The sequence below is a fragment of the Salipiger sp. D13 genome, assembly GCF_003703915.1.
GTDB lineage: Bacteria > Pseudomonadota > Alphaproteobacteria > Rhodobacterales > Rhodobacteraceae > Salipiger > Salipiger profundus.
The window spans coordinates 272,295-326,314 of the sequence record NZ_ML112592.1 but is presented as its reverse complement, the minus strand read 5'-3'; the positions used below and the strand labels follow the sequence as shown (position 1 = coordinate 326,314).

Below are 54,020 nucleotides of genomic sequence, written 5' to 3'. Positions count from 1 at the left end.
GGCGGGGCAGGGGGTCTATGACTGGCAGAGCGGCTCACCGCGCGAGGATGACGAGGTCGCGGCGCTGATCGACAGTGCCCGGCCCCGGTCGGCGCCGCTCCCGCCCGAGACCATCCGCGGGGGCCTGTTCGGCGCCATGGCGAACGCGGGCGCGCGGATGCTCTCCGAGGGGATGCTCTCGACACCTTCGGAGGTCGATCTCGTCGCGGTGCAGGCGCTCGACCTGCCGCGCTGGCGCGGTGGTCCGATGCATCTCGCCGGGGTCGAGGGGCTGCTGCGGCTGCGGCGCACGATGGAGACGTTCGACCACCCGGACCGCACGCTCTGGACACCCGAGTCCGTCTTCGCCGATCTCATCAAGAACGGCCGCAATTTCGATGCGCTGAACGGCTGACGACCGCCGGCCCGGCACGCGCGCGCCCGGCGACGGAAACCTCAGCCGAGGAAGATCCCCAGGATCACCATCATCAGGCCCAGTACCGACAGCATCAACGCGCCCATGTTCAGCGGCACGATCCCGTGCACCACCGCGCGCAGCGCCTCGTCGTCCATGCCGGAGCGCCGGGCGCGCCAGACCTTGACGATACACCACAAAAGCCCCGCGAGTCCGAGGACCGACAGCGCCGCGCCAAGCCAGATGAGCCATTCCATGGCGATCGTCCCTTTCCTCCGTGAAACGCGGCTTGCGGTAATCCATCGCCGGTTCCGTCGCAACCCCTTGATGGTCGCGCGCGCCTTGGGCTACTCAAAGCGCCACACCGGCAGGAGACAGATCCGATGCAAGACGAAGGTTCGAGCAACAGCTATGGCGTCGCGGCAGGCGAGCTGCGCAGCTTCATAGAGCGATACGAGCGCCTCGAGCTCGAGAAGAAGGAAATCGCCGACCAGCAGAAAGAGGTCATGGCCGAGGCCAAGGGCCGCGGCTACGACGTCAAGGTGCTGCGCAAGGTCATCGCGCTGCGCAAGCGCGACAAGGACGACATCGCCGAGGAAGAGGCGGTTCTGGAGATGTACAAGGCCGCGCTCGGAATGGAGTGAACGGCCGGGCCCCTTTCCGGCCCGAGGCCCTTCTTCTCTTTCCAAATACCCTCGGGGGTGAATTGGCGCGGCACGCGCCAAGAGGGGGCAGCGCCCCCCTCGCCGGGGCCGTCTGCGCGGGGTCTCCGGTCTGGGCGCCGCGGCGTCCGCCGCGCGGGCCTCAGGCCGAGATCAGCCGCACCCCCGGCATCCGGCCGATCTGCGAGACGTCCTCGTCGTAGAGTTCTGTCAGCATGTCGACATAGGCGCCGTCCCATCCCGGCAGGTCGAGCTCTTCCTCGATGGCCTCGTCGAGCGCGTATTTCTCCAGGAACGCCATCATCACGCGGCGCTTCTGGGCCTCGTTGACGCCCGGGTTCTCCGTCAGGAAGGCGCGGAAGCGCGTCATCCCCTCCGGGCTGATGATTTCCGCGAAGAGGTCGAAGGCGCCGGTGATCTTCCGGTTCGCCTCGATCCCCGCCATCTCGCGCAGCAGCTGGCCCCAGATCAGCGGCGTGTCCTCGTTGCACCAGACCGTCACCGGCGCCGAGGGCACCGCCGTGCGGATGCGCGCGATCATCTCCGACCAGCGCAGCCGCATCGGGTCGGCGCCGCAGAGGAAATCGTCGAAGCTGGCGTGCGGTGTGGCGGCATAGACCGCCGGCAGGAAGGTCGCGAAGTCGCGCAGCCCGACGTAGATCTTGATGTCATCGCCGGGAAACAGCCTTCGCATTGCCAGGAGCCGCTGCTCGAGCTTGCGGTAGAGCCGACCGCCGGCCAGTGCGAGCTTCGGCACCGACAGCAGGTTCTCGTGGCTCAGGACAAGCCGGTCGATCCGCTCGGGATCGTCGTCGATGATCGCGTCGAGCAGCACCTCGCGCGCCTCCGGCGCCGGTGTGCCGTCGCCGAGCGCGTTGACCGTGTCCGACAGCAGGGTCCGGTAGCGGCCGGGGCCGGGGATCGCGACGCCGTCCTTGCGGACATCCTCGGCATTGCGCAGCAGTCCCTTGAGCAGCCGGTCCTCGTCCGTGGAGTGGACGCCGATGTGAAGAATGATCTGCATCGCCTGCTCTTTCGGTTGGACCGGCATCGCACTATAAGCGCTTTCGCCGCGAGGAAAACCGCAATTGCCCGGGGGATGCGCCATGAGCCTTGCAGACGACAGCACCCGCCGCCCCGCGTGGCGGCCCGCCCTGCCGAGCCCCTGGTCCGCGGGGGCCGTCCTGATCGCCGCGCTGGTGATCGGGCCGATCCTGTCGGTGCTGTGGATCGCCGCATTTCCAGCCGAGAACATCTGGCCGCATCTCGTCTCGACGACGCTGCCGCGCTACCTCGTGAACACGCTGGTGCTGATGTTCGGGGTGGGGATGCTGGCCGGAGCCTCGGGCTCGGGCGCCGCCTGGCTCATCTCGCGCTACGATTTCCCCGGCAGGCGCTGGCTCGAATACCTGCTGCTGCTGCCGCTGGCGATCCCGGCCTACGTCGGCGCCTACGCGCTGGTGGATTTCCTCGAATATGCCGGGCCGGTGCAGACCGGCCTGCGCCAGCTCTTCGGGTGGCAGACCGCGCGCGACTACTGGTTCCCCGAGATCCGCTCGATGGGCGCCGCGATCATCGTTCTGGGTGCCGCGCTCTACCCCTATGTCTACCTGCTCGCCCGCAATGCCTTCCGCGAGCAGTCCGCCGCCTCGGAAGAGGTCGCCCAGTCGCTCGGCGCCGGCGCGCTGGGGCGGTTCTGGCGGGTGGGGCTGCCGCTGGCACGCCCCGCCATCGCCGCCGGCATGGCCATCGTGATGATGGAGGCGGTGAACGACTTCGGCACCGTCGACTACTTTGCCGTGCAGACGCTCACGACGGGCATCTTCTCGGTCTGGCTGCAGAGCAACAACGCGGGCGGCGCCGCGCAGATCGCCGCCACCGTGCTCGCGCTGGTCATCGTGCTGGTGCTGCTCGAGAAGAGCTCGCGCCGCCGGATGCGGTTCTTCAGCCTCTCGACCCATCACCGCCCTGTCGAGCGCAAGCCGCTCGCGGGTGGCGGCGGCTGGCTGGCGACGCTGGCCTGCGCGCTGCCCTTCGCCATGGGGTTCGTGCTGCCGGCCGGCGTGATCCTGTCGCACGCCCTGCGCAACGCGGCAAACTGGGCCGACCCGGCGCTGTGGGAGGCCGGCCTGCACACGCTCACGGTGGGCGGCATCGCCGCGCTCGTCACGGTGCTCGGCGGCGTCTTCCTCGTCTACGGCGTGCGCCTTTCGGGCCGTGCGCTGCCGCGGCTGCTGCTGCCGGTCACGACGATCGGCTACGCGGCGCCCGGCGCGGTGCTGGGGGTCGGCATCCTGATCCCGCTGGCGGGCGTCGACCACGTTCTGGCCGACACGGTCGAAGGCCTGACAGGGCACGACATCGGCCTCGTCCTGACCGGTTCCGCCTTCGCGGTGGTGCTGGCCTACTTCGTGCGCTTCTTCGCGATCGCGCAGGGAGCCGCCGATGCCGCGATGGGTCGGGTCTCGCCCAACCTCGCGCTCGCCGCCCGCTCGCTCGGCCGCAACCAGGCCCAGACCTTGGGCGAGGTCTACTACCCGCTCATCCGAGCCTCGATCGCCTCGGCGCTGCTGCTCGTCTTCGTCGACTGCGTCAAGGAACTGCCCGCGACGCTGCTGCTGCGCCCGTTCAACTACGAGACCCTCGCGACCCGCGTCCACGAGCAGGCCTCGCTCGAGAACCTCGGCGACGCCGCCCCTGCCGCCATGCTGGTGATCGCAGTGGGCCTTGCCGCGGTCGGACTTCTCGCCCGCGCCAACAGGTAGATTCCGCTCCAGATTGGCCTTGCGCCCACCCGCCCTGCTGTCATATCCCTTGCGCCACGGTGCCCCTATAGCTCAGCTGGTAGAGCAACTGATTTGTAATCAGTAGGTCCGCGGTTCGAGTCCGTGTGGGGGCACCAGTTATCCAGTCAAAGCATTGGTTTCGCCTCAGCTTCTTGCAGATGCTTGGAGCCGTAGGCCACGTCGGAGACCATCTGCCCGTCGTTCATCCTCGTTTAGTAGGTGTTTTCTACTTCAGCCGCGGCATACCGCGGCAAGCTGTGAGGCCACTACACATCGCCGAGGTTCGCGTTTCCTTCCGCACGAGATCTGCTCGTGTCGCCGGGGCACGCGCCGGCAAAGCCTCACAATCGTACACGCCAAACCAAATCAATGGGTCCTGACCCTAAAGCAGACACGGCGAGCTTCTTCAAATTTGCGGGGTCGCCAGCGGGTGCAACGTCGCCTTCCCGTTTGGCGCTTCTCCGGGCTTCCCCCAGGCGCCACACAGCGATGCAAGACCCGACCTCATGAAAGAGCGCGTCGCCCGGGGGGCGGCGCGCTTCCGTGTCTCGTGGGGCTCGGCTTACTCGACCGAGGCCAGCTGTTTCGGCAGCTTGAATGTCCAGACCATGCCGCCCTGGTTGAGGTAGTTCACCTTCTTGGCGACCTCGCCGCCCCAGAGCGGCACCGCGCCACCCCAGCCGGAGACGACCGAGACATACTGCTCGCCGTCCATGTCCCAGGTGACCGGCTGGCCGACGATGCCCGAGCCGGTCTGGAACGACCACAGCTCCTCGCCGGTCTCGTCATCGAGCGCGAGGAACTTGCCCTCGGGGGTGCCGAAGAACACCAGCCCGCCGGCGGTGGTCATCACGCCGCCCCAGAGCGGGGCCTCGTTCTGGTATTCCCACTTCCATTCGCCGGTGGCCGGGTCGATGGCCTTGAGCGAGCCGATGTGATCCTCGTACATCGGCTTGATGGTGAAGCCGGAGCCGAGGTAGGCGGCGCCCTTCTTGTAGGTGACCGGCTCGTTCCAGATGTCCATGCCCCATTCGTTCGAGGGCACGTAGAACAGGCCGGTGTTCTGCGAGTAGGCCATCGGCATCCAGTTCTTGCCACCGAGGAACCCCGGGGCCGAGAACACGACCTCGCCCTTGCCGCCGTCGGTCGCCGCCGAGGGGTCGCCGGGGCGGTTGTCCTCGTTGTAGATCGGCCGGCCGGTCTCGTCGATGCCGCTCGCCCAGGTGATGTCCTTGACGAAGGGGTGGGCCGAGACAAAGGCGCCGTCCTCGCGGTTCAGCACGTAGAAGAAGCCGTTGCGGTCGGCGGTGGCGAAGCGCTTGTTGCCGTCCGCGTCCTCGTAGGCGACGACCTCGTTGACGCCGTCGTAATCCCAGCCCTCGCGAGGCGTGGTCTGGAAGTGCCACTTGATCTCGCCGGTGGCCGGGTCGATGCCGAGGCGCGAGGCGGCGTAGAGGTTGTCGCCGGTGTTGCCCACGGTGGGCTTGCCCGCGCCGCGCAGGTGGCTGTTCCAGGGCGCCGGGTTGCCGGTGCCGAAGATCAGCGTGTCGGTCTCCGCATCATAGGAGCCGCCGAGCCAGGTAGCGCCGCCGCCGGTCTTCCAAAGGTCGCCCGGCCAGGTGGCGTTGAGCTCGCCGGTCATGGTGCTCTCTTCGCCGTTGAGCGTGCCCATGTGGCCCTCGATCACCGGGCGGGTCCAGACCATGTCGCCGGTCTCGACGTCCCGCGCCTGGACCTCTCCGACGATGCCGAACTCGCCGCCGGAGTTGCCGGTGATGACCAGCCCGTTCACGATGAGCGGCGCGGCGGTGTAGGAGTAGCCTGCCTTGTAGTCGGCGATCTTGTCGCGCCAGACGACATCGCCGGTCTTGCGGTCGAGCGCCACGAGCCGGGCGTCGAGCGTGCCGAAGATGATCTTGTCGCCGTAGATCGCCGCGCCGCGGTTGATGACGTCGCAGCAGGGCAGGATGCCCTCGGGCAGGCGGGCATCATACTGCCAGAGCTCCTCGCCGGTCTGCAGATCGATGGCATAGAGGCGCGAGTAGGAGCCGGTGACATACATCACGCCGTCGTAGACGATCGGCTGGGTTTCCTGGCCGCGCTGCTTCTCGCCGCCCATCGAGAAAGCCCATGCGGGCATCAGGTTCTTGACGTTGTCCTTGTTGAGCGTGTCCAGCGGGCTGTAACGCTGCAGGTGCCGGCCCATGCCGTTGGTGACCACCTGGGTGGTCATGGTCTGGTCGTTGGCCAGATCCTCTTCGGTGACCTGTGCCTGCGTCACGCCGGCGGCAAGCAGGCCGGCGGTCACGGCAAGAATGAAACGGTTCATGTTGTCCTCCCTTGGAACGGTTTTGGCGAAACGGCTGCGGCCCCGCCGGGCCGATGTGCTCCTCCGGTGCGAAGCATCCCCGGCGCGGGGCCGGAGATGAATTGCACAATGGTCGTAAGACCAATCGACAGGGTCAGTCCTGACCCTCGATGGCACGGTTGTCCTGCGTTGTGATCGAGGTGAGATAGGCGAGGATGAAATCCTGCACGGTGCGATCCTCGATGCCGACGTGGCGCATCTTGGTGCCGGGCATGAAGCCGTCGTTGTCCTCCATCCAGGCGCGCAGCGCCGCCGGGGTCCAGACGATCCCCGAGGCCGAGAGCGCGGTGGAATACGCGTAGTCGGGATAGGTGCCGGCGCCGCGATAGAGCACGTTCTCGAGTGGCGGCCCATAGGAAGGGTCCGTGGAATCAACGGCATGGCAGCGGCGGCACTGTACGTCGAACAGCGCCTTGCCGGCGTCGATCTTGATGGTCTCGTAGACGTTGGCCATGGCCGGCCCGGCAAGGCAGAGCGCGGCGACGGCGGTGGCGATGAAACGGGGCATGTGGTCCTCCGGTGTTGCAGGTGCTTGGCGGACACGAACTCAGCACCGTTCGCGCGAAGCGCCTGCGTGACCGTCGTCGCGAGTATCCTGCCCGATCACGGCTCCGTGTATTGCACCATGGTCTAGTCCTGCCGCCCCGGCATCACCGCCCTTGGCGGGCCTCGGGCCGCCTTCGGCGAGGATATTTGCAGCCAGAAGAAGGCCGGAACCTCACATCCGCCCCGGGCCGCGCGGGCGGTGTCCGCAGCAGAGCGTGCGATGGGGCTTCTTCTGGCCAGAAATATTCCCGGGGGAGTCGCCGCAGGCGACGGGGGCAGCGCCCCCGCGACCACGCGTGTTGCTGCTCAGAACAGCGGGGCGTAGCGCCAGTTGTCGGCGTCTGGGGTGACCTCGTCGAGGTCGTAATCCGCGCCCTGCAGGCGCCGGGCGATGGCGAGCCCGTCCTCGGCGGCCTCGTCGATCAGACGGCGACCCGCGGCCTCGTCCTGCGCGACGCCGAAGCCGCGCATGAGATCGACACCGTGGTTGAACTTGCCCACCGGATCGCCGGCCTCGGCGGCGCGGCGGTCCCATTCGGCGGCGGCGTCCGGGTCGTAGTCGCCGCCGAAGCCGTTCTGCTCCATGTAGGACATCCAGGTCATCGACTGGGTGTAGCCGGCCGCGGCGCAGGCCTCGAAGATCGCACGGGCGGTCTCGTGATCGCCGGACTTGGTCATCAGGTAGCCGGCGGCGCATGTGGTCATGTCGGTCGCGCCACGCGCGACCTTGTCGCGGATCGTGCCCCAGGTCATCTCCTCGGGGTTCGTCGTGCCATAGTCGTCCGCCGTCGAAACGCCAGCTGCGGCGATCAGGACAAGCGCGCAGAAGGTGGTGCGCATGGGCGCGGCTCCTTTCCGACCGGGGCGCATCAGCCCGCCGTAGGGCGCAGCGCCGCGCCCCAGGGGAAGCGGCCGACCTTTATGGTCTTCACCGGCTTGCGTTTCGCCACGTCGATCACCGTGACGTCGCCCGAGACGCCGTTGGTGGTGAACAGCAGCGAGTGGTCGCTGTTGAAGGCCATGTGCCAGACGCGGCGACCGACCAGCAGGTAGTCCTCGACCTCGTAGGTGTCGGCGTTCACCACCGCCACTTGGTTCGCCGGACCCAGCGCGACGAAGGCGGTCTTGCCGTCGGGCGTCAGTTCGAAGCCGACGGGCTGGAGGCGGTCCTCATGGACGCCGGTGATGGAGAAATGGATCTTGGCCTTTTCCGCCTGGGTCGCGCTGTCGAAAACGGTGACCGAGCCGCCTATTTCGGCGGACACCCAGAGCTCGGCGCCGTCCTTGACGAATTCCGCGTGCCGGGGCCGGGCGTCGACCAGCGTGTTGGCGTAGATCGTCTCGGTCTTCGTGTCGATCCAGTGCGCCATGTTGGTGGTCTCCGAGGTGGTGATGACCGTGGCACCATCGGGGCTCACGGCCATGCCCTCGGGCTCGATGCCGACGTCGATCTGTTCGATGACGCGTCGGGTCTCGGTGTCCACGACGGTGGTGATCGCGTCGTCCTCGTTGGCGATGTAGAGCCGCCGGTCGTCGGGGTGCAGCACGAACTGCTCGGGGTCCTCGCCCGACGGCAGGTCGTGCAGGATCTCGCCCGAGACCGGGTCCATGACCTGCACCGCGTCGCTGTCGGAGGCGCAGATGTAGACCTTCGAGAAGTCGTGGCTGAAGGTGATGCCGCGCGGGCGCTCACCTGTGGGAATGGTGCGGGTCACCTCGAGCGTGGCGACGTCGATCACGCTGATCGTGTCGTCCTTCTCGTTGGTGATCCAGATCTCGTCGGCCGTGGCCGGAGCGGCGAGCAGCGCGAGCAGGGCGGTCAGTCTCAGCATGTCGGGGTCCTCAGAATGCGGTGCAGGCGGTCTCGGGGGCGTCGCGCCCCAGCGTGTCGAGCTCGTTGCCCTGGTGGTGGAAGCCCTCGAGCGGGGCGGTCGCGACGACGGCGCGGTCGGTGACGATGGGAATGGGCTGGCGCATCTGGCCGTTCCAGCGGCGGAAGCTCAGCGGGCTGCCCTTGAAGCCGCCCAGCTCGAAGGCATCCGACAGGATGTAGTCGCGCAGGGGGCCGGGCTCGGTGCTGCCGGTGCGGGTCACGGCTTCGCCGATCGCGCGCACGGCAGCCCAGGCGCCGTAGTCCTCGGGGGCCATGCCGCGCCCGGCGAGATCCGCGAAGCGCGATTGCAGCTGCGCGGCGCCCCACTGCTCGACCACCGGCGCCCAGGCCTGCGGCACCAGTTCCTCGGAGCCGGCGACGGGGCGGGGCAGCCAGGTGTTGTAGACCACGTAGCGGCCGAAGTCGCCGAGCTCGTCGGCCACGAGCAGCACGTCGTGGTCGCCGAAGTCCTGCGTGAAGAGCGGCACCTCGGCGCTGGCGTTGCGGCGCATGTCTGCGTCGAAGTGCCATTCCTTCTCGGCGCGGAGTGTCAGCCGGAACTTTGTGAGCGAGCCGCGCAGGGCGTCGGTGAAGGCGCGATCTCGCGGGTGGTCGCCCGAGATCAGCGCTACGTCGGTCCAGCGCCGCAGCACGAGGAACTGGGCCAGCGCGTCGGTGCGCATGGCCAGCGACGGGGCGGTGTGCAGCAGGTTGGCACGGCAGCCGGCGTCGCGCAGGGTCATGTCGGGGGCGGTGGCGTTGAACAGCAGCGCGCCCTGCGCTTCCGGCAGGTCGGCGATGGCCTGCAGCGTCGCGGCGGGCGCGTCGATCACCATGAGCGGGCTCGAGGCAAGAGCGGCACGCGCCGCGGCGATGGCGTCGCCCCCCTCGGGCACGCGGGTCTCGTCCATCACCCACTCCTGACCGAGGAACCGTCCCGTGGTGGCGTTGTCCGCAAGCCCGAGCCGTGCGCCCTCGAGGCCGAGGTCGGAGGGGGCGGGATCGAGGTTCGACAACACCGGCGGTTGCGGTTGCGCCACCTCGAGATAGGCGATCCGCACGCGCGTCTCGGACGCGGCGGCAACGCCGAAGATCAGCGACAGGATGGCGGCGAGACCGAAGATGCGCATGACAGTTCCTCCCTTTCGCAGAGACTACGCCGGGCCGTGCGAATGCGCCCTAAGACCATGGTCGGAGACACCCCGGTTTCGCGACCAAGGTCCAATATGGAGCCCACGGGGGCCGCGTTAACGAATGTGGAAGCAGTGGAAACGGAGGAGACCCCCATGCCCGCAGTCAAGATGTTCCGCCCCGCCGTTATCGGGGCTGCCGCCGTTGTCGTGGCGGCGAATCTCGCTCTCGCTCATGGCGACGTTGCCCCGCAGCCGGTCGACACCGATGCGCTTCCCGAGGTCGGCGAGGAGTGGCTGACCGAGAACCCCTACCGCGAGGCGGAGGCCGGGCGCGACGTCTGGCTGAAAGCCATCGAGGTCGGCGCGTCGGGCTACAACCAGAACTGCGCGCGCTGTCACGGGCTCGAGGTGATCTCGGGCGGGCTCGCTCCCGACCTGCGTTTTCTCGAGGCCGAGGAATACGGCGACGAGTGGTATGTCGAGCGCTTCCGCCATGGCTACACGCAGAACGGCACCACGAAGATGCCGGCCTTCGGCGAGCTGCTCGGCCAGAAGGCCGCCTGGGCGATCCGCACCTACATCGAGGCGCGCCCCGACGACGCGGTGATCGAGGAGAAGTCGGCCGAGCTGAAGGAGATCCGCGACACGCTTGCGGCCGGCGAGGGCGACGTGGCGGCGCTGCAGGCCCGGCTCGAGGAGATCTCCGGCGAGATCGAAACCCTGTCCGGTGCGCCGGTGGCCGACAGCATCGCGTTCCGCGCGGCCAACCAGCTTGCCGCCGATCCGACCGCCACGGCCCATGCGGCCGAGACGCTGACGATCGGGCTGTCCGCGGCGCACTGAGATGTTGCGGCGTCACCTGATGGCCGCGCTGGCCGGGCTCGCTCTCGCGGGTCCGGCTTTCGCGCGTTGCGAGGACTGGGTGCCACAGCCCAAGCCTCAGAATGCGGGCCGCGACATCGTCGGGCAGGACATCGACCAGATCATCGACCGGGGCTACATCGAGTTCGCCGCTTACGACGATTTCGAGCCGTGGTCCTTCGAGGAGAAGGGCAGGGCGGCCGGCGTCGATATCGAGATCGGCCGGCTGATCGCCGGGGAGCTTGGCGTCGAGGCGCGGTTCCGGCTGGTTCCGGCGGGCGAGAATCTCGACGCGGACCTGCGCAACAACATCTGGAAGGGGCCGGTGATCGGCGGGCGGGTCTCGAACGTCATGCTGCATGTGCCCTATGACAGCGATTACAGCTGCCGGGTCGATCAGGTCGTCTTTACCGGGCAGTATGCTGCCGAGCAGGTCGCCATCGCCTACCGCGAGGATGCCTATCCCGAGGATCCGCCGGTGCCGGCCTATTTCCGCTTCGACACTGTTGCGGTCGAGAACGACTCGATCTCGGACTTCTACCTGACCTCTTTTGCGGGCGGACAGCTGGCAAAGGGCGTGCGGCGCTATCCCGACTACCGCGCGGCGATGGCGGCGCTGGCGGCGGGCGAAACCATGGCCGCCATGGGGCCGCTGGCGCAGCTCGAGGCGGGCGCGGGCGAGGGAATCGCCATCCACCAGCCGCCGCTCGCGGGCTTCGCGGTCAGCCACTGGACCGTCGGGGTCGGGATTCACATGCGCTACCGGGCGCTTGGCTACGCGGTCGACGATGCCATCCGCGCCGGGCTGGAGGATGGACGCATCGCCGCGATCTTCGAGCGCTACGGGCTCACCCACCTGCCGCCCGAGCGGTAGTGCCGGGGCAGGGGTGGGCAAACCCACCTTACGCCGGCCCGCGCGGGTCCATCGTTCCATGGCGACTGAAGAGCGCCCCGCAGTCCCAGAGCAAGGGGTGCGGGGCGCGCTGCGTCTGGCCCCTGCGGCCCCCGCGCCGCAGGTTTTACAGGCCACCTGTCTCAGGGGTGAGACACTTCGCCGGCGCACGCGACCTTGGTCGTGCTGACAGCCCGGGACCGCCCCGGCAGTCTCGCCTCAGACCCCGGGCGGAGGACCCGGGCGCACAGGAGGACAACCATGAACGTCATGACCGAAACCGAAGGCAAATACGCCTCTCCCTTCAAGGCCCGCTACGACAACTTCATCGGCGGGGAGTGGGTTGCGCCGGTGAACGGGCGCTACTTCGACAACATCACGCCGATCACCGGCGCCGTGGTCTGCGAAGTCGCGCGCTCCGATGCTGCCGACATCGAGAAAGCGCTCGACGCGGCCCATGCCGCCCGCGAAGCCTGGGGCAAGACCTCGGCCGCGGAGCGCAGCAACCTGATCCTGAAGATCGCCGACCGGCTTGAGGAGAACCTCGAGATCCTCGCCACGGCCGAGACCTGGGACAACGGCAAGCCGATCCGCGAGACGATGAACGCCGACATCCCGCTTGCCGTCGATCACTTCCGCTACTTCGCCGGCGTGCTGCGGTCGCAGGAAGGCAACATGTCCGAGATCGACCACGACACCGTGGCCTATCACTTCCACGAGCCGCTGGGCGTGGTCGGCCAGATCATCCCGTGGAACTTCTCGATCCTCATGGCGGCGTGGAAACTGGCGCCCGCACTGGCCGCCGGCAACTGCATCGTGATGAAGCCCGCCGAACAGACCCCGGCCGCGATCATGGTGCTGGTCGAGCTCATCGCCGACCTGCTGCCCGCTGGCGTCCTGAACATCGTCAACGGCATGGGCGCCGAGGTCGGCGCGCCGCTTGCGAGCTCGAACCGCATCGCCAAGATCGCCTTCACCGGCTCGACCGCGACCGGCCGCAAGATCATGCAGGCCGCGACCGAGAACCTGATCCCGGTCACGCTCGAGCTGGGCGGCAAGTCGCCCAACATCTTCTTCAGCGACGTGATGGCGCAGGACGACGCCTTCCTCGACAAGGCGGTCGAAGGCTTCGTGCTCTTCGCCTTCAACCAGGGCGAGGTCTGCACCTGCCCGAGCCGCGCCCTGATCCAGGAAGACATATACGAAGAATTCATGGCCCGCTGCATCGAGCGCGTGAAGGCGATCAAGCAGGGCGACCCGCGCGACATCGAGACCATGGTCGGTGCCCAGGCGAGCCAGGAACAGCAGGACAAGATCATGTCCTACTTCACCATCGGTCGCGAAGAGGGCGCCGAGGTTCTGGTCGGCGGTGATGCCGCGCGCTTCAACGGCGACCTGTCGAACGGCTTCTACATCCAGCCGACGATCCTGAAGGGCCACAACAAGATGCGGGTCTTCCAGGAAGAGATCTTCGGCCCGGTGGTCTCGGTCACCACCTTCAAGGACGAGGAAGAGGCGCTGCACATCGCCAACGACACCATGTACGGCCTCGGCGCGGGTGTGTGGACCCGCGACGCGAACCGCTGCTACCGCTTCGGCCGTGCGGTCGAGGCAGGCCGCGTCTGGGTGAACAACTACCACGCCTACCCGGCACACGCGGCCTTTGGCGGCTACAAGCAGTCGGGGATCGGACGCGAGAACCACAAGATGATGCTGGACCACTACCAGCAGACCAAGAACATCCTGATGAGCTACAACCCCAACAAGCTGGGCTTCTTCTAGGGGCTCCTCCCGCCCGGGGCGCGCCCTTGCTCCAGCCCCGGGCGCACAGGGTGCCGGCGCGATCCCCGCAGGTCGCGCCGGCACTGTGGCAGCGTCTTTCCTCCTCCCCTCCGGAAGACGCTGCCACCTCTCGGACCAAGGTCGTATCGGCAGTCCGGCACCCGCCCGCTAGGGTCGTTTCATGCGGCTGATCCTCGCCTTCCTTCTTTTCGCGTCCACCATGCTCCTGCCCGGGACGGGCAAGGCGGCGCCGCTCGACCGCGAGGCAATGTCGGAGTTCGTCTACGCGCCCTACGTGCTGGGCGAACCCGTCAACGACAAGGGCGTGTGGGAGCTTTTGAACTCCGGCGGCGGGCTGGCGGGCTATGCCTTCGAGACCATCCTCATGGCGCCGCTTCCCGGCTTCTCCGGCGCCCCCATCAACATCTTCGCGATGCTCGATCTCGACGGACGCTTCCTTGATGTGCGGCTGATCGACCACAACGAGCCGATCTTCGTCTCGGGGTTGGGCGAGGCGCCGCTGCGGCGTTTCTTCGAGCAATACGCCGGACACGCGATCTCGGAGAGCATGGTCGTGGGCAACGCCTACGGTCGCGGCGATGGCGGCTCGGCGCTGGTCTACCTCGACGGGGTCACCAAGGCGACGGCAAGTGCGCGCATCGCCCACGAAAGCCTGATGGCCGCCGCCCGCGAGGTGGCGCGCGAGACGATGCAGGGCATCACGACCGGCCCCCCGGCGCATCCCGATCCCGACCACGACGAACAGCTTTCCTGGAGCGATCTCGTGGCCGAGGGGATCGCCACGCACGCGGTGGTCTCGAATGCCGAGTTGCAGGCGCGGTTCGACGGGACCATCTGGGCCGACGACGACCCCGAGGCCACGGACGCACCGGACGACGCCTACCTCGATCTCTGGGTGGTCGATCTCGGGCCGCCGTCCATCGCCCGCGCCGCGCTGGGCGCCGAGACCTTCGCGGAATTGCAGCGCTTCCTGTCGATCTCGCCCGACGAAGAGCCGATCCTGCTGATCGAGCGCGGGCGGCACGGGCTGGTCTCGCCCGAGTTCGTGCGCAACACCGCCCCCGACTGGCTTTCGGCCGAGCAGGACGGGCTGCCCATCGCGCTGCGCGACGCCGACCTGCTGGTCGAGCTGGCCGAGGGCGTTCCGGACGGCACCGCGATGATCCTGCGCACCGACCGGCGGCTGGGCTTCGACCCCTCCCGCGAGTGGACGCTCAAGGTCGAGGCGGTGCGCGAACACGGCATGTTTCAGCCGCAGATCGGGCGCGAGGAGCTGCTGGTGTCGCACGCCACGCCCGAACGCTTCTTCGAGCGGCCGGGGCAGGTGGCGCCGCTGTCTCCGTGGCGCGAGGCAATCCTTGGCCGGCAGACCGATCTCGTGCTGCTCTGCGGTTTCCTGATCGCGCTGCTGCTCGCCGTCGGGCCGGCGCAGAACCGGCTTGCGGGGCTGACGCTCTTCACGCCGGTTCGGCTGGGCTTCCTTGCGGTGATGACCGGTTTCGTCGGCTTCTGGGGGCAGGGGCAGCTGTCGATCGTGACCGTGCTGGGCGTGCTGCGCGCCGCCCTCGAGGGCGGCAGCTTCGCCTTCCTGCTATACGATCCGTTCTCGGCGCTGGTCTGGGCCGCGGCCATCGCCGGCTTCGTGCTCTGGGGGCGCGGTTTCTTCTGCGGCTGGCTCTGCCCGTTCGGCGCGTTGCAGGAGTTCGCGGCCCACTTCGGCCGTCTGCTGCGCCTGCCGCAGATCGAGCCCTCCGCCACCTGGGACCGCAGGCTGAAGGGGCTGAAATACCTCGTCCTCTCGGGACTGGTCGGGGTGGCCTTCCTCGCGCCCTCGGGCATCGACACCGCCGCCGAGGTCGAGCCGTTCAAGACCGCGATCACCACCGGTTTCCAGCGGGAATGGTATTACGTCGCATGGGCGGTGGGGCTGCTGCTGCTGAGCGCGGTGCTGTTCAAGGGCTTCTGCCGCTACCTCTGCCCGCTGGGGGCGGTGATGGCCATCGGCGGGCTGCTGCGCGGGCGCGACTGGATCGCCCGGCGGGCGGAATGCGGATCTCCCTGCCAGCTGTGCAAGGTGCGCTGCCGCTACGGCGCCATCGAGCGGTCGGGAAAGATCGCCTATTCCGAGTGTTTCCAGTGCCTCGACTGCGTGAAGATTCACGATGACCCGCAGCAATGCGTGCCGCTGGTCCTGGCGCAGCGGGAGCGCAAGCGGGCACCGGCGCCCGAAAGTGACGGAGTGCCCGCCGAATGACCCTGAGCCGTCGCCGCTTTCTCGCCATTTCCGCCGCGATGCTCGGCGCGGGTCCGGCGCGCTCTGCCGCGACGCCCGCGCGCTGGCGCGGCGTGGCCCTTGGTGCCGAGGCCGAGATTACCATCCACGGGCCCGGCGCCGAGCGCGCGCTGGCCGAGGCGCTCGCGCTCGTCCGCGCGGTCGAGGCCGAGTTCAGCCTCTACGATCCGGGCTCCGCGCTCTCGCGGCTGAACCGCGCCGGCCGGCTTGCGCCGTCGCCCACGTTCGCCGAGCTTCTGGGGCTGGTCGACCGGGTGCACGCCGCGACTGGTGGCGCCTTCGATCCCACGGTGCAGCCGCTCTGGGAGGCACTGGCGCGGGGCGGCTCGCTCGGGCCCGCCCGGGCCGCCGTCGGCTGGGAGCGGGTGCGCCTCGGGGGCGGCGAGGTGCGGCTCGGAGCCGGGCAGGCGCTGACCTTCAACGGCATCGCGCAGGGGTTCGCCACCGATGCGGTGGCCGACATGCTCGAAGCGCGCGGCTTTGGCCGGGCGCTGGTCGACATCGGGGAACACCGAGCGCTCGGAGGGCCGTGGCGGGTCGGTCTCGCGGACCCGGTTGCGGGCTACCTCGGGACGCGTACGCTGGATATGGGGGCCATTGCCACCTCGAGCCCGGATGCTCTGAGGCTCGGCCTAGAGGGTCACATACTCGACCCGCGCGGCGGGAGGGGCACCCGCTGGTCGACGGTCAGCGTCGAGGCGACGCGGGCCGCCATCGCCGACGCGGTCTCGACCGGGTGCTGCCTGCTGGATCTCGCGCAGATCGGCGCGGTGATGCGCCGGCTACCCGAGATCAGCGCGGTGACACTTGTCGATGCGGACGGAAACCTGCGGAGCCTGCGGGCGTAGCTCGGCGGAGAAGCGGTTGAAAAACCACCCTACGCATCTGAATTGGTCCCTCAGGGCGCCAGGCGAGGCTTGGAGCCGCCGGTCACTCCCCGAGGCCGAGCCTCTTCATCCGGCGGTAGAGCGTCGCCCGACCGATACCGAGCGCGCGGGCGGCCTCGCTGACGTTGCCGTCGGCGCGGGCGAGGGCGCGGACCACCGCCGCGCGCTCGGCCTTCTCGAACCCGCTCGGGCCGTCGTCCAAGCCGAAAAGATCGGCGGCAGGGCGCGGTTTCAGCGCGCCCCTGATCTCGAGCCCGAAGGCGCGGCGGGCGCCCCGGGTCGCGCCGATCACGAGATCGTCTCCATCCACGGCCAGCAGCACCGAGGTCTCGCCGTCGTCGCTGTCGCCCATGACGATCCGCGCGGCGGGAAAGGAGGCGCGGAAGAAATCGGCCTCGATGGCGCGCGCGGTCTGCGCCACGGTGGCGCCGATCAGCCGGTTGAACCCCTCGGTCTGGTCGGCCCGCGCCGAGGACACGTCGAGCGCGCCCAGCACACCGCCGTCGGGGCCGAAGATCGGCGCGTCCATGCAGCTCATGCCGATGTTGCGGGCAAAGAAATGGTCGCCGCGATGGATCGTGACCCGGCGCGTCTCGGCAAGGCAGGTGCCGATGCCGTTGGTGCCCTCGGCGGCCTCGCTCCAGTCGGCACCGGGGCAGAGCCCCCAGTCGGCGAATGTGCCCGCGTCGGCGTCGGCGCAGCGGCGGTCGATCACCAGCCCCGAGGCATCGGTCAGCAGAACGCCGCAGCCCGAGCTGCCGACCAGCCCGAAAAGCTGGTCGAGCTTCGGCGCCGCCACCATCAGGAACGGCTCGAGCCCCGCGCGCCGGTCGGCCAGCGCGGCATCGCCCAGCCGCGTGCGTCCCCGGCTCGAGGCCGGGTCGAGGCCGTAGTGCTGCATCGAGCGCCGCCATGACGCCGCCAGCGGGGACCGGGCCGCGGCCTTGCCGGAGGCCACGGTCTCCACGACCTTGTCGATATGCTCGGTTGTCGGGGGGATGGCAGATCTCCTGTCGCCGGGAAACGTGGCATGGGCGCGGCAAGCGTAACGCCGCGCCGGCGCGGAAGAAATGCGACCAAATGAGGAGGCGCGCCGGGGCAGCCCGGGCCGCCCGTCGCATGTGCAGGCGGAACGCGCCCGCCGCGCTTTGCCCTGCCGCGTGTCCACCGGACTTTACATCCCCCGGCAACCCGGCTCTGGTGATCGCCACGACCTCTTCGGCACAACGCGCGGACTGATCACATGGCCATCACGGCAAGCATCCATCACCTCACGCACTACAAGTACGACCGCCCCGTTTCGCTGGGCCCGCAGCTCATCCGGCTGCGCCCGGCGCCACATTCGCGGACCCGGGTGATCTCGCATTCGCTCAAGGTCGGCCCCGAGCAGCACTTCGTGAGTCACCAGCAGGACCCCTACGGCAACTGGCTGGCGCGCTACGTGTTTCCCGAGCCGGTGACCGAGTTCAAGATCGAGGTCGATCTCGTTGCCGACATGACGGTCTACAACCCCTTCGACTTCTTCGTCGACGAGGAGGGCGAAACCTGGCCCTTCGAATACCCCGAGGAATTCCGCAACGATCTTCAGATCTACCGCCAGCCCGAGCCGGTCGGTCCGCATCTTGCCGACTACATGAAGACGATCCCGCGCGATCCGGTGAACACGGTCAACTTCCTCGTCGACATCAACGCGAAGCTAGCGAAGCACATCGACTACATCGTGCGCATGGAGCCCGGCGTGCAGACGCCCGAGGAAACGCTGCAGCACAGGCGCGGATCGTGCAGAGACACCTCGTGGCTGCTGGTGCAGATCCTGCGCAACCTCGGCTTCGCGGCGCGCTTCTGCTCGGGCTACCTGATCCAGCTGAAGCCGGACCTGCAGGCGCTCGACGGGCCGTCGGGCACGGATCACGATTTCACCGACCTGCACGCCTGGTGCGAGGTCTTCCTGCCCGGGGCCGGCTGGATCGGGCTCGATCCGACCTCGGGGCTGCTCACCGGCGAGAGCCACATCCCGCTGGCGGCGACGCCGCATTACCGCAACGCCGCCCCGATCACCGGCGGATTCTCTGCCGTCGGCAATCCGCACGTCGATTTCGACTTCGACATGACGGTGACGCGCGTGGCCGAACATCCGCGGATCACCAAGCCATTCTCGGACGAGTCCTGGGAGGCGCTCGACGCGCTGGGCGACAAGGTCGACGCGGCGATCCGCGAGCAGGACATGCGGCTGACCATGGGTGGCGAGCCGACCTTTGTCAGCATCGACGATTTCGAAAGCGCCGAGTGGAACACCGCCGCCGTGGGCCCGACCAAGCGCGACCGGGCCGACCTGCTGATCCGCAGGCTGCGCGACCGGTTCGCACCGGGCGGCTTCCTGCATTACGGGCAGGGCAAGTGGTATCCGGGCGAGACGCTGCCGCGCTGGACCTTCTCGCTCTACTGGCGCCGCGACGGCAAGCCGATCTGGAAGAACGCGGATCTTGTCGCGCGCGAGACGGCGACCGGCGCCTCCGCCGACGATGCCGACCGCTTCATGTCGGCCTTCGCCGAAAACCTCGGGCTCGATGCGGATTACGTCCATCCGACCTACGAGGACCCGGTCGAATGGATCCTCAAGGAGGCGGACCTTCCGGCCAACGTCACCCCCGAGGACAGCAAGCTCAAGGACCCCGAGACCCGTGCCCGCATCGCCCGTGTGTTCTCGCGCGGGCTCGAGACCGCGGCAGGCTACGTGCTGCCGATCCAGCGCTGGCAGTCGAAGGCGCGCCCCGCGACGCGCTGGCGGTCCGAGCACTGGAAGACCCGGCGCGGGCACCTGTTCCTCATTCCCGGCGACAGCCCGGTGGGCTTCCGCCTGCCGCTCGGGGCGCTGCCCTACATCCCGCCGTCCTCATATCCTTACGTCTACCCGACAGACCCGACGGTGCCGGTCGAGGCGCTGCCCGACTTCCACGCAGAACGCGAGGAAAAGCGGCGCGCGCTGATGGAGGAACTCGAACGCATCGCGCGCGACGAGGCCCGCATGGCCCGCGAGCAGGCCGCCGAACTGCCCGAGGTGACGCCCGGACACCAGCAGCCGGTGAGCGAGGCGCGCGACGCAGGCCCCCGGCAGACCATCATGGAGCAGGGCGTCGACCCGGCGGGCGGGCAGGTGCGCACCGCCATCGCCATCGAGCCGCGCGACGGCCGGCTGTGCCTGTTCATGCCGCCGGTCGAGGACCTCGAGGACTATCTCGAGCTGCTGGCCACCGCCGAGGAGACCGCCGAAGCGCTGGGCCTGCCGATCCACATCGAGGGCTACACGCCGCCGCACGACAGCCGGATGAACGTCATCCGCGTCGCGCCCGACCCGGGCGTGATCGAGGTGAACATCCATCCCGCGCACAGCTGGGAGGATTGCAAGCAGATCACCAACGGCGTCTACGAGGAGGCCCGCCAGACCCGTCTCGGCGCCGACAAGTTCATGATCGACGGCCGGCACACCGGCACCGGCGGCGGCAACCACGTGGTGGTGGGCGGCGAGACGACGCTCGACAGCCCGTTCCTGCGGCGGCCCGACCTCATGCGCTCGCTGATCCTCTACTGGCTGCGTCACCCGTCGCTGTCCTACCTGTTCTCGGGCCTCTTCATCGGGCCGACCAGCCAGGCGCCACGGATCGACGAGGCCCGGCACGACAGCCTCTACGAGCTGGAGATCGCGCTGTCGCATTTCCCGCGCCCCGAGGAGGGGCCGCCGCCGCAGCCCTGGCTGACCGACCGGCTGCTGCGCAACATGCTGATCGACGTGACCGGCAACACCCACCGGGCCGAGATCTGCATCGACAAGCTGTTCTCGCCCGACGGGCCGACCGGACGGCTCGGGCTCGTGGAATTCCGCGGCTTCGAGATGCCGCCCGACGCCAAGATGTCGCTGGCCCAGCAGGTGCTGATCCGGGCGCTGCTCGCGCGGTTCTGGAAGGAGCCGGTGCAGGGCCGGCCGGTGCGCTGGGGCACCACGCTGCATGACCGCTTCATGCTGCCCTATTTCGTGTGGGAGGACTTCCTCGAGGTTCTGCGCGATCTCGGGTCGCACGGTTTCCACTTCCGCAGCGAGTGGTACGAGGCCCAGAAGGAGTTCCGCTTCCCCTTCGCCGGCGAGGTCGACTACAACGGCGTGCACCTTCAGCTCAACCAGGCGCTCGAGCCGTGGCACGTGCTGGGCGAGCGCGGCGCGATCGGCGGCACTGTGCGCTACACCGACAGCTCGGTCGAGCGGATGCAGGTGCAGCTCACCGCGACGGACCCCGACCGCTACATCGTCACCTGCAACCGGCGGCCGGTGCCGCTGGCCGGAACCCGGCAGAGCGGCGTGAAGGTGGGCGGCGTGCGCTTCAAGGCGTGGCAACCGGCCGAGGCGCTGCACCCGACGCTGCCGGTGAACGCGCCGCTGGTGTTCGACATCTTCGACACCTGGACCGGCCACGCGCTGGGCGGTTGCACCTATCACGTGGCGCATCCGGGCGGCCGCAACTACGACACCTTCCCGGTCAACACCAACGAGGCCGACGCCCGCCGGCTTGCGCGATTCGAGAAGATGGGCCATACCCCCGGCTCTTACTGGCCCGCACCCGAGCATCCGCATCCGGAGTTCCCGATGACCCTGGACCTGCGCCGAACGCCCGGGCTGTGACTCGCAGGAGCAGATCGGATTGGAGACCATGGCGCCCGATGCGCTGACGCGATTCCTTGATGGCTACGCCCCGCTTTCGGGCGTGGCCGACGAGCTCAAGCGACCGGACGGCTCGCTGCGTCCGGTCTGGGGGAAACTCATGCGCCACCTCGCGGCGCAGAGCCCCGAGACGCTCGCCCGGTCGTTTGCGCGCGGCGACCAGTACCTGCATGACACCGGCGTCTACTACCGGCAGTTCACCGGCACCGGCTCGACCGTGCGGGACTGGCCGCTGAGCCATGTGCCCGTGGTGATCGACGGGGCCGAGTGGAACGAGCTCGCCGAGGGCATCGCGCAACGCGCCGAGCTGCTCGAAAAGGTGATGGCCGACCTTTACGGCCCCGGGGAGCTCGTGCGCGATGGCTTCCTGCCCGCCGACCTCGTGGCGCAGAACCCCGAGTGGCTGCGGCCGGTGGTCGGCATCCGGCCGCGCTCGGGGCATTACCTGCATTTCCTCGCCTTCGAGCTCGGGCGCTCGCCCGACGGCTCGTGGTTCGTGCTGGGCGACCGCACGCAGGCGCCCTCGGGCGCGGGCTTCGCGCTGGAAAACCGCATGGCCTCGACCCGGATTTTCCATGAACTGTTTCCGAAGTGGAACGTCGAGCGGCTGGCAGGCTTCTTCCGCAGCTTCCGTGACGCGGTCAACGGGCTGCGTGCCGACAACGACGGGCGCGTCGCGATCCTCACGCCCGGGCAGCACACCGACACCTACTACGAACACGCCTACATCGCCCGCTACCTCGGCTTCTCGCTGCTCGAATGCGAGGATCTCAAGGTGCAGGACGGGCGGCTTTCGGTGCGCACGATCAGCGGGCCCGAGCCGGTCTCGGTGCTCTGGCGCCGTCTCGACTCGCGCTTCGCCGACCCGCTGGAGCTTGACGAGACCTCGGCCCTGGGGACCCCGGGCATGGTCTCGGCGCTGCGGGCGGGCGCGATGGACATGGTCAACTGCCTCGGCTCCGGGGTGCTCGAGGCGCGTGCGCTGATGGCGTTCCTGCCGCGCATCTCGCGGCACCTGATGGGCGCCCCGCTGAAGCTACCCAACATCGCCACATGGTGGTGCGGTCAGCCGGCCGAGCGCGACTACGTGCTCGACAACCTCGAGCGCATGATGATCGGCTCGGCCCAATCGACCAAGCTGCCCTTCGACATCGACGCGAGCACGGCGCTCGGCGGCAAGTTCCGCGACACCACCGCGCAGGGCGCCGTGGCCGAGTGGATCGAGCGCGAGGGCGCGAGCCTCGTGGGGCAGGAGGCGGTGACGCTCTCGACCACGCCCGCGATGATCGACGGCAAGCTCGCACCGCGGCCGATGGTGGTGCGGGTCTTCGCCGCCCGCACGCCGGACGGCTGGGAGGTCATGCCCGGCGGCTATGCAAGGATCGGGCGCGACGGCGACCCGACCGCACTGGCAATGCAATCGGGCGGCTCGGTGGCCGACGTCTGGGTGATCGGCGACGAGCCGGTGGCCCGCGACACGCTCACCCGCAACGACAGCGGACCCTTCCTGCGGCGCCTGCCGGGCCTGCTGCCCGCGCGCGCCGCCGACAACCTCTTCTGGCTCGGCCGCTACGTCGAACGCGCCGAGAGCGGGGTGCGGGTGCTGCGCGCCTACCACCTGCGGCTCGAGGAATATGGCCTGCGCACGGTGCCGCTCGTCGACCGGCTGGGCCGGTTCCTCGGCAGCTACGGGCTCGACCCCGAAGACGCGGTGCCCGCGCCGCTTCTGGGCCAGTTCGCCGCCGCCGTCACCTGTGCGAGCAAGGTGCGCGACCGGTTCTCGACCGACGGCTGGAACGCGCTCAACGACCTCTCCGCCACTGCGCGGGATCTCGCGTCCCGGGCGCAGCCCGGCGACGACGCCGCCGGCGCCATGAGCGTGCTGCTGCGCAAGACCGCCGGCTTCTCGGGGCTTGTGCACGAGAACATGTTCCGCTTCCTCGGCTGGCGGTTCCTGACCATCGGGCGGGCGCTCGAACGGGCCGATCACATGGCCTCGGTGCTGGTAAGCCTCGCGGGGGACGGCGCTCCTGCTGGCGGGCTCGATGCCGCGGTCGAGATCGGCGACAGCGTCATGACGCACCGCCGCCGCTATTCGGTCGAAACGGGCCGGGATACGGTGATCGACCTGCTGGCGCTCGACCGCGACAACCCGCGCTCGATCCTGTTCCAGATCGACGTGCTCCGGGCCGAGGAAGAACGCCTCTCCGAGATCACCAAGGCCGTCCAGCCGAGCGAGGCGGCGCGGCGCATCCTCGTGTTGCAGACCGCGCTGGCGGTGGCACGACCTGAGCAGCTTACCGAGCGGCGCCTGCGGCGCATCCGCCGCGAGATCGCCTCGATCTCGGAAGCGCTGACCGCGCAGTACCTGAGCTGATGGGCATGAGCCAGACATACGACATCACCCTCCGGATCGCCTATGTCTACGACAGCCCGGCCGCCGCGCATCGCACGCTCTTGCGGATGCTGCCCCGCAACCTGCCGGAGCAGCAGTTGCTCTACGGCGCGGTGACGACCGATCCGGCGCCGTCCTTCCGGGTCGACGACGTGGATTTCTTCGGGAACCCGGTGACCGAGGTCACGCACGACCGACGCCTGTCCGAGATCGACTTCCGCTTCCGGGGCAGGGTGCTGAAGCACGCGCCTGCCGGAGGCCTCGACCTGTCCTGCGGTCTGTCGCTGCTGCCGGTCGAACTGGGCCAGATCCGCAGCATCGCGCCGGACAGCCCGCATCATTTCCTCGGCGCCTCGCCGCGGCTGCCCGCCGCGCCCGACATCGCGGCCTTTGCGCGCGACTGCGTGTCGCCGGAGATGTCGGCGCTCGAGGCGGCGGACGCGGTGAGCCTTGCGCTCAATGCGGCCTTCACCTTCGATCCCAAGGCGACCGAGGTCACGACCAAGCCAGTCGACGCCTTCCGTGCCCGCCGGGGCGTGTGCCAGGACATCAGCCACGTGATGATCACTGCGCTGCGGTCGCTGGGGATGCCCGCCGGCTACGTCTCGGGGTTCCTGCGGACGATCCCTCCGAAGGGGCGGCCCCGGCTCGCGGGCGCCGACGCCATGCATGCGTGGGTGCGGGCCTGGTGCGGGGCCGAAACCGGCTGGGTCGAATTCGATCCCACCAACGCAATCCGGGCCGGCACCGATCACGTCACCGTCGCCATCGGGCGCGACTATTCCGACGTGGCGCCGGCGCGCGGCTCGCTGCGCTCGGCCGGGTCGCACAAGACCACCCACCAGGTCGACGTGGTGCCTGTCTGAGGCGCCAGTCCGGCGTTTACGATTGGGAAATGCCTCATGGCCTATGTTGCCCGCGGGTCCGGCGCGGACCGCAGCAGGGTGCATGGGCATGAGACGGATCGACGAGAAACTGGCCAAGGTCGCATCGGGCGCCTATGCGCCGCGCGACTTCATCCTGACCTTCGCAAAGGACGCCGACATGCTGCGCGGCTGCTCCGCCACCGGGCATGATGCCGACGGGAGGCCAAGGCCGCTTGCCGCCTACCGCGCCGACCTTCAGCGGGTCATCGACAGCGACCTTGCCGACATCGTGCTGACCTCGCTCTCCAACGCCGAGACGCTGGCCGAAACCGGGGCCTACGGGCACAGCACGGCGACCCCGGCGGTGCGGCTCAACGATCCGACCGACACCTGGCGGGTGAGGGGCGGCAGTTACGCCGATCACCCCGCACGCGCCTTCCGCTCGGCGCGCCTCGATGCGGTCAAGCCGGTGGCGAACCTCGGGCTTTACGGCATGACGTTCTACAATGACCCGGCGCAGGACCATGCGACGCTCGCGGCCTATTCCGAGTTCCGCGACATCTCGCGGCAGGTGGCGATCCGGCACTTCCTGCAGGTCACCGATCCGCCGTTTCCCATCGACACGGGAGAGGCCGACTATGCCGCCTATCGCAATGACATCGTGACCCGAAGTCTTGCCGGCATCCCACGCCGCGAACGTCCGCTCTTCATCGAGGTGGACTACCACGGCCCCGCCGCGATGGAGGAGCTGGCGGGTTGGCATCCCTCGCAGCTGGTCTTCGGGGTGACAGGATGCACCGGGGGCACCACCCGCGACTGTCTCGAGCGGCTGGCACAGGCCGAGAAATACGGCGCGCGGGTCGCGAGCTTCAGTCGCGAAGGATTTCCGTGCGAAGATCCCGTGCTGATGCTGGCCGCCATGCGCCGGGTCGTGCGCGAGGGCATGCCCTCCTTCGAGGCAGTGAAGGTCTATCACGACGATCTGCGCGCCGCAGACCTGCGCCCGAACCGGGCCCTGCAGGACGATGTCGAGCTCACGTCGCCGTTGCTCAGGGCACACGCCGCCCGCGCTGCCTGAGCGCTTTGCTCTTTTCGTCCCGTCGCCACGCGTGCAAGAGGAAAGCGAGCGGCGCATGGGAGACGGCTTGGAACAGACGGTGGCATTCTGGCTCGCTGCAGGGGCCGCAACCTTCGCGGTGGGCATGTCCAAGGGCGGACTGCCGATGATGGCGATGCTGGGTGTGCCGATCCTGTCGGTGTTCATCCCGCCGGCTGCCGCCGCCGGGCTGCTTCTGCCCATGTACATCCTTGCCGATGTCTACGCCATCTGGCTGTTCCGCCACGAATTCTCGGTTCGCAACGTGAGCATCCTCGTTCCGGCTTCGGCGTTGGGAATCGTCGCCGCTTTCCTGCTGGTATCGCGGGTGCCGGTCGAAGCGACCAAGCTCGTCGTGGCGCTGATCGGGCTCGGATACCTCGGCACCGCCCTGCACAAGCGGCTTGCCGGCGATGTCCGGTCGCGACCGGCCGATGTGCCGCGCGGACTGTTCTGGGGCGCGATGACCGGCTTCACCAGCTACATCAGTCATGCCGGCGGCCCGCCGTTCCAGGCCTATACGCTGCCGCAAAAGATGCCGAAGATGGCCTTCGCGGGCACTGCCGCCGTCACCTTTGCCTGTGTCAACTGGATGAAACTGCCGCCCTACATCCTCGCCGGGCAGGTGACCTGGGAGAGCCTGCGCCAGATCGCCGTGCTGGCCCCGGTGGCACTGATCGGCGCCTGGGCGGGCTACCGGGTGACGAAATGGCTGCCCGAGCGGCTCTTTTTCACGCTGGTCAACATCGCGCTCGGCGCGCTCTGCCTGAAGCTTCTGGCAGAGGTCGCGCAGGCCTGGTGGCCGGCGGGCTGAGCCAGACCGGTCGCGGGGTTGCGCGGTCGGCGGGGGCGGACTACCTGTCGGCGCAGCAAAGGAGGCCCCGCAAATGACGCAACCGGACTGGATCGCCGCCGAATGCGGCCCGACGCAACTGCGCCTGTGGCAGATGGCGGCGGATGACGGCGTGCTTGACCAGGCAAGCCTGCCTCCGGTCGACGCGGCGGGCCTTGCGCAAGCCGTGGCCTCGGCCTGGCCCGACCTGCCCGACGCGACGCCGGTGGTGGTCAGCGGTGCCGGCGCGCTGCCCTATCCGGCGGTGCCCTGCAAGCCGGCGGGCATTGCGCAGGCCACGGAGCAGGGGCGCATGCGCCTGCTGCCCGGGCTCGCGCAGGAAAAGCCTGCCGACACGCTCGAACACGAGGCGACCCGGGTCGCGGGGTTTCTCGCGATCAATCCCGGGTTCGACGGGGTGATCTGCCTGCCCGGCGCGCAGAGTCGCTGGGTGCACGTCAGCGCGGGCGAGATCGTGAGCTTCCGCAGCTTCCTGACGGGGCGTCTGCACGCGCTGCTGGCCGATGCATCGCTGGTGGGTTTCGACAGCAATGCGCCATGGGATGAGGCACCCGGGCTCGAGGCGGTGGATCAGGCCATGGGGAGGCCCGCGAATTTCGCGGGCGATCTCGCGGCCATCGCCGCCGAGGTCCGTCTACGCGGGCTCGCCGCCGGGCCTGCCAGCGCACGGGCGCTGGGGCTGCTGATCGGGCTGGAACTGGCGGCGGCGAAACCCTACTGGCTGGGCCAGAGCGTCGCGCTGGTGGCCGACGGGGCCGAGGCGCAGCCCTATCGCGCCGCGCTCGAGGCGCAGGCGGTGCCGGTGGTCGTGGCCGACGGCATCCGCATGGCCCGCGAGGGGCTGCGCGCCGCCTACCGCGGCGGCGCCGCGTGAGCGCGGTCCCCGATGGTCAGCCCGGGCGGGCGGCGCTAATCTGCCGGCATGACAGGACCGACGCAGGAGCGACACATGGCCGATGACGATCTGCGCCCCGGCGAGACCACGGTGGATCTGCCGCCGGCCGACGACGCCCGGCTGCGCTTCATCGGTCGCCTTCGCACACCGTTCAAGACCCGGGGCGACTGCCCGCGCCAAGGCAGTTTCGACGGCCCCGAGTGCCGCGTCGAGCTTGACCCACGGCTTGCGCCGGCGCTCGACGGGATCGAGCGGTCGGAGACGATCGAACTGCTCTACTGGCTCGACCGGTCGCGACGGGACCTGCTGACGCAGAGCCCTCGCGGCGGACGCGAGCTGCGCGGCACCTTCAGCCTGCGCTCGCCGATGCGGCCGAACCCCATCGGCAGTTCGCGGGTCAAGCTGGAGCGGCGCGAGGGGGCAGTTCTCGTGGTGCGCGGGCTCGACTGCCTCGACGGGACCCCGCTTCTGGACATCAAGCCGGTGCGCTGCGATCACGCCCGGCGCCGCCCCAGCGGAACAGGTCCCGAGTGACCCGTCACACGCCTGTATTCTCGGCAGTTCGGTTCGGAATGCGCAATTTTAGTGCAGTCTGTGATGTGCTTGCGCCGCTTGAGCCGAGGCGGGTTGCGGTTCCGATCAGGCACCGGGAAGTTGGCTGGCGCAGGAGGACCGCGCCATACCCTACGACCAGCCAGCGATGACGATGACCCCCGCGCCGAAAGCCCAGCGGGCGCGCGGTCGGGCGCGTATCGGGGCCCGTCTGCGCGGGGCCCGCACGGCGATTTCCGATCTACACATGTCCGGCAGCGCGAAGCTGCTTTTCCTCCGGGCGACGGGGGCGCTTCAGGCGGTCTACCTCAACAGCTCGGGCGGCGTGACCGGCGGCGACGCCTTCGACATCGCAGCGCGGGCCGAGGCGGGTTCGCACCTCGTCATGACCACGCAGGCCGCCGAGCGGATCTACCGCGCGCTGCCCGGCGAGATCGGCCGGGTCGATGCCCGGCTGACGCTCGAGCCCGGCGCGCGCCTCGACTGGCTGCCGCAGGAGACAATCCTCTTTGAAGGCGCGGCGCTGGATCGCCGCCTGTCCATCGACATGGCGCCCGACGCGCGGCTGCTGGCCTGCGAGACGCTGATCTTCGGCCGGCACGCCATGGGCGAGGTCCTGCACGATCTGTGCCTGCGCGACCGGATCGACCTGCGCATCGGCGGCCGGCTCGCCTTTGCCGACAGGCTCAGGCTCGAGGGCGATGTTGCCGACACGCTGGCGCGCCCGGCGGTCGCCGACGGGGCAGGTGCGATGGCCACGGTGCTCTTTGCTGCGCCTGGCGCGGCCTCGATCCGCGATGCCCTTCTTGAAATGCTGCCGGCCACGGCGGGGGTCTCGGCGCTGACCGGGGATCTGCTCGTCGCCCGTCTGGTTTCCGTTGACGGCTTCACGCTTCGCGGCCACCTTGCGCCTGTCCTCCGCCGCCTCAGCGGTGCCGAACTGCCACGACCCTGGATGATCTGACACATGCAACTGACCCCCCGCGAAAAGGACAAGCTTCTTGTCGCCATGGCCGCCGAGGTGGCCCGCAAACGCCTGAGCCGCGGCGTGAAGCTCAACTACCCCGAGGCGATCGCGCTGATCACCGACGCGGTGGTCGAGGGCGCCCGCGACGGCCGCTCGGTGGCCGAGATGATGGAGGCCGGCGCGCAGGTCATCACGGTCGAGCAATGCATGGAAGGCGTGCCCGAGATGATCCACGAGGTGCAGGTCGAAGCAACCTTTCCCGACGGCACGAAGTTGGTGACCGTCCACAACCCGATCCGCTGAATTCCGCAGGAGATGCAGTCATGAAATACGCCCTTCCCCTCGTTGTCCTTGCCGGTCCGCTCGCGGCGCACACGGGCGAGTCCGCACATGTGCATCCGCATGATGGTGCGTCCTGGCTCGTCACCGTGGCGGTGCTTGGCGTCGCGGCGCTGGCGGGTCACCTGATCGTGTCGCGCGTGCGGAACCGGAAATGATCCCCGGAGAGCTCTTCCCCGCGGCTGGTGAGCTGACCCTCAACGAGGGCCGCGAGCCGATCACCCTGATGGTTGCCAACACGGGTGACCGGCCGGTTCAGGTCGGGTCGCACTACCATTTCGCCGAGACCAACCCGGCGCTCGATTTCGACCGGGAGGCCGCGATGGGCCGCCGGCTCGACATCGCCGCGGGCACCGCGGTGCGCTTCGAGCCCGGCCAGCGGCGCGAGGTGGCGTTGATCCCGCTGTCCGGCGCGCGCCGGATCTACGGCTTCAACCAGAAGGTCATGGGGGCGCTCTGAGATGTTCGAGATGATGCTGGCCTGGCAACGCAGCGCCCTGCGCGTCGCCTCGCTTACCGCAGAGGCGCAGCAGGTGATCGCCTACCGCGCGCTCGGTTTCTCGGGGCTCTGGTCGGTCGAACCCTCCGAGAGCCTGCGGATGGTTACCGAGAAGAGCCCCGCGCTGATGCAGAGCTGGTGGAGCGCAAGCCGCGCGGTCATGGGCGGAGCGGCGCCGGAACGGGTGATCTCGGCATGGGCGACGCCGCTCGAGCGCAAGGCCCGGTCGAACCGCAAGCGCCTGCAGCGGCGCGGCCCGAACACCGGGTTCGGAAGCTAGTCGAGGCTCGGGACGAGGAGGATGACGCGATGTTCGTGATGCCGACCTACTGGGGATTTGCCGCCATGCAGATGGGGGTTCAGGTCATGGCCGCCCAGATGCGCATGGCACAGGCGATCTACGAGGCCGGACTGTCACAGCAGCGTGCGCTCTGGGGCATGCGGGCTCCGCTCGCGCCGGCGCTTCCCATGTCCGTGCCGGTGCCGGTCGGCATGGGTATCTGCGGACCCGTCGCGTTGGCAGGCGCGGCGCGCCCGCAGCCACGCCCCCGTGCCGGTCGTGCGCTGAGGGCCGTGCCCGGCGGGGGCAACTCGTCGCGCCGGCACCGCGCCGCGTCTCAGCCCTCCGAGACCCCTGCGCCCGCCAGCGATGGCGGCGACGACAAGACTCCGGTCTGAGCGCGGACCATCGCCGTGACCCTGCATCCGCCTTGCCCCATGAACCGACCGGCGCGCCCCGAGGCGCGCGACGGTCGTTCTTGCTCAGGCATCGGGCAGCGGCGGCAGGCTGCGCAGGTAAAGAATGACCGCGTCGAGGTCCTCGGGCGTCATGCCGGCGAGGTAGCCGTAGGGCATCGGCGGCATCATCGGGCTGCCGTCCGCGTGTGCGCCCTTCGTGATCATCGCCTTCAGTTCGTCGTCGGAGTAGTCGGCCAGCCCGTCGGGATGGCTGGTGAGGTTCGCCGCGACCGAAGTGCCCCAAGGTCCATGGAAGGCGAAGCCGCCGCGTCCGAGGTTCTCGGGATCTGTCAGCGGGCCCTTGTCGCCCATGGGCGAATGGCACTCCATGCAATGCGCAACGGGGCCCGCGAGGTAGGCGCCGTATTCCACCGTCACGCCGGGTGCGGGGGGCGTCACGCTCTCGACCGGGGGGCCGTAGGCCGGGGGCAGGGGGATGTTGTACTCCGAGGGCGGCACGTCGTTCTCGACCGTGGGCACCGTGCGCAGGAAGGCCACGATCGAGGCGAGGTCGTCATCGCCAAGCCCGCGATACATGGCAAACGGCATCGGCGGACCGATGATCGATCCGTCGGGACGGATGCCCTCGCGAATGGCGCGGGCAAGCTCGGTGTCGCTCCAGTCGGCAATGCGTCCGCCCGGGGTGATGTTGGGGGCAACGGCGGTAAAGGCCGGGTTCTTGTCGACGAGGCGCCCTGCAAGCTCCATCCCGGCAACCGGACCCTCCGGGCCGAGCGGCGTGTGGCAGTTGCCGCAGCCGGCCGGTCCGCGAACGAGATATTCGCCCCGCGCAAGATCCGCTTCGGCCCGCGCCGCGCCGACTGTGGCCGTGCAAATGATGGCGGCAACCGCCGCTCCGTGGATGGTGGTCATTATGATCTCCTCCGCAATGACGTCTCGAATGATCTGCAAGAAATAATCTACGGTGCACTCACCTTATCAGGGGCCCGTCCCTCCGCGAAGCGTTTCGATGCGCAGGCGGATGCGGGCGCGCCGTTCTGACAGCCGAGGAAAGACCAGACCATGCCAGCAACCATTTCCCGCGCCGACTACGCAGCCATGTTCGGCCCCACCACCGGGGACCGGCTGCGCCTTGCCGACACCGACCTGATCATCGAGGTCGAGCGTGATCTCACCGCCGAGGCCGTCGGTCGGGCGGCGGGCGGCAACGCGCCGGACTACGGCGAAGAGGTGAAGTTCGGCGGCGGCAAGGTCATCCGCGACGGCATGGGCCAGAGCCAGACGACGCGCGCCGACGGCGCCGTCGATACCGTCATCACCAACGCGCTGATCGTCGACTGGACAGGTATCTACAAGGCCGATGTCGGCCTGCGCGACGGGCGCATCCAGACCATCGGCAAGGCCGGCAACCCCGACACCCAGCCCGGCGTCGACATCATCGTCGGCCCCGGCACCGAGGTGATCGCGGGCGAGGGGCGCATCCTTACTGCCGGCGGCATGGACAGCCATATCCACTTCATCTGCCCGCAGCAGATCGAGGACGCGCTGCACTCGGGCCTGACCACCATGCTGGGCGGCGGCACCGGCCCCGCGCATGGCACGCTGGCCACCACCTGCACGCCGGGCGGCTGGCATATCGGCCGGATGCTGCAGGCGGCCGATGCCTTCCCGATGAACCTTGCCTTCGCGGGCAAGGGCAACGCCTCGCTGCCCGCGCCGCTGGAAGAGCAGATCCGGGCCGGGGCCTGCTGCCTGAAGCTGCACGAGGACTGGGGCACCACGCCCGGCGCCATCGACAACTGTCTCGGCGTGGCCGACGCCTGGGACGTGCAGGTGATGATCCACACCGACACGCTCAATGAATCCGGCTTCGTCGAGAACACCGTCGCCGCCATGAAGGGCCGCACCATCCACGCCTTCCACACCGAGGGCGCCGGCGGCGGACACGCCCCCGACATCATCAAGATCTGCGGCGAGGAGTTCGTGCTGCCCTCGTCCACCAACCCGACGCGGCCCTACACCGGCAACACGCTGGAAGAGCATCTCGACATGCTCATGGTCTGCCATCACCTCGACAAGTCGATCCCCGAGGACGTGGCCTTTGCCGAAAGCCGTATCCGCAAGGAGACCATTGCCGCCGAGGACATCCTGCACGACATGGGTGCGTTCTCGATCATCGCCTCGGACAGCCAGGCCATGGGCCGCGTGGGCGAGGTCATCATCCGCACATGGCAGACCGCCGACAAGATGAAGAAGCAGCGTGGATCGCTGCCGGAAGAGAGCGGCGACAACGACAACTACCGCGTGCGCCGCTACATCGCGAAATACACGATCAACCCGGCCATCGCGCATGGCATCAGCCACGAGATCGGGTCGATCGAGGAAGGCAAGCGCGCCGACCTCGTGCTGTGGAACCCGGCCTTCTTCGGCGTGAAGCCCGAGATGGTGCTGATGGGCGGCACCGTCGTCTGCGCGCAGATGGGCGATCCCAACGCCTCGATCCCGACGCCGCAGCCGGTCTACTCGCGCCCGATGTTCGGCGCCTACGGCCGGTCGGTCGAGAACTCGGCAGTGGTCTTCGTGTCCGAGGCCGCGCAGGCCGAGGGGGTCGGCGCCTCGCTGGGGCTGGCCAAGCAGACGCTCGCGGTGAAAAACACCCGCGGCATCGGCAAGAAGGACCTGCGGCTCAACGATGCCACGCCCGAGATCGAGGTGCACCCGGAAACCTACGAGGTGCGCGCCAACGGCGAGCTCCTGACTTGCGAACCGGCGACCGAGCTGCCGATGGCGCAGCGCTACTTCCTGTTCTGAGGGCCTGATCCGGCACCATGAAGCATCTTGCGCTCTGCCTGCTGCTGGCGTCGCCTGCGACGGCGCTGGCCAGTTGCCCGACCGCCGCCGATCTCGACGGCGGCGGCATCCGTCTCAGCGTGTCGGGCGGCGACACCGAGCTGTTCCGCCGCGTGTCCGAGGATATCGTCGCCTCGATCTTCGAGACCCGCGACGGGCTGCAGAGCCTCACGCTGCTGGGGCGGGGGATGTACGTGCTGCGCATCGCCGAGATGGATGCCGGGGACGTGGTGCCCGACAGCGACACGACCTATGATTTCGACATGCCGGCGGGCAGCCTGCCGATGCCGGGTCCGCAGGAAGACTGGACGGTCGACGTGGGCGTCGACGATCACGGCTTCAGCAGCCACGAGCTGCAGAGCTACCGCTTCGGCCCGATGACCGAGGTCGGGCTCGGCGGATGCACCTACGACATGATTCCGGTGATCCAGTCCTATGACCCCGATCCCTACGAGGTGACGGATTTCGTGAACTGGCTGCCAGAGCTCGGAATCTCCTACCTCGTGCGGTCGAGCCACGCGCATGGCGATCAGCGCTATTCCTATACCGCGATCGAGGCGATGCCGTGACCCGGGGTGGCGAAATTGGTTCAATATTAAACCATCGACCTATGCGCCTGCCGAAGGGCGACTTTGCAGATGCAGCATTTGTGAGTTGGGTCAGCATGGCCTACCTTGTTGGCAAGGGAGGGGACCTGGAACACGAAAGAAAGGTTTCCCATGGCATTTCTCACTGCAAGCCAAGGCCACGCATCCGCACCGTTTCTGTCCCGCGTCCTGAACGCGATCGGCAACACCATCGTCGCGATGGGCGAAGCGAACCCGCGCCTGCGCCGCGTCGAAGCACTGCAGCGCCTGTCCGACGCCGAGCTGGCCGAAAAGGGTCTGCGCCGCGAGGACATCGTGCGTCACGTCTTTCACGACGTTTACTATCTCTGAGCTCGGGTTTTCCCGCTGGCGCTGAGCCGCGGACCGATGCACATGCTCAAGGCCACGCGCCCGGGTCAAACCGGGCCGTGGCCTTCTTCGTTTCAGCCCCCGGCGGCCATCATCAAGAGGACCCCACATGACGACCCTGCCCACCAGTCACGAGATCGCGCGCAAGGGCCACTGGAGCGGTGACGCCGACACGGTGACGCTGTCCTACGAGGACCGCTTCCTGCGCCGCAAGGTTCTGACTGCGGGGTCGGGGCAGCGGTTCCTGGTCGATCTCGCGCATACGGAAAGCCTCGATCACGGCGATGCCTTCCGGCTCGCCGATGGCGGGCTGGTCGAGGTGCGGGCGGCGGAAGAGCCGCTGCTGGCGGTCTCGGGCGACGACCTGCCGCGCATTGCATGGCACATTGGGAACCGGCACACGCCCTGCCAGATCGAGCCCGCGCGGCTGCTGATCCAGCGCGACCACGTGATCCGCGACATGCTTCAGCGCATTGGCGCCACGGTGGCCGAGGTCGACGAGCCCTTCACCCCCGAAGGCGGTGCATATGGCCATGGCCGGACCCACGGACACGACCATTCGCACAGCCACGGCCCCGAAGGGCACGCGCATGAGCACTCCCATGAGCACGGGCACCAGCATCACTCCCATGATCACTGACTCCACGCTGACGCTGCACCAGCTGTTCTCGCCGGCCTTCCCGACCGGCGCCTTCGCGTGGTCGCACGGGCTCGAGACGGCGGTGCAGGAGGAGCAGGTGACAGACGCCGAAAGCCTGCAGGCGTGGCTCGAGGCGCTGCTGCGGCACGGGGCCGGCTGGTCCGACGCGGTGCTGCTGGCGCAGGCGGCGCAGGGCGGCGATGCGGCGGAGCTCACCGAACTGGGCCTCGCGCTCTCGCCCTCTGCCGAACGGCGGGCCGAGACCGACCAGCAGGGCCGCGCCTTTGCCGCGACGGTCAGCCAGGTCTGGGGTGTCGAGATCCCGCCCGCGCCCTACCCGGTGGCAGTGGGGCTGACGGTGCGCGCGCTTGATCTGCCGCTGGCCGAGGCGCTGCGGCTCTTCCTGCAGGCCGTCGTGTCGAACCTTGCCGGCGCGGGGGTACGCCTCGTGCCGCTCGGGCAGACCGATGGCCAGCGCGTCGTGCAGGCGCTGGCGCCGCTCTGCGCCGCGCAGGCCGAGGCGGCGCTGACCGCGGGGCTCGACGACATCGGCGGCTTCGCCCCGCTGCTGGACATTGCCAGCCAGCGGCATGACATGCTCTATTCCCGGCTCTTCAGATCGTAACGGAGGCAGACAATGGCATCCCCCAACGGACCCTTGCGCGTGGGTCTCGGCGGCCCGGTGGGCGCCGGCAAGACCACGCTCACCGCGGCGCTGGCGCGCGCGCTGCGCGACCGGCTCTCGCTCGCCGTGGTCACCAATGACATCTACACCCGCGAGGACGCCGAGGAGCTGATGCGACAGCAGGTGCTGCCGCTCGACCGTATCAAGGGCGTCGAGACCGGCGGCTGCCCGCACACGGCGATCCGTGAGGACGCCTCGATCAACCTTGCCGCCATCGCCGAGCTGACCGAGGCGCACCCGGATCTGGACCTCGTGCTGATCGAGAGCGGCGGCGACAACCTGTCGGCGACCTTCTCGCCGGAGCTCGCGGACGTGACAATCTATGTGATCGACACCGCGGCGGGCGAGGAGATCCCCCGCAAGGGCGGCCCCGCGATCACCAAGTCGGACATCCTCGTCATCAACAAGACCGATCTGGCGCCCTATGTCGGCGCCTCGCTCGAGGTGATGGAGCGGGATGCGAAGCGGATGCGCGCGGGCCGACCCTTCGTCTTCGCCTCGTTGCGCCACGGCAAGGGCGTGGACGAGATCGTTACGCTTTTGGCGCAGATCGGCGGGCTGCCACTGGTCGAAGCGGCGGAGTAGGGGGCGACGCTCCGCCCGACCCGGAGGGTCCGGTATTCGGCAGCGGTGGGTTGCAAACCCACCCTACGGCGCGGCGCGCTGCTCAGCGGTGACGGGCGGCTCCGCCCTGGCGCGCCGCTCGGCGCAGGGCGTCAGCCCTGGCCGTCGAGCACCGCGCGGAACTCGCGCCATTCACCCTTGGACATGCCCGAGGTCTCCTGCGTGACCTCTTCGCCCGCGAGCATCCGGCGGACGCAGTCGAGCGCCGTTGACGACAGCGTCGCGCCGCCCATGCGGTAATCCTCGAAGGCCTTGTAGGCGAAGGGCACCCAGTCCCGCACCATCTCGCAGATGGCATCGGCGTAGACGCGGATCTCGTACTGGGCGTGGCTGTCGGCGCGCAGCCGCAGGAAATGCAGCAGGTTGTGCAGATCGACCTTCCAATACCACTGCGTGTAGATGTTGGCCGGCAGGTTCATCCGCGCCAGCTCGCGCGCGAGGCCCTGCTGGCCCTCGGTCGAGATCATCTCTTCGTAGTGGTCGTAGGCGCGCATCGCGTCGTCGCGCAGGTAGCGCAGCACGCGGTCAGCCTCTTCGCCGGTGAGCGACTCGCCCCGGCCCTGGTTGTTGACCACGGATTGCGCGGCCAGATGCTCGGGCGCGGGCACGTAGAACTCGCGGTCGAGGATCGAGTAGCGCGCGGAATACTCGTTCACGTTGGCAGTGCGGTGACGGATCCACTGGCGCGCGACGAAGATCGGCAGCTTCACATGCAGCTTCACCTCGCACATCTCGAAGGGTGTCGAGTGCCAGTGCCGCATCAGGTAGCGGATGAGCCCCTCGTCGTTGCTCACCGACTTGGTGCCGCGCCCGTAGGACACGCGCGCCGCCTGGCAGATGGCGGAATCGTCGCCCATGTAGTCGACCACGCGGACGAAGCCGTGATCGAGCACCGGCTTGGCGGTGTAGAGATGCGCCTCCATGCCCGGGGCGACGGCCCGCAGGGTTTCTTGCGGCGTGCTGCGCTGCGCGTCGATTTCGGCCTGCTGTTCCGGGCTGAGCGGCATGGACGACCCCCTCGTCTCGATGTGAATCTTTTGTCACTCTATAGGGGGGAGGAGCGCAGATAAAAATAGCGTAGGGACACCCCCGGCGGCAACTGCGGCACTTCGGTCCGCACTCGACTTTTGCGCCCACCTCTCTACCCTCACCGAAAAGACCAAGGAAAGGAGCATGCCTCATGGGCATCAAGTATCTGCACACGATGGTCCGGGTGAAGGATCTCGACAAGTCGATCGAATTCTACAAGCTGCTCGGCCTCAAGGAGCGCCAGCGCAAGGAGAGCGAGGGTGGCCGCTTCACACTGGTCTTCCTCTGCCCGCCGGAGCAGGACGACGGCACCGCCGATGTCGAACTGACCTATAATTGGGATGGCGACGACGGGCTGCCGTCGGATTCGCGGCATTTCGGCCATCTCGCCTACACGGTCCCGAACATCTACGAGATGTGCCAGACGCTGATGGATGCGGGCGTGACCATCAACCGTCCGCCGCGGGACGGGCACATGGCCTTTGTGCGGTCCCCCGACAACGTCTCGATCGAGCTCCTGCAGGAAGGCGACGCGCTGCCGCCCGAGGAGCCCTGGGCGAGCATGGAAAACACGGGCCATTGGTAGGAGGCGCGGTTTCGCGCCTCGCCGCCGCCGTCACGCTGGGGGCCATGCTCTGGGCGGGCGGCGCGCGGGCCGAGGAGTGCCGTCTGGCGCTGCTTCTGGCGCTGGACGTGTCGTCTTCTGTCGATGACGACGAATACCGCCTGCAGAAGGAGGGGCTTGCCGCCGCGCTGAGCGACCCGGACGTGCGGCGCGCCATTCTCGAGGGCGAGGGGACGGTCGCGCTTTCGGTCTACGAGTGGAGCGGCCGTCGTCAGTCGGTCATGGTGCTGGACTGGACGATGCTTTCCGACCAGGGGCGGCTGGACCAGGCGGTTGGCACGATCCTTGCCGCACCGCGCAGCCACAACCGCTTTCCGACGGCGATGGGCTATGCGCTGGGATACGGGTCGCGACTGCTGGAGCGGGCGCCGCCCTGCCTGCGCAAGGTGATCGACGTGTCCGGCGACGGCATCACCAACGACGGCTTTCGTCCGCAGCAGGCCTACCTGCATTTCCCGTTTGCGAATGTCACGGTGAATGGGCTTGCGGTGCTTGGCTCCGATCCGCGCGTCGTCGACTATTTCCGCGGCGAGGTCGCCCATGGGCCCGGAGCCTTTGTCGAGGTGGCCGAGGGCTACGAGGATTTCCGCCGCGCGATGACGCTCAAGCTTTTCCGCGAACTCAACGACATGATCGTCGGCCAGCTGTCCGACGAGAAGCGGCCCGCTCAGTAGATGTAGCGGATCTGGTCGGTCCAGAAGCGTTCGAGCCGGCGCAACCCGTTGTTGATCATGTCGAGCCCGTCGAGGTCGATGACCTTGCGGCTTTCGAGCCCTTCGGAATGGCGTTCGAACAGTCCCTGCACCATATCCCGGATCTCGCGCCCCTGCGCGGTCAGCCGCACCCGCACCGAGCGCCGGTCGATCTCGCAGCGCTGGTGGTGCATGTATCCCATCTCGACCAGCTTCTTGAGATTGTAGCTGACGTTGCTGCCCTGGTAGTAGCCACGCGACTTGAGCTCGCCGGCCGTGACCTCGTTGTCGCCGATGTTGTAGAGCAGCAGGGCCTGGACGGCGTTGATCTCGATGACGCCGGTGCGTTCGAACTCATCCTTGATCACGTCGAGGAGCAAGCGATGCAACCTTTCTACCAGCGCCAGCGTCTCGAGATACCCGGTCATGTAGCCGGACTGCGGCGCTTTTCCCATGGAGGCATGAATGCTCATTACCGTCTCCGCCTGTTCTGTCTGAACGGCAGCTTTGGGGCAAAAAGACCAACAATCTGTTAAGTCGCCTAGGATGCTCGGAAAACCGGAGCGACCGGATCAGCCGTTGCAGGACGTCCGGGCGATGTCGTCGACAAGCGGTTGCAGCGTCTCGGGCGCAGGGCGCTGGCCCGACACCCACTGGTAGAGATCCTGGTCGTTCTCCTCGAGCAGCGCCTCGTAGCGGTCGAGCTCGACCGCATCCATGGAGGCAAGCCGCGCGTCGGCGTAGCGCGTCAGGATGATGTCCATTTCCTTGATGCCGCGCCGCATGGAGCGCATCGAGAGCCGCTTGAGGCGGTGTTCCCGCAATTCCTGGGTCATCACTGGTCCTTGAGTAGCTGGCGCAGGTTCTTTTCAAGCCGGCCGAGACGGTCGCCGGCGGTCTGCATCTGGGTCTTGAGCGCGCGGATTTCCAGAAGCGCCTCGTTCACGTCGGCGGGGAGCACTGAGGTCGCATCGTCGGGCGCGGGCAGGCCTTCGCCCTCGCCGGTCAGCAGCCAGCCCATCGAGACGTTGAGCAGCCCCGCAAGCATCTGCAGCCGGTTGGCACGCGGCTCGGAAAGGTCGTTCTCCCACCCCTGCAGGGTCTTCAGCTTGACGCCGAGGCGCCGTGCCAGCTTTTCCTGCCCCATGCCGGCCGCCTCGCGTGCGGCAGCGATGCGATCACCGAAGGTTGCGGCCTCGGGGCCATACCAGTCCGTCTGTTCGTTCATCTGGCTCTCCTCCGCCCGGGCGGGCAGTTTACACGGCGTTGCAAGCCGCTTGAACGGGTGCGGTGGCCACCCTATGACAGTCGGGACTCCAACACAAACGGTGCCCCGATGGCTTTTCTCTCCGACACCCTGTCCCGCGTCAAACCCTCGCCCACCGTGGCCGTTACCCAGCTCGCGGGCGAGCTGAAGGCGCAGGGCCGCGACGTGATCGGACTCGGTGCCGGCGAGCCCGACTTTGACACGCCCGACAACATCAAGGAGGCGGCGATTGCGGCCATCCATGCGGGAAAAACGAAATACACCGCGCCGGACGGGATCGCCGAGCTGAAGCAGGCGATCTGCGACAAGTTCAGGCGCGAGAACGGGCTGGACTACGCGCCCGCGCAGATCAGCGTCGGCACCGGCGGCAAGCAGGTGCTCTACAATGCCTTCATGGCGACGCTGAACCCCGGTGACGAGGTCGTCATTCCCGCGCCCTACTGGGTGAGCTACCCCGACATGGTGAAGCTGGGGCAGGGCGAGCCGGTCATCGTCGAGGGCCAGCCCGAGCTTGGCTACAAGATCACCGCCGCGCAGCTCGAGGCGGCGATCACGCCGAAGACCAAGTGGTTCCTGTTCAACTCGCCGTCGAACCCCACCGGGGCCGGCTACACCCGCGACGAGCTCAAGGCGCTGACCGACGTGCTGGTGAAGCACCCCCACGTCTGGGTGATGTCCGACGACATGTACGAGCACCTTGCCTACGACGGGTTCGAATTCTGCACGCCGGCGCAGATCGAGCCGGCGCTCTACGACCGGACGCTCACCGTCAACGGCGTGTCCAAGGCCTATGCCATGACCGGCTGGCGCATTGGCTACGCCGGCGGCCCCGTGGAACTGATCTCGGCGATGCGCAAGATCCAGTCGCAATCGACCTCCAACCCCTGCACGGTCGCGCAATGGGCGGCGGTCGAGGCGCTGAACGGCACGCAGGACTTCCTCGCGCCGCGCGCCGAGGCGTTCAGGCGCCGGCGGGATCTTGTCGTCGAGCGGCTGAACGCCATCGAGGGCATCACCTGCCCGGTGCCCGAGGGCGCCTTCTACGTCTATCCCTCCATTGCCGGTCTCATCGGCAAGACCTCGGCGGCCGGCACGGTGATCGCGGACGACGAGGCCTTTGCCACGGCGCTGCTCGAGGAAACCGGCGTGGCCGTTGTCTTCGGCGCGGCCTTCGGGCTCAGCCCCAACTTCCGGGTGTCCTACGCGACTTCGGACGAGGCGCTGACCGAAGCCTGCGACCGCATCGCGCGGTTCTGCGACGGTCTGTCGTGAGCCGCGCCGCGCAGGGAGTGAAACGCCATGGCGGATGATCTGCCGGAATATTACTTCCGCGTCCGCGAAAACGGGGCGACGGTGTTCCGGGTCGATACGGAAAACCGTCAGCGGCGGATCGACATGGACCAGATCGCCGTGGTCAATCTCAACCGCGACGACATCAAGCCGCACGGCGACCGCACCCTGAGCGCGGCGGATCTTGCCGCCATCCGGGCCTGGATGGACGAGCGCAAGGCACTTCTGGCGATGCGCGACATCGACGACATTCACCGCGCCGTCGACACGCTCAACCTCACCACGCAGTGGGCGCAGACGCGGGCGTCGGAGGCGCAGCTCGAAGCGGTCACAGACGACCTGCTCATGGCGATGCACGACCTGCGCAGCGTGCTGGTGCGCAAGAAGGCGGAGCGGCTTCCGAAGAAATGATCTGCCCCGGTCGATTCCCCTGCGGGCATGGGGTGGCCGGCGGATCGGTTTCAATTCGGAAACAATGAGCGCGCGCGGCCAGCTTTGTCCGGGAAGAGTGGGCCTGTGTCGCCTCGAGGGCCATAAAATTGACTCGCCCCGAAAGCCTGATACGCTTTTTTCAAGTTTATCGATTTATTCCTGACCTTGGGGGAAGTGATGCGTTTTTCCACGATTTTGGCCGCGACGGCGGCGTTGACGATGACCGCCTCGCAGGCGCTTGCCTGGGGCGACATGTACATGGGAGACGCCACCGCCGACCCCAGCCGGCAGCCGCTGATCCAGGCCTATCCGGCCGCGAACTACTGCCCGTCGGGCAAGCAACCGGTGATCGTGGGTGGTGTGATCTGCTGCGGTGTGCCGACTGCGGGCACCTACTACAACCCAGCCGACTACATGCCGGTGAAGCGGGTGAAGAAGACCGTCACCCGTTCCTACATGCCCCGCGCCTACGCGCCGGAGGGCGAAAAGGGCGTGATCTACAAGTAAACCCGCCCCGGCAGGCCCTTGGCAAAGCCCGGCAGGCCGCGTATACGCGCGGCCTGAACCATTTCGGGGATCGACCATGCAGGGCAGTGCCAATCTCAACATCATGATCAAGGCGGCGCGCAAGGCGGGCCGCTCGCTGGTGAAGGATTTCCGCGAGGTCGAGAACCTTCAGGTGTCTCGGAAAGGCGCGGGCGACTTCGTCAGCCGTGCCGACATCGCCTCCGAGAAAATCCTGAAGGAGGAACTGCTCGGCGCGCGTCCGAACTACGGCTGGCTGGCCGAAGAGGGCGGCGAGATCGCGGGCACCGACCCGACCCGCCGCTGGATCGTCGACCCGCTCGACGGCACCACCAACTTCCTGCACGGCCTGCCGCACTGGGCGATCTCGATCGCGCTCGAGCACAAGGGCCAGATCGTCGCGGCGGTTGTCTACGACCCCGCCAAGGACGAGATGTTCTACGCCGAGAAGGGCAACGGCGCCTGGCTCAACGACTCGCGCCGCCTGCGCGTCTCGGGCCGGTCGCGGATGGGCGAGGCGATCTTTGCCACCGGTATCCCCTACGCGGGCAAGAACACGCTGCCCGCGACGCTCAAGGATTTCGCCCGCGTGCTGCCGGAATGCGCCGGCGTGCGGCGCTGGGGCGCGGCGGCGCTCGACCTTGCCTACGTGGCGGCGGGCCGCTTCGACGGCTACTGGGAGCGCGAGCTGCACATCTGGGACATCGCCGCCGGCCAGCTGATCGCGCTGGAAGCGGGCGCGCTGGTGGAGGGCGTGCGCGAAGGGCAGGATCCGCTCGAGAGCGGCAGCCTCCTCTGCGCCAACAACGCCATCTTCGACGGTCTCGCCAAGCTCATCCGCAAGGAGTGAGCCGCCCCGGGCGGGCACGCTCAGGACGGACGTTCACGGAAGCCGGGCACGACGCCCGGCTTTTTCGTTTTGCAAGTTCCTAGCGGTCGGACGGATGGTTGACCCCGTCGTTCCACGGGATCGGCTCGTGGTCGGCCGGGTTCACGCCCTCGATGGCGCCCATGTTGACACCGTATTCGTTCGGGTTCGAGCGGCGCCGGTGATACATGTAGATGCCGCAGACCGAGCAGAAGTGATGCTGCGCCGTCATGGTGCCCCACTGGTAGAGCGTGAGGGTCTCGGCGCCCCGCACCACCTCGAGCCCGTCGAGCGGGGCGGAGACCGCCGGCACCGCCCGGCGACGGCAATAGGAGCAGTCGCAGCGCCGGGCGGTCCTCAGCCCGTCCGAGAGCGTGACGCGCAGCTCGACGGCTCCGCAATGGCAGGTGACTTTGACGGGATCGGTCATCGGCGGCGTCCTGTTTTCGGCACCCGTGTCAGTTCGGGCGGGCGTTGCGGAGGATGTGGCGGTTTGCCGTGGGTGCGGCTCCAGTAGGCGGGGCCGCCACGCCGCAGCCAGTGAGGCAGGATAAGCAGCATACCCGCCGCGAAGCCACCCAGATGCGCCCAGTAGGCCACGCCCGAGCCGCCCGCCGGGGTGCCGACGCCGCCGAAGAGCTGCATCGCGAACCAGACGGCGAGCATGATCCAAGCGGGCACGGGCAGGATCTTGAAGAAGACGAGCAGGAAGATGAAGATATCGACGCGCGCCTTCGGGAACAGCAGAAGGTAGCCGCCCATCACCCCGGCGATGGCCCCCGAGGCGCCCACCGTGGGCACCGGCGACATGGGTGCCGACAGGTAGTGCACCACCGCCGAGATCACGCCGCAGACGAGGTAGAAGCCGAGAAACCGGCCGTGTCCGAGCTCGTCCTCGATGTTGTCGCCGAAGATGAAGAGGAACAGCATGTTGCCGGCCAGATGCATCATGCCGCCATGCAGGAACATCGAGGTGGCGAGCCCGGCGAGCCCGGTGCCTTCGCTGACCAGCGCGGGGATCAGCGCCCAGTCGTAGAAGAAGGCGTTGAGCGCCCGGGGGTGCCCGAACAGCGACCAGTAGCTGATGAAGATGCCGATGTTGGCCACGATCAGCCCGTAGGTGACATAGGGCGTGCGCCCCGAGGGGTTGTGATCGCGGATCGGAAACATGCTCTGACTTTGGCGCGGAAGCGCGCCGCGTCAAGCATCGTCGGCGGTATCCGGGCGCGGCGCAGGGCCGCGCCCGGGACAGGTTACATGTTGCCGCCGAGCAGCTGGGCGTTGCCGCCCGAGGCGGTGGTGTCGATGCAGACGTGCCGCTCGGCGCGGGCATGGCCCTTGTCGGGCGTGCCGGTGACCAGCGAAACGATCGGGCCGTCTCGCTTGGCCAGCGCCGCGCGGTAGGCGCGGGCGGTATCCTCGTCCCCCCACCAGACGGCTGCCGAGATACCCTCGAGCGCGGTCAGGTCTTCGGGCGCGATCTTGCCGTGCGCGGCGACGGCGACGCCGCCCATCGCCCGGATCGCCTCGGCCTGCGCCGCGGCGCAATCCGAGCCCGGCCCGAGGCAGAGCACCGGCGGGCGGGCATGGGTGGTATACTGGTTCGCCTCGCCGGTGGGGCCGGGCAGCTCGGTAAGCTTCGGTCCGGCGCCCGGTCCCGCCGCGTCGAGCGCCGCGCGCAGCCGGTCGGCCACGTCGCGGGTCGACCAGTTGCCGACGGGGCCGTCGTGCGCGTGGTGGCGGAAGCGGTCACAGTAGAGCGGGCCGCCCGCCTTGGGGCCGGTGCCCGAGAGCCCTTCGCCGCCGAACGGCTGGCTGCCGACGATGGCGCCGATCTGGTTGCGGTTCACGTAGAGGTTGCCTGCCTCGACCCGCTCGGTGACATGCTGCACCCGGTCGTCGATCCTTGTCTGCAGGCCGAAGGTCAGCCCGTAGCCGGTCGCGTTGATGCTGTCGATCACCCGGTCGAGCTCGGTCGCCTTGAAGGTGGCGACATGCAGCACCGGGCCGAAGATCTCGCGTTCGAGATCCTCGATGCCGCCGACGCGGATCAACGCGGGTCCGATGAAGTGACCCTCGGAGGGCACCTCGATCTGGTTGATGAGCCGGCCGTCCTTGCGGGCAGCCTCGACGTAGGCGGCGATGCCGTCATGCGCCTCGGCATCGATCACCGGGCCGAGGTCGGTCGACAGTTCCCACGGCTGGCCGGGGCGCAGGGCGTCCATTGCGCCGGTGAGCATCTCGAGGAAATGCGGCGCGATGTCCTCCTGCACATAGAGACAACGCAGCGCCGAGCAGCGCTGGCCCGCCGACTGGAAGGCCGACTCGACGATGGCCCGGACGGCCTGCTCGGGCAGGGCGGTGCTGTCGACGATCATCGCGTTGAGACCGCCGGTCTCGGCAATGAGCGGCGTGCCCGGGTCGAGGTTCTCGGCGATCGAGCGGTGGATGATCTGCGCGGTCTCGGTCGAGCCGGTGAAGGCCACGCCTTTCACCTGCGGGCAGGAGGTCAGCGCCGCGCCGACGTCACCGGCGCCGGGCAGCAGTTGCAGCGCCGTGGTCGGAACGCCGGCCTCGTGCAGAAGCTGCGCCGCGCGCCATGCGAGCACCGGCGTCTGCTCGGCGGGCTTGGCAAGCACGGCGTTGCCGGTGGCGAGCGCCGCCGCGATCTGGCCGGTGAAGATGGCCAGCGGGAAGTTCCACGGCGAGATGCAGGCGAACACGCCGCGCGGCGGGGCGCCATCGGCGCGGGCGGCGTAGTAGCGCAGGAAGTCCACCGCTTCGCGGATCTCGGCCACCGCGTCGAGCAGCGTCTTGCCGGCCTCGCGGTGCAGGATGGCGAAGATCTCGCCGAAATGCGCCTCATAGAGGTCGGCAGCCTTCAGCAGGACGGCGGCGCGCTCCGAGGGCGTGGCCTGCCACGGAGTGGCGGCCGCGGCGGCGGCGGTGACGGTCTCGGGGCTGGCCCAGGTGATCTCCCCCACGTCGTCGCTCGGCATCGCGGGGTTCGGGACCCGCTCGGTCGCGCCGACCGGCGCCTCGACCGCGAGCAGCGGACCGGCCTGCCAGCGATGGTCGCGGAAGGGGATGCGCGCGGTGTCGATGTGCGACAGCGTCGGCCGGTGGGTCAGGTCGAAGCCCATCGAGTTGCGCCGCTCGGGCTCGAACAGCTCGGGGCCGCGCGCCAGCGGGCGCTGGTCCTGCATCTCGAAGGGGTCGGCGGCCACGGTCTCGGGCGGCACTTCCTCGTCGACGATCTGGTTCACGAAGGAGGAGTTGGCGCCGTTCTCGAGCAGCCGGCGCACGAGGTAGGCCAGCAGGTCGCGGTGCGCGCCCACGGGCGCGTAGATGCGGCAGCGGGTGCCCGCCTTGGCCATCACCAGCTCGTGCAGGGTCTCGCCCATGCCGTGAAGGCGCTGGAACTCGTAGGCCTCGGTGCTCACGCCCTCGGCCATGTGCAGCACGGCGGCAACGGTGTGGGCGTTGTGGGTGGCGAACTGCGGGTAGATCCGGTCGGTCATGCCCAGCAGCTTGCGGGCATTCGCGATGTAGCTGATGTCGCTGTGCGACTTCGCGGTGAACACCGGGAAGCCCTCGAGCCCCATGACCTGCGCGCGCTTGATCTCGGTGTCCCAGTAGGCGCCCTTGACCAGCCGCACCATGATCCGGCGATCATGCGCCTCGGCCAGCGCGTAGAGCCAGTCGAGCGTTTCCGAGGCGCGCAGACCGTAGGCCTGCACCACCACGCCAAAGCCATCCCAGCCGGCCAGCGCCGGCGCGGCGAAGGCGCGGGCGATGACGTCGAGCGACAGCGAAAGCCGGTCGGATTCCTCGGCGTCGATGTTGAGCCCGATGCCGGCTTTGGCGGCCTGTTCGCAGAGCTGCTGCAGGCGCGGCACGAGCACCTCGATCACCGCGTCGTACTGGGCTTCCTCGTAGCGCGGGTAGAGCGCCGAGAGCTTGACCGAGATGCCGGGGTTGTCACGGGTGTCGGGCGCCTTGGCGGCGCCGGCGATGGCGTCGATCGCCTTGGCGTAGGCGTCGAGGTAGCGCAGCGCGTCGTCCTCGGTGCGGGCGGCCTCGCCCAGCATGTCGTAGCTGTAGGTGTAGCCCTTGGCTTCCTGCGCGGCGCCGCGCTTCATCGCCTTTTGGATGGTCTCGCCCAGCACGAACTGCGCGCCCATCTCGCGCATCGCACGACCGACCGCGGTACGGATCACCGGCTCGCCGAGCCGCTTCATGGCCGCGCGCAGGTGGCCGGCCGGGCCGGGGCGCTTCTCGGGGTCGAGCACGCGACCGGTGAGCATCAGCGCCCAGGTCGAGGCATTGACCAGCGGCGAGGTCGAGCGGCCCATGTGCCGGCCCCAGTCCGAGGGCGCGATCTTGTCCTCGATGAGCGCGTCGATGGTCTCGGCGTCGGGCACCCGCAGCAGCGCCTCGGCAAGGCACATGAGCGCGATGCCCTCGTCGGTCGACAGGCCGTATTCCGCGAGGAAGACCTCCATCATACCGGGCCGGGTGCTGCCCCGGATGTCGCGGACGAGCCGCGTGGCCTTCTCGCAGATGGCGGCACGGTCGGCATCGCTCAGCGCGGCATCCTCGCGCAGCCGTGCGACGGTGGCGGCCTCGTCGGCATAGGTGTTCTGGTCGATCAGAAGGCGAACGTCGGGGGCAATGTCTTTGGGCATGGCATGTCTCCGGAGATTTTTACCAGACTACAGTAGTCGAGGAAGTCGTTTTGCCTTAATCGGGCACAGGAGCGGTGCGTTCTGACCGAAAATCACGGAATTCTCGATGCAAAGTGAAAATGACGAGTTCGATCGCTTCGACCGGGCGATCCTGACAACCCTTGCAGCCGAGGGGCGAATCTCGATCACCGAGCTCGCCCGCAGGATCGGCTTGTCGAAAAGCCCGACGCAGGCGCGGCTGCGTCGGCTGGAAGAGCTCGGCGTGATCCGCGGCTACCGCGCGATCCTCGACCCGATCCGGCTGGGGCTCGACCACGTGGCCTTTGTCGAGGTGCGGATGTTCGATACCCGGGAAAGCTCGCTTGCGGCCTTCAACGAGGCGGTGGCCGCAGTGCCCGAAATCGAGCAGGTCCACCTGATCGCCGGCAACTTCGACTACCTGCTCAAGGTGCGCACCGCCGACATGCGCAGCTATCGCCGGGTGCTGGCCGAGAAGATCTCGACGCTGCCGCATGTCTCCACCACGTCGACCTATGTCGCCATGCAGGCGGTCAAGGAGGATGCGGCCCAGTCCACCCCGGATACGTCCTCGGACGCGGACTGAGCCGGTCTGGTCAAACGCGCGGATTTGCGGCATGAGTCGCGCCGGGCCCGCGTGGTGGAATGGTAGACACAGGGGACTTAAAATCCCTAGCCGCTAAGGCGTGCCGGTTCGAGTNACAGGGGACTTAAAATCCCTAGCCGCTAAGGCGTGCCGGTTCGAGTCCGGCCGCGGGTACCAAGGCAAAATTCCCCATTGATATTGCACGGAAAATTCGCGTTTGTGTCCACCTGATTTCAGGTGGTGGACACTTTACCCGAAATCCAACCCCCGAATGGAGGCCATCGCCTCGCCTGCGAGTCGCGCCCGCTGCGCGCTTTTTGTGTAGATCGCGGAGGTCGTCGGCGATGCGTGAGAGAGCACCGACATGATCTGGTGCTCGGTCGCTCCTGCATCGGCGAGGATGCCGCCAAGCGCCTTCCTGAGCCCGTGCGAAGATCTGCGCTCGAGCCCGGCATCTGCGGTCCAGCGTCTGACCCTCTCGGCCAGCACCGGTCCGTTGGCAAACGGCTGGCCCTGCTGGTTCAGGATGTAGGTGCGCCCGATCACGCCGGTTGCCCTGACGGCCTCGGCGAGCTGCGGCGCCATGGGCATCGAGGTGTGGCTCGATCCCCGCTTCGACGGCTGCCATTCGATCCAGGTCATACCATCCCGTCGCACCTCGTTTGCGCGACCGAGCTTGGCAAGGTCCGAAAGGCGCGCGCCCGTGAACAGCGCCAGCATGAGCCAGACCCGGGCCGAGGTGCCCTGCGGGTGCGCCTTCATGAATGCCTGCACGTCCCCGGTTGACCATGGCGTGGTGCCGCCCTTGGAGCGGTGCACGCGCTTGATGCCGACGCATGGGTTCGCGTCCAGCCAGTCCATGCGGTCATATGCGGCGCGCAGCGCCTTGATCGTATTGTCGGCCTGTGCGGTCCTCGCGCCCCATTGCGCAATGATGTGGCGCAGTGCGGCCGGCGGAAGGTCGCAGTGCAGCGCCCCCATGCGCCCGGTGCCGCTGTCGTCCGGCATGTCGCATGCGCGCTTGAGCAGGCTCTTGCGCTGCCGGAGCGTCAGGCGGGATGCCTGCCCGTGGCGCACGTCGCTCTCCAGCAAATCGAGGTAGGCATCGACCAGTGCGTCGAGGCTCATGGCGGGGGCGAGGCTCTGCTGTACCACCTCGGGGTTCTCGCCGCGCCTGGCGGCGTGGTAGAGGGCAGAGAACTGCGGGTCGTCCGGGCCAACGGGGATCGTAACGCGCCGTGCGGCGTTGCCTTTGACCCGCACCCGGTGAAGCGTTCTTCCGCCGCGCTTCTCCGGCACATAGCCCGGAAACTGAACCCGCATGTCACTCATCCCGTCTGACCCCACTTGCGCGGGAGATTACCGGGGCGCGGCTCAGATTCGTCAACCTGCTTATGTTCCGCGACCTCGAAGCCGCCGTCTGGCATCACCCGGACGATTCCCGGAACGAGGCCGGCTTCGCGCATCGCGGCAAGCACGTTGGCTACAGCGGATTTTGAGGGGCGGGCGGCAGGCATCACTTGCCCTCCTTGATGGCATCAATGATGGAGGCGACGGCGAAGCAGGCGACAGCCAGCATTAATGGCTCTCTCGTCTCGCCTCCACTCAAGCCCACGGCCAGGTTTATGAACAGAAATGTCCATCCTGCGATCCACCACATCACGCGCTCCCCTCGGCCGGGTTCATCTCGAGATCGACCTGGGCCAGCAGCTTCGCCACCGCCGCGCGGCGCTTCCGCTCGGCGTGTTGCTTCTTCTTCGGCGGAGCTTTCGGATCGGCGAGCACCGTCAGCGCCTCAAGCATCTGCGCTGTGGCGCGATGATCGAGTTCAGTCAGCTCGTTGATCCACATGCCCACGCCGAGGATCACGAAGGACGCGCCGGTCATGCCGAGCGCCCGTGAGCCCTTCTCGGTGCAGTCGAGTAGGTGCTCATAGGCGATCTGCCGCAGCCTGCTTTGCTCGGCCTCGTCAGGCCTGTGAATCGGTTTGCGGGGGTCACCCATCGACCTGCCCTCCATGTGCCTGGGCCCGCGCATCCCGCGCCTCCTGACCGGCAGCTGGGTCGGCCCGAAGGTAGTCGAGATAGGGCGACAGCGGGTCGGCCAGCGCGGTCAGGAACGCCCTGCACAGCGCGTGCACGTCTTGCCCCTCGCAGTATCCCTTGTTGTAGGCATCTGCGGCGAAGCTTGCGGCCAGGGCGATGTGCCGTCCCGCCGCGCGCTGCTCATCGGCGATCGGCTGCCCACTGATCGAAAGATCATAGGCCGAGAGCATGGCTCGCGCGGCCTCTTGGATGGTGAGGTCGCGCTCCGGTGCGATCTCTTCGCTGCGCTGTTGCAGCATCATGGCGAAGTTTGCCACGTCCACCGGGTCACCCTTGTCCACGTGGTCGCGGAGGAGGCAGGACAGGAACTGTTGCGAGCAGTTTTCTTTGTCTTGCCAGCCGCCGCGCCCGTCTGAGCGCTTCTTCACGAGCTTGGCCTTCATGGCGACGGCGAAGCGGTCAACGGCTAGATCGTCGGGGTGCTGCTCGCGCGCCGGGGTGGCAGAGAGGGCGGCGCGAAGCTGGAACATGGCATCGCTGTGCACGATCTCGCAGGCTTCTCCGTCATCTGCTTCGATGGAACGCTCGGTGCCGTCCTCGGCGCGGTAGAACATGAAAGCCTGCTCATCGACGGCGCGAGCCGCCTCGCGCAGCCCCTCGATCTCGGCGAGATGCCGGGTGTTCAGCGCCTCGGCCGCTTCCAGCTCGGAGCGCAGGCGGTCGCGCTCGGCGGCAGTCAGTTCTGCGAGCCTGGCCAACTCAAACATGTGGTTTGTCACCCATTTCGGGTTTGCCGTCCTGTTGGCGAACCGAAGGGACCAGTGCGAAAGTTCCTGCATCCGGGCATCACGCATATCAGCGCTCATGTTCTCGATGTCGTGGAGGAAATGGTCTGGGTAAGTGAGCCGTTCCACGCGCTTGGTGTCTGCCTTCATCTCGGTCATGCCGTCTCCCTCCGTTCGCGGCAGCGCATTGCAAGCTCCCGCATGGTGATCTCGACCGCGCCGGCGGCGACGGCCTTCTTGCGCAAGCACATGCTCACGTCGAAATGCTCTCGGGGTGTGCCGGCCGCCTGCAGCCATCGGCGGGCGAGACCGATCCGGTCGGCCATCGCGAGCAGCTCGTCGGTGCTGTCCGCGATCATGTGGGACATCTTCATCCGCCCGAACTGGCCCATAGGCGACAGGTGCATGTCATCGACGTAGACGGTCATGCTGCCACCCCTGTGATTTCCTCGAGGCTACGGCCAGTCATGCTCAGGGTATGCCCGAGGCGCTTCTCCGTCTCGACGTAGCGGCGGTAGAGGTCGCGCATCAGGCGCGCAGCGGTCGTCAGGTCGCCCGCGCTGGCCATGATGCAGAACACGCAGGAGAGGCGCGTCATGCCCGCGTAGTAGGCCCAGTGGGGCCTCTGGCCAGCGGATAGGATCGTGGCAAACACGTCGAAATGCAGCATGTCGTGGATCGGCAGCCAGTCGATCCATTCCCGGCCGGCGACAGAGCATCCGGCGTTCCTGGTGACGGCCTGTCGCTTGGCGCGGGCCGGGCTTTCCTGGGCCCGCATCCCCATGCAGTTGACGATCCTACCGCCGAACTGGGGATTTGCTTTCAGGTAGCGGCGAAGCTCACGCTGGATTGGGCCGCGCTTCAGGTCGCTTGTGCACTGGCGCTGGCCCGGGCTCGGAAACATCCGGCGATGCTCGACCATGTCGAAGAACGACTTTCGGGCTCTGGCGATGATCAATGGGACATCGCCCATTGTCGAACGGATGTGCTCGATGTTCCCGGGCCACTCCACCTCGCCGAGATCTGCATGCACGACGACGATCTGCGAATCCGGCACGCCCATGCGGCGCAGGGCAATCAGCATCGCTTGGCTGTCCTTCCCTGCGCTGTGGTTCACTGCGAACAGCGCTCCGGCGTCGAGCATCGCGGCGATTTCGCCTGACATCTTCATGCCGCGACCTCCTCGTTAGCTTCGATCAGGTGTTCGCAGTTCGCCCGGGCCAGCGCTTCGGCCACGGGCGGGCTCACGCTGTTGCCGCAGCAGCTGACCTGCACGTCCTTCGTGAACTCGCGCCAGGTCCATTCGCCGTCGGCGTCTTCCCAGACGCCTTCGATCACGTAGTCGGGCGGGAATCCCTGCGCGTTGAAGAGCTCGCGTGGGGTGAGCATGCGCAGGCCGATGTCGACGACCACGAAGGTCTCGCCGTCGCGCTCGATCGTTACGAACTCCCGGTCGTCCCATGCGCCATGCTTCCGAAGAAGCTCGGCGACGGCCCGGGCCCGGTCATGGTGCTGCAGGTCGAAGGTCGGCGCGGAGAGCTTCGCTTCGACGTGGCCGAACCGATCCTGCACGGTCACGGTGTGCAGGGGCTCGTCCATGCGGGCGCCGTCGCCGGTCCCGTAGTATTTCGCGAAGAAGGCGGCGACCGGCGTCTGGTTGCTGCCCGCCGCGGTTACGGTCGACAGGGGCTCCAGAGCGCTGTGGCCTGCATGCGAGCCCATGCGCGGCCCGCCGTTCTGCTGGGCGATGAAGGCCGCGCATGTCGCATGCTTGATGCCTCCGGCCACGATCGTTCCTAGCGGCTGATGCAGGTCTAGAGAGCGCGGCGCTTGGCCATCCCGCTCACCGTAGCCGGTCTGGATCAGCGTCGGGATGATCACCGCGTTCTGGTCCTTCCGGCTGGCGCAGATGGTGTGGTGTGGCTGGTCGACGGGGCGGCAGGCGCCGCCCTGCTGCGCGTAGGTCAGCACCGGGGCGATGACTGCGTGCTGAATGCCGCCGACAGTCACGGTGCCGAGCGGATCCGCGAGCGGGTATTCCCGCCGCCCGCCGCTGTCGCCGTGCGCGATGCTGGCGAGGTAGGGCGCGAGCACGCCAAGCGGCGCCGCACCGCCGGGGCGCTTGATGTAGCTGTTCGCGGTGACGGTAGGCATGGGCGCGGACATCGGCGAGCCGGTCGCTCCGCTGTTGAAGCGCGTGATGCTCGGCGCGATCACCGCCTTTTCGCCGCGGTGGGCCCCGGTGATCGTGCGGAACGGATCGGCCGCGCTCTCGGTGCGCCCGCCATGGGTCAGGTTAACGAGGAACGGCTCGTCGGCGTCGATGACGTAGCGCTTCATCCCGCGCGCCACCCGGGCAAGCGTGTTCTCGGCGAGCGGTCGCTTGGCGCGCAGCCCGTGCTTCGCGAAGATCTCCGCCGAGCTGTCGAAGATGGACGGGCAGGGCAGGGACCAGTCGATGCACTCTGCGGCGGTGCGATAGGGCTGGAGCTTTCCACCGCGCACGGCCTCGCTGCTCGGGTCTCCATGCGTCGGCTCGGGCCAGACGATGGGCTTGCCGTCGAAGCGGATGATGACGAACAAGCGCTTGCGGATCGTTGGGGCGCCGTAGTCGCAGGCGCGCAGTTCGCGCCGCTCGATCGTGCCGCCGAGCTTGCGCAGCGCCTTGCACCATTTCAGGAAGGTCTGCCCCTTACGCTCGGGGCACGGCATCAGGCCCTTCTCGGTCTCGATCAGCGGGCCCCAGCCCGCGAACTCCTCGACGTTCTCCATCATCACGACATCGACCTTGCCGCCGCTCTTCTGGATGCGCTCGATCCAGCCCGGAATGATCCAGGCGAGGTCGCGGATGTTCCGCGCCACCGGCTTGCCGCCCTTGGCCTTGGAGAAGTGCTTGCAGTCGGGGCTGAACCACATCAGGCCGATGTGCCGGCCCGACAGATGGTCGAGCGGGTCGACCCTGAACACGTTCTCGCTCAGGTGCATGGTCTCGGGGTGGTTCGCCGCGTGCAGGGCCAGCGCCGCCGGGTTGTGGTTGATGGCTAT

The 54,020-nt window shown here is 68.2% G+C and carries 58 protein-coding genes and 2 tRNA genes (2 of these 60 cut by a window edge); 36 read left to right on the top strand and 24 right to left on the bottom strand.

Annotated elements, in window-relative coordinates:
* Positions 1-394, top strand: the end of a protein-coding gene (locus D6860_RS08425; protein WP_076622353.1) for an enoyl-CoA hydratase-related protein. It extends 1,601 nt beyond the left edge of the window; 394 of the gene's 1,995 nt are visible here — the last part of the coding sequence; the start codon falls outside the window, past its left edge; the stop codon is at positions 392-394.
* A gap of 41 nt (positions 395-435) precedes the next feature.
* On the opposite strand, the gene D6860_RS08420 is transcribed toward D6860_RS08425, so the two are convergent.
* Positions 436-651 carry a hypothetical protein gene (locus D6860_RS08420; protein ID WP_076622352.1) on the bottom strand — a complete coding sequence of 72 codons (216 nt, stop codon included), beginning with the start codon at positions 649-651 and terminating at the stop codon, positions 436-438.
* Between the two features lie 126 nt (positions 652-777).
* Between D6860_RS08420 and D6860_RS08415 the strand changes: the two genes are divergently transcribed.
* Positions 778-1,038, top strand: a complete 261-nt coding sequence (locus D6860_RS08415) for a DUF2312 domain-containing protein (RefSeq protein WP_076622351.1) — start codon at positions 778-780, stop codon at positions 1,036-1,038.
* 160 nt (positions 1,039-1,198) lie between these two features.
* Here D6860_RS08415 and D6860_RS08410 read toward each other — a convergent pair whose 3' ends face one another.
* The gene (locus D6860_RS08410) at positions 1,199-2,080 is read right to left on the bottom strand and encodes a hypothetical protein (RefSeq protein ID WP_017467751.1); all 882 of its coding nucleotides are present in this window, start codon (positions 2,078-2,080) and stop codon (positions 1,199-1,201) included.
* Between the two features lie 82 nt (positions 2,081-2,162).
* Between D6860_RS08410 and D6860_RS08405 the strand changes: the two genes are divergently transcribed.
* Both D6860_RS08405 and D6860_RS08400 read left to right on the top strand, forming a co-directional pair.
* Positions 2,163-3,821 carry an ABC transporter permease gene (locus tag D6860_RS08405; protein WP_076622350.1) on the top strand — a complete coding sequence of 553 codons (1,659 nt, stop codon included), beginning with the start codon at positions 2,163-2,165 and terminating at the stop codon, positions 3,819-3,821.
* 61 nt (positions 3,822-3,882) lie between these two features.
* A tRNA-Thr gene (locus tag D6860_RS08400) sits at positions 3,883-3,958 on the top strand.
* Positions 3,959-4,404: 446 nt separating this feature from the next.
* Here D6860_RS08400 and D6860_RS08395 read toward each other — a convergent pair.
* The 5 genes from D6860_RS08395 to D6860_RS08375 all read right to left on the bottom strand — a co-directional run bounded on the left by D6860_RS08395 (position 4,405) and on the right by D6860_RS08375 (position 9,759).
* A complete protein-coding gene (locus tag D6860_RS08395) occupies positions 4,405-6,171 on the bottom strand; it encodes a PQQ-dependent methanol/ethanol family dehydrogenase (protein ID WP_076622349.1) in 1,767 nt (588 codons plus the stop codon).
* A 133-nt stretch (positions 6,172-6,304) separates the two neighbouring features.
* Positions 6,305-6,718, bottom strand: coding sequence for a c-type cytochrome (locus tag D6860_RS08390; RefSeq protein ID WP_076622348.1), 414 nt, complete (start codon positions 6,716-6,718; stop codon positions 6,305-6,307).
* A 344-nt stretch (positions 6,719-7,062) separates the two neighbouring features.
* On the bottom strand, positions 7,063-7,596 hold the full coding sequence (locus D6860_RS08385) for a tetratricopeptide repeat protein (protein ID WP_076622347.1): 534 nt from the start codon (positions 7,594-7,596) through the stop codon (positions 7,063-7,065).
* Between the two features lie 29 nt (positions 7,597-7,625).
* On the bottom strand, positions 7,626-8,588 hold the full coding sequence (locus tag D6860_RS08380; RefSeq protein ID WP_076622346.1) for a YVTN family beta-propeller repeat protein: 963 nt from the start codon (positions 8,586-8,588) through the stop codon (positions 7,626-7,628).
* Positions 8,589-8,598: 10 nt separating this feature from the next.
* Positions 8,599-9,759 carry an ABC transporter substrate-binding protein gene (locus D6860_RS08375; RefSeq protein WP_076622345.1) on the bottom strand — a complete coding sequence of 387 codons (1,161 nt, stop codon included), beginning with the start codon at positions 9,757-9,759 and terminating at the stop codon, positions 8,599-8,601.
* A gap of 156 nt (positions 9,760-9,915) precedes the next feature.
* Between D6860_RS08375 and pedF the strand changes: the two genes are divergently transcribed.
* From pedF to D6860_RS08350, 5 genes are all read left to right on the top strand, one after another.
* Entirely contained in the window at positions 9,916-10,605 is a 690-nt protein-coding gene (pedF, locus tag D6860_RS08370) for a cytochrome c-550 PedF (RefSeq protein WP_017469624.1), read from the top strand.
* Between the two features lie 19 nt (positions 10,606-10,624).
* Positions 10,625-11,497, top strand: a complete 873-nt coding sequence (locus D6860_RS08365; RefSeq protein WP_076625238.1) for a substrate-binding periplasmic protein — start codon at positions 10,625-10,627, stop codon at positions 11,495-11,497.
* A gap of 279 nt (positions 11,498-11,776) precedes the next feature.
* Positions 11,777-13,297, top strand: coding sequence for an aldehyde dehydrogenase (gene adh, locus D6860_RS08360; protein ID WP_017467839.1), 1,521 nt, complete (start codon positions 11,777-11,779; stop codon positions 13,295-13,297).
* 181 nt (positions 13,298-13,478) lie between these two features.
* Positions 13,479-15,572, top strand: a complete 2,094-nt coding sequence (locus D6860_RS08355) for a 4Fe-4S binding protein (RefSeq protein WP_076622344.1) — start codon at positions 13,479-13,481, stop codon at positions 15,570-15,572.
* Positions 15,569-16,459: an FAD:protein FMN transferase gene (locus tag D6860_RS08350; RefSeq protein WP_083697737.1), complete on the top strand. Its 891-nt coding sequence runs from the start codon at positions 15,569-15,571 to the stop codon at positions 16,457-16,459. The genes D6860_RS08355 and D6860_RS08350 overlap by 4 nt, the downstream gene beginning before the upstream one ends.
* A gap of 82 nt (positions 16,460-16,541) precedes the next feature.
* Here D6860_RS08350 and D6860_RS08345 read toward each other — a convergent pair whose 3' ends face one another.
* Positions 16,542-17,399: a helix-turn-helix domain-containing protein gene (locus D6860_RS08345; RefSeq protein WP_076625236.1), complete on the bottom strand. Its 858-nt coding sequence runs from the start codon at positions 17,397-17,399 to the stop codon at positions 16,542-16,544.
* A 342-nt stretch (positions 17,400-17,741) separates the two neighbouring features.
* Between D6860_RS08345 and D6860_RS08340 the strand changes: the two genes are divergently transcribed.
* The 13 genes from D6860_RS08340 (at position 17,742) to D6860_RS08285 (ending at position 30,349) form a co-directional block, all read left to right on the top strand.
* A complete protein-coding gene (locus D6860_RS08340) occupies positions 17,742-21,170 on the top strand; it encodes a transglutaminase family protein (protein WP_076622343.1) in 3,429 nt (1,142 codons plus the stop codon).
* Positions 21,171-21,198: 28 nt separating this feature from the next.
* Complete coding sequence (locus tag D6860_RS08335) at positions 21,199-23,586, top strand: circularly permuted type 2 ATP-grasp protein (RefSeq protein WP_076625235.1); 2,388 nt, start codon at positions 21,199-21,201, stop codon at positions 23,584-23,586.
* 5 nt (positions 23,587-23,591) lie between these two features.
* Complete coding sequence (locus tag D6860_RS08330) at positions 23,592-24,470, top strand: transglutaminase family protein (protein WP_076625233.1); 879 nt, start codon at positions 23,592-23,594, stop codon at positions 24,468-24,470.
* 88 nt (positions 24,471-24,558) lie between these two features.
* Complete coding sequence (locus D6860_RS08325) at positions 24,559-25,548, top strand: hypothetical protein (protein WP_076625234.1); 990 nt, start codon at positions 24,559-24,561, stop codon at positions 25,546-25,548.
* A gap of 55 nt (positions 25,549-25,603) precedes the next feature.
* On the top strand, positions 25,604-26,380 hold the full coding sequence (locus tag D6860_RS08320; protein WP_076622342.1) for a sulfite exporter TauE/SafE family protein: 777 nt from the start codon (positions 25,604-25,606) through the stop codon (positions 26,378-26,380).
* Between the two features lie 73 nt (positions 26,381-26,453).
* Positions 26,454-27,293 carry a 2-dehydro-3-deoxygalactonokinase gene (locus tag D6860_RS08315; protein ID WP_076622341.1) on the top strand — a complete coding sequence of 280 codons (840 nt, stop codon included), beginning with the start codon at positions 26,454-26,456 and terminating at the stop codon, positions 27,291-27,293.
* 75 nt (positions 27,294-27,368) lie between these two features.
* On the top strand, positions 27,369-27,848 hold the full coding sequence (gene tsaA, locus D6860_RS08310) for a tRNA (N6-threonylcarbamoyladenosine(37)-N6)-methyltransferase TrmO (protein ID WP_076622340.1): 480 nt from the start codon (positions 27,369-27,371) through the stop codon (positions 27,846-27,848).
* A gap of 172 nt (positions 27,849-28,020) precedes the next feature.
* Positions 28,021-28,830 (top strand): urease accessory protein UreD, encoded by an 810-nt coding sequence (locus tag D6860_RS08305; protein WP_179949491.1) that lies wholly within the window; start codon positions 28,021-28,023, stop codon positions 28,828-28,830.
* Between the two features lie 3 nt (positions 28,831-28,833).
* A complete protein-coding gene (locus D6860_RS08300) occupies positions 28,834-29,136 on the top strand; it encodes an urease subunit gamma (protein WP_076622338.1) in 303 nt (100 codons plus the stop codon).
* Between the two features lie 20 nt (positions 29,137-29,156).
* On the top strand, positions 29,157-29,330 hold the full coding sequence (locus D6860_RS25235) for a hypothetical protein (protein ID WP_164845633.1): 174 nt from the start codon (positions 29,157-29,159) through the stop codon (positions 29,328-29,330).
* Entirely contained in the window at positions 29,327-29,632 is a 306-nt protein-coding gene (locus tag D6860_RS08295; RefSeq protein WP_076622337.1) for an urease subunit beta, read from the top strand. Before D6860_RS25235 ends, D6860_RS08295 begins: the two co-directional genes overlap by 4 nt.
* Position 29,633: 1 nt before the next feature.
* Entirely contained in the window at positions 29,634-29,951 is a 318-nt protein-coding gene (locus D6860_RS08290) for an antifreeze protein (RefSeq protein ID WP_076622336.1), read from the top strand.
* A 29-nt stretch (positions 29,952-29,980) separates the two neighbouring features.
* On the top strand, positions 29,981-30,349 hold the full coding sequence (locus D6860_RS08285; RefSeq protein ID WP_076622335.1) for a hypothetical protein: 369 nt from the start codon (positions 29,981-29,983) through the stop codon (positions 30,347-30,349).
* An 84-nt stretch (positions 30,350-30,433) separates the two neighbouring features.
* Here D6860_RS08285 and D6860_RS08280 read toward each other — a convergent pair whose 3' ends face one another.
* Positions 30,434-31,282, bottom strand: coding sequence for a c-type cytochrome (locus D6860_RS08280; RefSeq protein ID WP_076622334.1), 849 nt, complete (start codon positions 31,280-31,282; stop codon positions 30,434-30,436).
* 150 nt (positions 31,283-31,432) lie between these two features.
* Between D6860_RS08280 and ureC the strand changes: the two genes are divergently transcribed.
* The 6 genes from ureC (at position 31,433) to ureG (ending at position 36,086) form a co-directional block, all read left to right on the top strand.
* Positions 31,433-33,181, top strand: coding sequence for an urease subunit alpha (gene ureC, locus D6860_RS08275; RefSeq protein ID WP_076622333.1), 1,749 nt, complete (start codon positions 31,433-31,435; stop codon positions 33,179-33,181).
* A 17-nt stretch (positions 33,182-33,198) separates the two neighbouring features.
* A complete protein-coding gene (locus D6860_RS08270) occupies positions 33,199-33,789 on the top strand; it encodes a hypothetical protein (RefSeq protein WP_017467821.1) in 591 nt (196 codons plus the stop codon).
* 150 nt (positions 33,790-33,939) lie between these two features.
* Complete coding sequence (locus D6860_RS08265; protein ID WP_017467820.1) at positions 33,940-34,158, top strand: DUF1127 domain-containing protein; 219 nt, start codon at positions 33,940-33,942, stop codon at positions 34,156-34,158.
* 127 nt (positions 34,159-34,285) lie between these two features.
* Entirely contained in the window at positions 34,286-34,816 is a 531-nt protein-coding gene (gene ureE / locus D6860_RS08260; protein ID WP_076622332.1) for an urease accessory protein UreE, read from the top strand.
* Complete coding sequence (locus tag D6860_RS08255) at positions 34,806-35,441, top strand: urease accessory protein UreF (RefSeq protein ID WP_076622331.1); 636 nt, start codon at positions 34,806-34,808, stop codon at positions 35,439-35,441. The genes ureE and D6860_RS08255 overlap by 11 nt, the downstream gene beginning before the upstream one ends.
* 12 nt (positions 35,442-35,453) lie before the next feature.
* The gene (ureG, locus tag D6860_RS08250; protein ID WP_076622330.1) at positions 35,454-36,086 is read left to right on the top strand and encodes an urease accessory protein UreG; all 633 of its coding nucleotides are present in this window, start codon (positions 35,454-35,456) and stop codon (positions 36,084-36,086) included.
* A gap of 131 nt (positions 36,087-36,217) precedes the next feature.
* Here ureG and thyX read toward each other — a convergent pair whose 3' ends face one another.
* Entirely contained in the window at positions 36,218-37,132 is a 915-nt protein-coding gene (thyX, locus tag D6860_RS08245; RefSeq protein ID WP_076622329.1) for an FAD-dependent thymidylate synthase, read from the bottom strand.
* Between the two features lie 173 nt (positions 37,133-37,305).
* Here thyX and D6860_RS08240 point away from each other — a divergent pair, with 173 nt between their 5' ends.
* Together D6860_RS08240 and D6860_RS08235 are read left to right on the top strand one after the other, a co-directional pair.
* The gene (locus D6860_RS08240; protein ID WP_076622328.1) at positions 37,306-37,740 is read left to right on the top strand and encodes a VOC family protein; all 435 of its coding nucleotides are present in this window, start codon (positions 37,306-37,308) and stop codon (positions 37,738-37,740) included.
* A gap of 44 nt (positions 37,741-37,784) precedes the next feature.
* Positions 37,785-38,453 (top strand): DUF1194 domain-containing protein, encoded by a 669-nt coding sequence (locus tag D6860_RS08235; protein WP_076625232.1) that lies wholly within the window; start codon positions 37,785-37,787, stop codon positions 38,451-38,453.
* On the opposite strand, the gene D6860_RS08230 is transcribed toward D6860_RS08235, so the two are convergent.
* From D6860_RS08230 to D6860_RS08220, 3 genes are all read right to left on the bottom strand, one after another.
* Positions 38,447-38,944 (bottom strand): MarR family winged helix-turn-helix transcriptional regulator, encoded by a 498-nt coding sequence (locus D6860_RS08230; protein ID WP_017469679.1) that lies wholly within the window; start codon positions 38,942-38,944, stop codon positions 38,447-38,449. The genes D6860_RS08235 and D6860_RS08230 overlap by 7 nt on opposite strands.
* Positions 38,945-39,043: 99 nt before the next feature.
* Entirely contained in the window at positions 39,044-39,307 is a 264-nt protein-coding gene (locus D6860_RS08225; RefSeq protein ID WP_076622327.1) for a succinate dehydrogenase assembly factor 2, read from the bottom strand.
* Entirely contained in the window at positions 39,307-39,699 is a 393-nt protein-coding gene (locus tag D6860_RS08220; protein WP_076622326.1) for a helix-turn-helix domain-containing protein, read from the bottom strand. The genes D6860_RS08225 and D6860_RS08220 overlap by 1 nt, the downstream gene beginning before the upstream one ends.
* Before the next feature lie 108 nt (positions 39,700-39,807).
* Here D6860_RS08220 and D6860_RS08215 point away from each other — a divergent pair, with 108 nt between their 5' ends.
* The 4 genes from D6860_RS08215 to D6860_RS08200 all read left to right on the top strand — a co-directional run bounded on the left by D6860_RS08215 (position 39,808) and on the right by D6860_RS08200 (position 42,835).
* Positions 39,808-41,010: a pyridoxal phosphate-dependent aminotransferase gene (locus tag D6860_RS08215; protein ID WP_076622325.1), complete on the top strand. Its 1,203-nt coding sequence runs from the start codon at positions 39,808-39,810 to the stop codon at positions 41,008-41,010.
* 27 nt (positions 41,011-41,037) lie between these two features.
* Positions 41,038-41,439, top strand: a complete 402-nt coding sequence (locus tag D6860_RS08210) for a hypothetical protein (RefSeq protein ID WP_076622324.1) — start codon at positions 41,038-41,040, stop codon at positions 41,437-41,439.
* A gap of 240 nt (positions 41,440-41,679) precedes the next feature.
* Positions 41,680-41,967 carry a hypothetical protein gene (locus D6860_RS08205; protein ID WP_254681405.1) on the top strand — a complete coding sequence of 96 codons (288 nt, stop codon included), beginning with the start codon at positions 41,680-41,682 and terminating at the stop codon, positions 41,965-41,967.
* Positions 41,968-42,043: 76 nt separating this feature from the next.
* Positions 42,044-42,835, top strand: coding sequence for an inositol monophosphatase family protein (locus tag D6860_RS08200; protein ID WP_076622322.1), 792 nt, complete (start codon positions 42,044-42,046; stop codon positions 42,833-42,835).
* 79 nt (positions 42,836-42,914) lie between these two features.
* Here D6860_RS08200 and D6860_RS08195 read toward each other — a convergent pair whose 3' ends face one another.
* From D6860_RS08195 to putA, 3 genes are all read right to left on the bottom strand, one after another.
* Positions 42,915-43,283: a GFA family protein gene (locus D6860_RS08195; protein ID WP_017469686.1), complete on the bottom strand. Its 369-nt coding sequence runs from the start codon at positions 43,281-43,283 to the stop codon at positions 42,915-42,917.
* Entirely contained in the window at positions 43,280-44,023 is a 744-nt protein-coding gene (locus tag D6860_RS08190) for a rhomboid family intramembrane serine protease (protein ID WP_076622321.1), read from the bottom strand. Before D6860_RS08190 ends, D6860_RS08195 begins: the two co-directional genes overlap by 4 nt.
* Positions 44,024-44,106: 83 nt before the next feature.
* Positions 44,107-47,541: a bifunctional proline dehydrogenase/L-glutamate gamma-semialdehyde dehydrogenase PutA gene (gene putA, locus D6860_RS08185; RefSeq protein ID WP_076622320.1), complete on the bottom strand. Its 3,435-nt coding sequence runs from the start codon at positions 47,539-47,541 to the stop codon at positions 44,107-44,109.
* Positions 47,542-47,647: 106 nt separating this feature from the next.
* On the opposite strand from putA, the gene D6860_RS08180 reads away from it, so the two are divergent.
* Both D6860_RS08180 and D6860_RS08175 read left to right on the top strand, forming a co-directional pair.
* Entirely contained in the window at positions 47,648-48,145 is a 498-nt protein-coding gene (locus D6860_RS08180; protein WP_017467507.1) for an Lrp/AsnC family transcriptional regulator, read from the top strand.
* A gap of 45 nt (positions 48,146-48,190) precedes the next feature.
* Positions 48,191-48,322 (top strand) — tRNA-OTHER (locus D6860_RS08175).
* Positions 48,323-48,394: 72 nt separating this feature from the next.
* Here the strand turns inward: D6860_RS08175 and D6860_RS08170 are convergent.
* The 8 genes in view from D6860_RS08170 to D6860_RS08140 are tightly spaced (at most 5 nt apart) and all read right to left on the bottom strand, a layout consistent with a single transcriptional unit that may run on beyond the window.
* Positions 48,395-49,468 (bottom strand): tyrosine-type recombinase/integrase, encoded by a 1,074-nt coding sequence (locus D6860_RS08170; protein ID WP_157895865.1) that lies wholly within the window; start codon positions 49,466-49,468, stop codon positions 48,395-48,397.
* A 5-nt stretch (positions 49,469-49,473) separates the two neighbouring features.
* Positions 49,474-49,662: a hypothetical protein gene (locus D6860_RS08165; protein ID WP_128549232.1), complete on the bottom strand. Its 189-nt coding sequence runs from the start codon at positions 49,660-49,662 to the stop codon at positions 49,474-49,476.
* Positions 49,662-49,805 (bottom strand): hypothetical protein, encoded by a 144-nt coding sequence (locus D6860_RS25230; protein ID WP_157895864.1) that lies wholly within the window; start codon positions 49,803-49,805, stop codon positions 49,662-49,664. The genes D6860_RS08165 and D6860_RS25230 overlap by 1 nt, the downstream gene beginning before the upstream one ends.
* On the bottom strand, positions 49,805-50,149 hold the full coding sequence (locus D6860_RS08160) for a hypothetical protein (protein WP_076625230.1): 345 nt from the start codon (positions 50,147-50,149) through the stop codon (positions 49,805-49,807). Before D6860_RS08160 ends, D6860_RS25230 begins: the two co-directional genes overlap by 1 nt.
* Positions 50,142-51,134 carry a hypothetical protein gene (locus D6860_RS25465; RefSeq protein WP_076622319.1) on the bottom strand — a complete coding sequence of 331 codons (993 nt, stop codon included), beginning with the start codon at positions 51,132-51,134 and terminating at the stop codon, positions 50,142-50,144. The genes D6860_RS08160 and D6860_RS25465 overlap by 8 nt, the downstream gene beginning before the upstream one ends.
* Entirely contained in the window at positions 51,131-51,403 is a 273-nt protein-coding gene (locus tag D6860_RS08150) for a DUF4031 domain-containing protein (RefSeq protein ID WP_076622318.1), read from the bottom strand. The genes D6860_RS25465 and D6860_RS08150 overlap by 4 nt, the downstream gene beginning before the upstream one ends.
* A complete protein-coding gene (locus D6860_RS08145; protein WP_206512189.1) occupies positions 51,400-52,146 on the bottom strand; it encodes a phosphoadenosine phosphosulfate reductase domain-containing protein in 747 nt (248 codons plus the stop codon). The genes D6860_RS08150 and D6860_RS08145 overlap by 4 nt, the downstream gene beginning before the upstream one ends.
* On the bottom strand, positions 52,143-54,020 hold the 3' portion of the coding sequence (locus D6860_RS08140; RefSeq protein ID WP_083697735.1) for a DNA cytosine methyltransferase. It continues 132 nt past the right edge of the window; the window shows 1,878 of its 2,010 coding nt (coding positions 133-2,010); its start codon lies off the right edge, out of view; it ends in the stop codon at positions 52,143-52,145. The genes D6860_RS08145 and D6860_RS08140 overlap by 4 nt, the downstream gene beginning before the upstream one ends.

Bases quoted from the DNA above. Each gene is read 5' to 3' on its own strand.
- D6860_RS08320 (WP_076622342.1), top strand. From the start codon at position 25,604: ATGGGAGACGGCTTGGAACAGACGGTGGCATTCTGGCTCGCTGCAGGG.
- D6860_RS25230 (WP_157895864.1), bottom strand. From the start codon at position 49,805: ATGTGGTGGATCGCAGGATGGACATTTCTGTTCATAAACCTGGCCGTG.
- D6860_RS08200 (WP_076622322.1), top strand. From the start codon at position 42,044: ATGCAGGGCAGTGCCAATCTCAACATCATGATCAAGGCGGCGCGCAAG.
- pedF (WP_017469624.1), top strand. From the start codon at position 9,916: ATGCCCGCAGTCAAGATGTTCCGCCCCGCCGTTATCGGGGCTGCCGCC.
- D6860_RS08375 (WP_076622345.1), bottom strand. From the start codon at position 9,759: ATGCGCATCTTCGGTCTCGCCGCCATCCTGTCGCTGATCTTCGGCGTT.
- D6860_RS08220 (WP_076622326.1), bottom strand. From the start codon at position 39,699: ATGAACGAACAGACGGACTGGTATGGCCCCGAGGCCGCAACCTTCGGT.
- D6860_RS08350 (WP_083697737.1), top strand. From the start codon at position 15,569: ATGACCCTGAGCCGTCGCCGCTTTCTCGCCATTTCCGCCGCGATGCTC.
- D6860_RS08415 (WP_076622351.1), top strand. From the start codon at position 778: ATGCAAGACGAAGGTTCGAGCAACAGCTATGGCGTCGCGGCAGGCGAG.
- D6860_RS08210 (WP_076622324.1), top strand. From the start codon at position 41,038: ATGGCGGATGATCTGCCGGAATATTACTTCCGCGTCCGCGAAAACGGG.
- D6860_RS08345 (WP_076625236.1), bottom strand. From the start codon at position 17,399: ATGCAGCACTACGGCCTCGACCCGGCCTCGAGCCGGGGACGCACGCGG.
- D6860_RS08390 (WP_076622348.1), bottom strand. From the start codon at position 6,718: ATGCCCCGTTTCATCGCCACCGCCGTCGCCGCGCTCTGCCTTGCCGGG.
- D6860_RS08300 (WP_076622338.1), top strand. From the start codon at position 28,834: ATGCAACTGACCCCCCGCGAAAAGGACAAGCTTCTTGTCGCCATGGCC.
- D6860_RS25465 (WP_076622319.1), bottom strand. From the start codon at position 51,134: ATGACCGAGATGAAGGCAGACACCAAGCGCGTGGAACGGCTCACTTAC.
- D6860_RS08315 (WP_076622341.1), top strand. From the start codon at position 26,454: ATGACGCAACCGGACTGGATCGCCGCCGAATGCGGCCCGACGCAACTG.
- D6860_RS08410 (WP_017467751.1), bottom strand. From the start codon at position 2,080: ATGCAGATCATTCTTCACATCGGCGTCCACTCCACGGACGAGGACCGG.
- D6860_RS08325 (WP_076625234.1), top strand. From the start codon at position 24,559: ATGAGACGGATCGACGAGAAACTGGCCAAGGTCGCATCGGGCGCCTAT.
- D6860_RS08230 (WP_017469679.1), bottom strand. From the start codon at position 38,944: ATGAGCATTCATGCCTCCATGGGAAAAGCGCCGCAGTCCGGCTACATG.
- D6860_RS08405 (WP_076622350.1), top strand. From the start codon at position 2,163: ATGAGCCTTGCAGACGACAGCACCCGCCGCCCCGCGTGGCGGCCCGCC.
- D6860_RS08295 (WP_076622337.1), top strand. From the start codon at position 29,327: ATGATCCCCGGAGAGCTCTTCCCCGCGGCTGGTGAGCTGACCCTCAAC.
- D6860_RS08365 (WP_076625238.1), top strand. From the start codon at position 10,625: ATGGCCGCGCTGGCCGGGCTCGCTCTCGCGGGTCCGGCTTTCGCGCGT.
- D6860_RS08290 (WP_076622336.1), top strand. From the start codon at position 29,634: ATGTTCGAGATGATGCTGGCCTGGCAACGCAGCGCCCTGCGCGTCGCC.
- D6860_RS08305 (WP_179949491.1), top strand. From the start codon at position 28,021: ATGACCCCCGCGCCGAAAGCCCAGCGGGCGCGCGGTCGGGCGCGTATC.
- D6860_RS08180 (WP_017467507.1), top strand. From the start codon at position 47,648: ATGCAAAGTGAAAATGACGAGTTCGATCGCTTCGACCGGGCGATCCTG.
- D6860_RS08385 (WP_076622347.1), bottom strand. From the start codon at position 7,596: ATGCGCACCACCTTCTGCGCGCTTGTCCTGATCGCCGCAGCTGGCGTT.
- D6860_RS08205 (WP_254681405.1), top strand. From the start codon at position 41,680: ATGACCGCCTCGCAGGCGCTTGCCTGGGGCGACATGTACATGGGAGAC.
- D6860_RS08395 (WP_076622349.1), bottom strand. From the start codon at position 6,171: ATGAACCGTTTCATTCTTGCCGTGACCGCCGGCCTGCTTGCCGCCGGC.
- ureG (WP_076622330.1), top strand. From the start codon at position 35,454: ATGGCATCCCCCAACGGACCCTTGCGCGTGGGTCTCGGCGGCCCGGTG.
- D6860_RS08240 (WP_076622328.1), top strand. From the start codon at position 37,306: ATGGGCATCAAGTATCTGCACACGATGGTCCGGGTGAAGGATCTCGAC.
- D6860_RS08270 (WP_017467821.1), top strand. From the start codon at position 33,199: ATGAAGCATCTTGCGCTCTGCCTGCTGCTGGCGTCGCCTGCGACGGCG.
- D6860_RS08170 (WP_157895865.1), bottom strand. From the start codon at position 49,468: ATGCGGGTTCAGTTTCCGGGCTATGTGCCGGAGAAGCGCGGCGGAAGA.
- thyX (WP_076622329.1), bottom strand. From the start codon at position 37,132: ATGCCGCTCAGCCCGGAACAGCAGGCCGAAATCGACGCGCAGCGCAGC.
- D6860_RS08420 (WP_076622352.1), bottom strand. From the start codon at position 651: ATGGAATGGCTCATCTGGCTTGGCGCGGCGCTGTCGGTCCTCGGACTC.
- D6860_RS08355 (WP_076622344.1), top strand. From the start codon at position 13,479: ATGCGGCTGATCCTCGCCTTCCTTCTTTTCGCGTCCACCATGCTCCTG.
- D6860_RS08380 (WP_076622346.1), bottom strand. From the start codon at position 8,588: ATGCTGAGACTGACCGCCCTGCTCGCGCTGCTCGCCGCTCCGGCCACG.
- D6860_RS08285 (WP_076622335.1), top strand. From the start codon at position 29,981: ATGTTCGTGATGCCGACCTACTGGGGATTTGCCGCCATGCAGATGGGG.
- ureE (WP_076622332.1), top strand. From the start codon at position 34,286: ATGACGACCCTGCCCACCAGTCACGAGATCGCGCGCAAGGGCCACTGG.
- D6860_RS08160 (WP_076625230.1), bottom strand. From the start codon at position 50,149: ATGGGTGACCCCCGCAAACCGATTCACAGGCCTGACGAGGCCGAGCAA.
- D6860_RS08145 (WP_206512189.1), bottom strand. From the start codon at position 52,146: ATGAAGATGTCAGGCGAAATCGCCGCGATGCTCGACGCCGGAGCGCTG.
- putA (WP_076622320.1), bottom strand. From the start codon at position 47,541: ATGCCCAAAGACATTGCCCCCGACGTTCGCCTTCTGATCGACCAGAAC.
- D6860_RS08195 (WP_017469686.1), bottom strand. From the start codon at position 43,283: ATGACCGATCCCGTCAAAGTCACCTGCCATTGCGGAGCCGTCGAGCTG.
- D6860_RS08150 (WP_076622318.1), bottom strand. From the start codon at position 51,403: ATGACCGTCTACGTCGATGACATGCACCTGTCGCCTATGGGCCAGTTC.
- D6860_RS08165 (WP_128549232.1), bottom strand. From the start codon at position 49,662: ATGCCTGCCGCCCGCCCCTCAAAATCCGCTGTAGCCAACGTGCTTGCC.
- D6860_RS08340 (WP_076622343.1), top strand. From the start codon at position 17,742: ATGGCCATCACGGCAAGCATCCATCACCTCACGCACTACAAGTACGAC.
- adh (WP_017467839.1), top strand. From the start codon at position 11,777: ATGAACGTCATGACCGAAACCGAAGGCAAATACGCCTCTCCCTTCAAG.
- D6860_RS08190 (WP_076622321.1), bottom strand. From the start codon at position 44,023: ATGTTTCCGATCCGCGATCACAACCCCTCGGGGCGCACGCCCTATGTC.
- D6860_RS08235 (WP_076625232.1), top strand. From the start codon at position 37,785: ATGCTCTGGGCGGGCGGCGCGCGGGCCGAGGAGTGCCGTCTGGCGCTG.
- D6860_RS08330 (WP_076625233.1), top strand. From the start codon at position 23,592: ATGAGCCAGACATACGACATCACCCTCCGGATCGCCTATGTCTACGAC.
- D6860_RS08280 (WP_076622334.1), bottom strand. From the start codon at position 31,282: ATGACCACCATCCACGGAGCGGCGGTTGCCGCCATCATTTGCACGGCC.
- tsaA (WP_076622340.1), top strand. From the start codon at position 27,369: ATGGCCGATGACGATCTGCGCCCCGGCGAGACCACGGTGGATCTGCCG.
- D6860_RS25235 (WP_164845633.1), top strand. From the start codon at position 29,157: ATGAAATACGCCCTTCCCCTCGTTGTCCTTGCCGGTCCGCTCGCGGCG.
- D6860_RS08255 (WP_076622331.1), top strand. From the start codon at position 34,806: ATGATCACTGACTCCACGCTGACGCTGCACCAGCTGTTCTCGCCGGCC.
- D6860_RS08225 (WP_076622327.1), bottom strand. From the start codon at position 39,307: ATGACCCAGGAATTGCGGGAACACCGCCTCAAGCGGCTCTCGATGCGC.
- D6860_RS08215 (WP_076622325.1), top strand. From the start codon at position 39,808: ATGGCTTTTCTCTCCGACACCCTGTCCCGCGTCAAACCCTCGCCCACC.
- ureC (WP_076622333.1), top strand. From the start codon at position 31,433: ATGCCAGCAACCATTTCCCGCGCCGACTACGCAGCCATGTTCGGCCCC.
- D6860_RS08265 (WP_017467820.1), top strand. From the start codon at position 33,940: ATGGCATTTCTCACTGCAAGCCAAGGCCACGCATCCGCACCGTTTCTG.
- D6860_RS08335 (WP_076625235.1), top strand. From the start codon at position 21,199: ATGGCGCCCGATGCGCTGACGCGATTCCTTGATGGCTACGCCCCGCTT.